At 66.6% G+C, this 50,072-nt stretch carries 51 protein-coding genes (1 of these 51 running past the window's edge); 27 read left to right on the forward strand and 24 right to left on the reverse strand.

Annotated elements, in window-relative coordinates; genetic code table 11:
• Window positions 1-210, reverse strand: the start of a protein-coding gene (locus tag BMW87_RS16985; RefSeq protein WP_093057383.1) for a response regulator. Its footprint begins 597 nt before the window's first position; 210 of the gene's 807 nt are visible here — the first part of the coding sequence; the start codon lies at window positions 208-210; the stop codon falls past the left edge of the window.
• 224 nt (window positions 211-434) lie between these two features.
• On the opposite strand from BMW87_RS16985, the gene BMW87_RS35705 reads away from it, so the two are divergent.
• Together BMW87_RS35705 and BMW87_RS16995 are read left to right on the forward strand one after the other, a co-directional pair.
• Window positions 435-2,654, forward strand: coding sequence for an ATP-binding protein (locus BMW87_RS35705; protein WP_093077545.1), 2,220 nt, complete (start codon window positions 435-437; stop codon window positions 2,652-2,654).
• Between the two features lie 225 nt (window positions 2,655-2,879).
• Window positions 2,880-3,368 carry a pilin gene (locus tag BMW87_RS16995; RefSeq protein WP_093057381.1) on the forward strand — a complete coding sequence of 163 codons (489 nt, stop codon included), beginning with the start codon at window positions 2,880-2,882 and terminating at the stop codon, window positions 3,366-3,368.
• A 54-nt stretch (window positions 3,369-3,422) separates the two neighbouring features.
• Here BMW87_RS16995 and BMW87_RS34735 read toward each other — a convergent pair whose 3' ends face one another.
• Window positions 3,423-3,650: a hypothetical protein gene (locus BMW87_RS34735; protein ID WP_143062583.1), complete on the reverse strand. Its 228-nt coding sequence runs from the start codon at window positions 3,648-3,650 to the stop codon at window positions 3,423-3,425.
• 125 nt (window positions 3,651-3,775) lie between these two features.
• Complete coding sequence (locus BMW87_RS17005) at window positions 3,776-4,435, reverse strand: tetratricopeptide repeat protein (RefSeq protein WP_143062584.1); 660 nt, start codon at window positions 4,433-4,435, stop codon at window positions 3,776-3,778.
• Between BMW87_RS17005 and BMW87_RS17010 the strand changes: the two genes are divergently transcribed.
• The 9 genes from BMW87_RS17010 (at window position 4,430) to BMW87_RS17050 (ending at window position 13,480) form a co-directional block, all read left to right on the forward strand.
• A complete protein-coding gene (locus BMW87_RS17010; protein ID WP_143062585.1) occupies window positions 4,430-4,660 on the forward strand; it encodes a hypothetical protein in 231 nt (76 codons plus the stop codon). The two genes, BMW87_RS17005 and BMW87_RS17010, sit on opposite strands and share 6 nt — an antisense overlap.
• Window positions 4,661-4,839: 179 nt before the next feature.
• The gene (locus tag BMW87_RS17015) at window positions 4,840-5,310 is read left to right on the forward strand and encodes a type IV pilin protein (protein WP_093057377.1); all 471 of its coding nucleotides are present in this window, start codon (window positions 4,840-4,842) and stop codon (window positions 5,308-5,310) included.
• On the forward strand, window positions 5,256-5,930 hold the full coding sequence (locus tag BMW87_RS17020) for a GspH/FimT family pseudopilin (protein ID WP_093077551.1): 675 nt from the start codon (window positions 5,256-5,258) through the stop codon (window positions 5,928-5,930). The genes BMW87_RS17015 and BMW87_RS17020 overlap by 55 nt, the downstream gene beginning before the upstream one ends.
• A gap of 2 nt (window positions 5,931-5,932) precedes the next feature.
• Window positions 5,933-6,391, forward strand: a complete 459-nt coding sequence (pilV, locus tag BMW87_RS17025) for a type IV pilus modification protein PilV (protein WP_093077553.1) — start codon at window positions 5,933-5,935, stop codon at window positions 6,389-6,391.
• Between the two features lie 8 nt (window positions 6,392-6,399).
• Window positions 6,400-7,584 (forward strand): PilW family protein, encoded by a 1,185-nt coding sequence (locus tag BMW87_RS17030; RefSeq protein ID WP_093077554.1) that lies wholly within the window; start codon window positions 6,400-6,402, stop codon window positions 7,582-7,584.
• Window positions 7,578-8,192, forward strand: a complete 615-nt coding sequence (locus BMW87_RS17035) for a pilus assembly PilX family protein (RefSeq protein WP_093077556.1) — start codon at window positions 7,578-7,580, stop codon at window positions 8,190-8,192. Before BMW87_RS17030 ends, BMW87_RS17035 begins: the two co-directional genes overlap by 7 nt.
• A complete protein-coding gene (locus tag BMW87_RS17040; RefSeq protein WP_143062586.1) occupies window positions 8,189-12,247 on the forward strand; it encodes a pilus assembly protein in 4,059 nt (1,352 codons plus the stop codon). Before BMW87_RS17035 ends, BMW87_RS17040 begins: the two co-directional genes overlap by 4 nt.
• A 113-nt stretch (window positions 12,248-12,360) precedes the next feature.
• The gene (locus BMW87_RS17045) at window positions 12,361-12,624 is read left to right on the forward strand and encodes a hypothetical protein (protein WP_143042626.1); all 264 of its coding nucleotides are present in this window, start codon (window positions 12,361-12,363) and stop codon (window positions 12,622-12,624) included.
• Between the two features lie 307 nt (window positions 12,625-12,931).
• Window positions 12,932-13,480 (forward strand): hypothetical protein, encoded by a 549-nt coding sequence (locus BMW87_RS17050; protein ID WP_093057370.1) that lies wholly within the window; start codon window positions 12,932-12,934, stop codon window positions 13,478-13,480.
• 21 nt (window positions 13,481-13,501) lie between these two features.
• Here BMW87_RS17050 and pilQ read toward each other — a convergent pair whose 3' ends face one another.
• Both pilQ and BMW87_RS17060 read right to left on the reverse strand, forming a co-directional pair.
• Window positions 13,502-15,622, reverse strand: coding sequence for a type IV pilus secretin PilQ (pilQ, locus tag BMW87_RS17055; RefSeq protein WP_093077562.1), 2,121 nt, complete (start codon window positions 15,620-15,622; stop codon window positions 13,502-13,504).
• A 156-nt stretch (window positions 15,623-15,778) separates the two neighbouring features.
• A complete protein-coding gene (locus BMW87_RS17060; protein WP_093057368.1) occupies window positions 15,779-16,939 on the reverse strand; it encodes a porin in 1,161 nt (386 codons plus the stop codon).
• Between the two features lie 306 nt (window positions 16,940-17,245).
• On the opposite strand from BMW87_RS17060, the gene BMW87_RS17065 reads away from it, so the two are divergent.
• From BMW87_RS17065 to BMW87_RS17080, 4 genes are read left to right on the forward strand one after another with little or no spacing between them, the layout of a single operon-like run.
• Entirely contained in the window at window positions 17,246-18,268 is a 1,023-nt protein-coding gene (locus BMW87_RS17065) for a hypothetical protein (protein WP_143062587.1), read from the forward strand.
• 18 nt (window positions 18,269-18,286) lie between these two features.
• The gene (locus tag BMW87_RS17070) at window positions 18,287-19,048 is read left to right on the forward strand and encodes a nuclease-related domain-containing protein (RefSeq protein WP_093077565.1); all 762 of its coding nucleotides are present in this window, start codon (window positions 18,287-18,289) and stop codon (window positions 19,046-19,048) included.
• Window positions 19,049-19,052: 4 nt separating this feature from the next.
• Entirely contained in the window at window positions 19,053-19,742 is a 690-nt protein-coding gene (locus BMW87_RS17075; RefSeq protein ID WP_093057365.1) for a response regulator, read from the forward strand.
• A gap of 35 nt (window positions 19,743-19,777) precedes the next feature.
• Window positions 19,778-22,162, forward strand: coding sequence for an LPS-assembly protein LptD (locus tag BMW87_RS17080; RefSeq protein ID WP_093077567.1), 2,385 nt, complete (start codon window positions 19,778-19,780; stop codon window positions 22,160-22,162).
• A 16-nt stretch (window positions 22,163-22,178) separates the two neighbouring features.
• Here the strand turns inward: BMW87_RS17080 and BMW87_RS17085 are convergent, their stop codons facing one another.
• From BMW87_RS17085 to nac, 12 genes are all read right to left on the reverse strand, one after another.
• Window positions 22,179-23,021: an ABC transporter substrate-binding protein gene (locus BMW87_RS17085; protein WP_093077568.1), complete on the reverse strand. Its 843-nt coding sequence runs from the start codon at window positions 23,019-23,021 to the stop codon at window positions 22,179-22,181.
• 47 nt (window positions 23,022-23,068) lie between these two features.
• Complete coding sequence (locus BMW87_RS17090) at window positions 23,069-23,803, reverse strand: amino acid ABC transporter ATP-binding protein (RefSeq protein ID WP_093077570.1); 735 nt, start codon at window positions 23,801-23,803, stop codon at window positions 23,069-23,071.
• Window positions 23,804-23,856: 53 nt separating this feature from the next.
• The gene (locus BMW87_RS17095) at window positions 23,857-24,615 is read right to left on the reverse strand and encodes an amino acid ABC transporter permease (RefSeq protein WP_093057362.1); all 759 of its coding nucleotides are present in this window, start codon (window positions 24,613-24,615) and stop codon (window positions 23,857-23,859) included.
• Window positions 24,616-24,627: 12 nt separating this feature from the next.
• On the reverse strand, window positions 24,628-25,329 hold the full coding sequence (locus BMW87_RS17100; protein ID WP_093057361.1) for an amino acid ABC transporter permease: 702 nt from the start codon (window positions 25,327-25,329) through the stop codon (window positions 24,628-24,630).
• Between the two features lie 37 nt (window positions 25,330-25,366).
• A complete protein-coding gene (locus BMW87_RS17105; RefSeq protein WP_093057360.1) occupies window positions 25,367-26,119 on the reverse strand; it encodes an SDR family oxidoreductase in 753 nt (250 codons plus the stop codon).
• A gap of 165 nt (window positions 26,120-26,284) precedes the next feature.
• Window positions 26,285-27,049, reverse strand: a complete 765-nt coding sequence (locus BMW87_RS17110) for a LamB/YcsF family protein (protein WP_093077571.1) — start codon at window positions 27,047-27,049, stop codon at window positions 26,285-26,287.
• Window positions 27,034-27,465 (reverse strand): acetyl-CoA carboxylase biotin carboxyl carrier protein, encoded by a 432-nt coding sequence (locus BMW87_RS17115; protein WP_093077573.1) that lies wholly within the window; start codon window positions 27,463-27,465, stop codon window positions 27,034-27,036. Before BMW87_RS17115 ends, BMW87_RS17110 begins: the two co-directional genes overlap by 16 nt.
• 298 nt (window positions 27,466-27,763) lie before the next feature.
• Window positions 27,764-28,747, reverse strand: coding sequence for a 5-oxoprolinase subunit C family protein (locus BMW87_RS17120; RefSeq protein WP_093077574.1), 984 nt, complete (start codon window positions 28,745-28,747; stop codon window positions 27,764-27,766).
• Complete coding sequence (gene pxpB / locus BMW87_RS17125; RefSeq protein WP_093077576.1) at window positions 28,744-29,415, reverse strand: 5-oxoprolinase subunit PxpB; 672 nt, start codon at window positions 29,413-29,415, stop codon at window positions 28,744-28,746. Before pxpB ends, BMW87_RS17120 begins: the two co-directional genes overlap by 4 nt.
• On the reverse strand, window positions 29,412-30,764 hold the full coding sequence (accC, locus tag BMW87_RS17130) for an acetyl-CoA carboxylase biotin carboxylase subunit (RefSeq protein ID WP_093077578.1): 1,353 nt from the start codon (window positions 30,762-30,764) through the stop codon (window positions 29,412-29,414). The genes pxpB and accC overlap by 4 nt, the downstream gene beginning before the upstream one ends.
• A 13-nt stretch (window positions 30,765-30,777) precedes the next feature.
• Window positions 30,778-31,206: an acetyl-CoA carboxylase biotin carboxyl carrier protein gene (locus BMW87_RS17135; RefSeq protein ID WP_093077628.1), complete on the reverse strand. Its 429-nt coding sequence runs from the start codon at window positions 31,204-31,206 to the stop codon at window positions 30,778-30,780.
• Window positions 31,207-31,342: 136 nt separating this feature from the next.
• Window positions 31,343-32,281: a nitrogen assimilation transcriptional regulator NAC gene (gene nac, locus BMW87_RS17140; RefSeq protein WP_176928866.1), complete on the reverse strand. Its 939-nt coding sequence runs from the start codon at window positions 32,279-32,281 to the stop codon at window positions 31,343-31,345.
• A 171-nt stretch (window positions 32,282-32,452) separates the two neighbouring features.
• Here nac and BMW87_RS17145 point away from each other — a divergent pair, with 171 nt between their 5' ends.
• The gene (locus BMW87_RS17145; protein ID WP_093077579.1) at window positions 32,453-33,661 is read left to right on the forward strand and encodes an aspartate transaminase; all 1,209 of its coding nucleotides are present in this window, start codon (window positions 32,453-32,455) and stop codon (window positions 33,659-33,661) included.
• 30 nt (window positions 33,662-33,691) lie between these two features.
• On the forward strand, window positions 33,692-34,363 hold the full coding sequence (locus tag BMW87_RS17150; RefSeq protein ID WP_093077581.1) for an RraA family protein: 672 nt from the start codon (window positions 33,692-33,694) through the stop codon (window positions 34,361-34,363).
• Between the two features lie 5 nt (window positions 34,364-34,368).
• Here the strand turns inward: BMW87_RS17150 and BMW87_RS17155 are convergent, their stop codons facing one another.
• Window positions 34,369-35,304, reverse strand: coding sequence for a LysR family transcriptional regulator (locus tag BMW87_RS17155; RefSeq protein WP_093077630.1), 936 nt, complete (start codon window positions 35,302-35,304; stop codon window positions 34,369-34,371).
• A gap of 108 nt (window positions 35,305-35,412) precedes the next feature.
• Here BMW87_RS17155 and BMW87_RS17160 point away from each other — a divergent pair, with 108 nt between their 5' ends.
• Genes BMW87_RS17160 through BMW87_RS17175 form a run of 4 tightly spaced genes read left to right on the forward strand, consistent with a single transcriptional unit; the run spans window position 35,413 to window position 39,275 of the window.
• Window positions 35,413-36,351 carry a dihydrodipicolinate synthase family protein gene (locus BMW87_RS17160; RefSeq protein WP_093057350.1) on the forward strand — a complete coding sequence of 313 codons (939 nt, stop codon included), beginning with the start codon at window positions 35,413-35,415 and terminating at the stop codon, window positions 36,349-36,351.
• A gap of 59 nt (window positions 36,352-36,410) precedes the next feature.
• A complete protein-coding gene (locus BMW87_RS17165) occupies window positions 36,411-37,382 on the forward strand; it encodes a Bug family tripartite tricarboxylate transporter substrate binding protein (RefSeq protein ID WP_093077582.1) in 972 nt (323 codons plus the stop codon).
• On the forward strand, window positions 37,372-38,073 hold the full coding sequence (locus BMW87_RS17170) for an SDR family NAD(P)-dependent oxidoreductase (protein ID WP_093077584.1): 702 nt from the start codon (window positions 37,372-37,374) through the stop codon (window positions 38,071-38,073). The genes BMW87_RS17165 and BMW87_RS17170 overlap by 11 nt, the downstream gene beginning before the upstream one ends.
• A gap of 35 nt (window positions 38,074-38,108) precedes the next feature.
• Window positions 38,109-39,275: a mandelate racemase/muconate lactonizing enzyme family protein gene (locus tag BMW87_RS17175; RefSeq protein ID WP_093077586.1), complete on the forward strand. Its 1,167-nt coding sequence runs from the start codon at window positions 38,109-38,111 to the stop codon at window positions 39,273-39,275.
• Window positions 39,276-39,287: 12 nt separating this feature from the next.
• On the opposite strand, the gene BMW87_RS17180 is transcribed toward BMW87_RS17175, so the two are convergent.
• On the reverse strand, window positions 39,288-40,265 hold the full coding sequence (locus BMW87_RS17180; protein WP_093057346.1) for a tripartite tricarboxylate transporter substrate-binding protein: 978 nt from the start codon (window positions 40,263-40,265) through the stop codon (window positions 39,288-39,290).
• A 188-nt stretch (window positions 40,266-40,453) separates the two neighbouring features.
• On the opposite strand from BMW87_RS17180, the gene BMW87_RS17185 reads away from it, so the two are divergent.
• Entirely contained in the window at window positions 40,454-41,002 is a 549-nt protein-coding gene (locus BMW87_RS17185) for a MarR family winged helix-turn-helix transcriptional regulator (RefSeq protein ID WP_093057345.1), read from the forward strand.
• A 1-nt stretch (window position 41,003) separates the two neighbouring features.
• Here BMW87_RS17185 and BMW87_RS17190 read toward each other — a convergent pair whose 3' ends face one another.
• A complete protein-coding gene (locus BMW87_RS17190) occupies window positions 41,004-41,357 on the reverse strand; it encodes a FlxA-like family protein (RefSeq protein ID WP_093077587.1) in 354 nt (117 codons plus the stop codon).
• Window positions 41,358-41,489: 132 nt separating this feature from the next.
• Here BMW87_RS17190 and BMW87_RS17195 point away from each other — a divergent pair, with 132 nt between their 5' ends.
• Window positions 41,490-41,936, forward strand: a complete 447-nt coding sequence (locus BMW87_RS17195) for a universal stress protein (RefSeq protein WP_093057489.1) — start codon at window positions 41,490-41,492, stop codon at window positions 41,934-41,936.
• On the opposite strand, the gene BMW87_RS17200 is transcribed toward BMW87_RS17195, so the two are convergent.
• Window positions 41,933-42,865, reverse strand: a complete 933-nt coding sequence (locus BMW87_RS17200; protein ID WP_093077589.1) for a LysR substrate-binding domain-containing protein — start codon at window positions 42,863-42,865, stop codon at window positions 41,933-41,935. The genes BMW87_RS17195 and BMW87_RS17200 overlap by 4 nt on opposite strands.
• A gap of 130 nt (window positions 42,866-42,995) precedes the next feature.
• On the opposite strand from BMW87_RS17200, the gene BMW87_RS17205 reads away from it, so the two are divergent.
• From BMW87_RS17205 to hpaI, 4 genes are read left to right on the forward strand one after another with little or no spacing between them, the layout of a single operon-like run.
• The gene (locus BMW87_RS17205) at window positions 42,996-43,991 is read left to right on the forward strand and encodes a tripartite tricarboxylate transporter substrate binding protein (protein ID WP_093057342.1); all 996 of its coding nucleotides are present in this window, start codon (window positions 42,996-42,998) and stop codon (window positions 43,989-43,991) included.
• 55 nt (window positions 43,992-44,046) lie between these two features.
• Window positions 44,047-45,570 carry a UxaA family hydrolase gene (locus BMW87_RS17210; protein ID WP_093077590.1) on the forward strand — a complete coding sequence of 508 codons (1,524 nt, stop codon included), beginning with the start codon at window positions 44,047-44,049 and terminating at the stop codon, window positions 45,568-45,570.
• A gap of 31 nt (window positions 45,571-45,601) precedes the next feature.
• A complete protein-coding gene (locus tag BMW87_RS17215; protein WP_093077592.1) occupies window positions 45,602-47,074 on the forward strand; it encodes an NAD-dependent succinate-semialdehyde dehydrogenase in 1,473 nt (490 codons plus the stop codon).
• A 41-nt stretch (window positions 47,075-47,115) separates the two neighbouring features.
• The gene (hpaI, locus tag BMW87_RS17220) at window positions 47,116-47,925 is read left to right on the forward strand and encodes a 4-hydroxy-2-oxoheptanedioate aldolase (protein ID WP_093057339.1); all 810 of its coding nucleotides are present in this window, start codon (window positions 47,116-47,118) and stop codon (window positions 47,923-47,925) included.
• 36 nt (window positions 47,926-47,961) lie between these two features.
• Here the strand turns inward: hpaI and BMW87_RS17225 are convergent, their stop codons facing one another.
• From BMW87_RS17225 to BMW87_RS17235, 3 genes are read right to left on the reverse strand one after another with little or no spacing between them, the layout of a single operon-like run.
• Complete coding sequence (locus BMW87_RS17225) at window positions 47,962-48,453, reverse strand: PTS sugar transporter subunit IIA (RefSeq protein ID WP_177192790.1); 492 nt, start codon at window positions 48,451-48,453, stop codon at window positions 47,962-47,964.
• A 48-nt stretch (window positions 48,454-48,501) separates the two neighbouring features.
• Window positions 48,502-49,212, reverse strand: a complete 711-nt coding sequence (locus tag BMW87_RS17230) for a DUF1826 domain-containing protein (RefSeq protein WP_177192791.1) — start codon at window positions 49,210-49,212, stop codon at window positions 48,502-48,504.
• Complete coding sequence (locus BMW87_RS17235; RefSeq protein WP_093077597.1) at window positions 49,202-49,546, reverse strand: hypothetical protein; 345 nt, start codon at window positions 49,544-49,546, stop codon at window positions 49,202-49,204. The genes BMW87_RS17230 and BMW87_RS17235 overlap by 11 nt, the downstream gene beginning before the upstream one ends.
• Window positions 49,547-50,072 lie beyond the last annotated feature (526 nt).

Here is a 50,072-nt window from a genome sequence, read left to right on the forward strand (position 1 = left end):
TTCGCCGGGCATCATCACGTCGAGCACGATCAGCGCGTAGTCGGCCTGCGCGAGCCGCTCGCGCATCTCCGCGGGATGGCCGGCCGCATCGACATGGAAGCCGTGCTTCTCCAGGAAGGACGCCACCAGGCTGCGGATGCCGGCGTCGTCGTCGACGATGAGGATTCGGGTAGACAGGTTCACGTTACGGCGGATCGGGTAGCGGATCATAGGCCGGGCGCGGCCTCCGCCCGAAGCCCCGCGAGCCTTGAAATAATTTGCAATGCGCTGAAATCCGGCTGCAACATCCGCTTCACAGACTCGTGCGCTCGAACGTTTGCGCATGCCCCCCCGCCTCGCGCATGCGCGCTGACAGCTGGGAGAAAAAAGATGGGAACGCAAAGATCGAGCCATGCCGGCGTGACATCGCTTCCCGTCCGTGCCAGCATCAACCCATGAACTCCCAAGGTACCGCGCGCCGCTGGTCGGGCCCGCCGCTCGCGTGGCAAATCATGGGCCTGCTGCTGGGCGGGCTGGTGGTGGCGCAAGTCGTGACACTGGCGCTGACCGTGCTTCTCCCGCCGCAACCCCAGCGCCAATGGGAGATGGGCGACATCGCGCGCGTGCTGTCTGGCCGGAGCGCCGAAGGCCGCAACGCGAACCTGCTGCAGCGCACGCTGCAGGCGAATGCGCCCCAACCCAAGGGACAAGGCTGGCTGACATCCGAACGCTCGCGGCGCGACCTCGCGCAACTGCTGACGCGCGACGAAGCCGAGGTGCGGCTGTACTTCTTCACGCCGCTGCCGTTCGCGGGCACCACAGGGCCTGTCGCGGCGACGGAGAACGGGCATGACGCAGCGCAGCCGGTGCCGCGCCGCATCGCCGATACCTTCGCCGGAGCCGGCTTTCTGCGGGTCCAGGCGAGGGGTGGGCCGGGGGGTGGCGGTGGCGGACCGGGAGGTCCCGGTGGACCTGGAGGCATGGCGTTTCCGGGTGGGATGGGCCCCTCGGGCGGCGGCTTCGGCACTGACAGGGGCCCGAGAGGAAACACCACAGGCACTCCACCGCCGCCGCCTGGCGGCACGACAACGAATCCCGCGCCGGGCAATGCGCCAGCCACCGCACCGGATGCACCAGCCGGTACATCCGCCCCCACGCCCGCGGCCGGAAACCCTCCAGGCAGCACGGTAGCGGCGCCCCCTGGTAGCGGCGCAGGCCCCGTCGGCACACCGCCATCGCCCGGGTCGGCGGCACCGAACACGGCGACCACGCCGGGCTCGGCGACTGCACCAGGCTCAACGACCGCGCCGGGCGCGCCCGGTGCCGCCCCTCCACCGGGCCTCTCGCCCACGGCGCCGCCATCGGGCCCCGCCCAAGGCCAGCCCGGAGCCCCTTCCATTCAGTCGGGCCCCTCCATGCGAGCCTTGCCGCCGGTCATCGAAAGCCCCCCGCGCCGCGAAGCCCCTGCCAGGGCTGAAGCACCAGTTGCGCCCCCTATCGCGCAGTCGCCGCGCGCCGAACCCGCTACGCGCCCGTCTTCGGCCAGCACGCCACCGGCGACTGCGGCTGCACCGCCACGCGTCGTCCCCCCCGCCGAACCGCCCCGTGCGTCCAGAGACACCGACACGACGATCACGACGCCCATTGCGACCACCGACAACGAACGCCCCGCCGCGCGCGGCCTCTTCGGGCTCGCTCCCGCGCCGTTCGTCGAAGGCGACTTCATCGCCGCGGTCTACACGCCCGAAGGCAGTTGGGTGGTCGTGCAGCCGGTGCCCGAGTCTTTTCCGAACGCATGGCAGCGCCGCGTGCTGCTGTGGTTCCTGATCGCCGCGGCAATCGTCGCCCCCGCGGGCTGGCTGTTCTCGCGCCGGCTGGTGCGGCCGATTGCCGGCTTCGCGCGCGCGGCCGACCAGCTGGGGCGCGACCCTGCGGCGCCGGTGCTGGCACTGGAGGGCCCCGCCGAAATCGGCCGCGCAGCACAGGCCTTCAACCGCATGCAGGCACGGCTGCGCAGCTTCGTCGACGACCGCACGGTGATGATCGGCGCCATCAGCCACGACCTGCGCACGCCCCTCACGCGGCTGCGCTTTCGCATCGAGGACGTGCCCGACGACGTGCGCGCCGGCATGCTCGAAGACGTCCAGGAGATGGAGCTGATGATCGGCTCCGTGCTCAGCTTCATCCGCGATGCCTCGGTGGTGAGCGCGCGAGAGCGCATGGACCTCTCGAGCCTTGTCGAGGACGTGGTCGAGCAAGCCATCTTCGTCGGCAAGAACGTGCAGCTGCGACGCGTCGAGAGCGCGCAGGTGGAGGTCGACCCGATCGGCATGCGCCGCGTGCTCGACAACCTGATCGAGAACGCCGTCAAGTACGGGCACCTGGCACGCGTGCGGCTGTTCACCGATGGGCACGACGCCGTGGTCGAGATAGGCGATCGTGGGCCGGGGCTGCCCGCAAACGAAATCGAGCAGGTGTTCAAGCCGTTCTATCGCACTGCGCAGGCGCGGTCCTCGCGTGCTGCGGGCAGCGGCCTTGGTCTGGCGGTATGCCGCTCCATCGCGCGCGCGCATGGCGGCGATGTCGTGCTGAGATCCGGCTCGCACGGGCTTGTTGCGCAGGTTCGCGTGCCGCTGGCGCTCGAGGCGCAACGGCTGGCGTCTGCGGCGCACTGAGCAACGCCGGCGCATACGCGCGATGACACCACCCTTCAGATGCCATGGCACGCGCCGCCGCGCGTCATAGCGAAGCGGCACGAACGGGTCCGCGCCTTTACCTCCTGAAACACCTGTCGAAACACGCATGAACCACCGCAGGACGGGTGGCATGCGGACTGCAGAAAGAAGCTCGTCCCGGTGAGTTTTTCCGGGCGCACTTTTCTCAACAGCAGGAGTTTCACAATGAACCATCGTTCCTTCGCACGCAACGTGCAAAAGGGTTTCACCCTCATCGAGTTGATGATCGTCGTGGCGATCATCGGCATTCTGGCTGCTATTGCGATTCCGCAGTACCAGACCTACGTCGCGAAATCACAAGTAGCCCGCGCCATGGGGGAAACCGGCGCCCTGAAGACGGCGTATGAAGATTGCCTGAACAATGGAATGACTGCTGTGGCTGCCTGCGACCTTGGCGCCACCAGCTCCGGCATCTTGAGCTTGACCTCGCCCCTGGTTTCGACGGCTGGCACGTCACTCGGCACATCCACCACAAATACTGTCGCTCTGACTACCACCGGCACCATTGCAGGCAGCTTCGCCGGCCAAGCGGCTGCAATCCTGAAAACGACCCCCTTCACGATCACCTGGACTCGTACCGCCGAAGGCAGCTGGAGCTGCAAGACTACGGCTGACTCGAAGTACGCACCGGCGGGCTGCCCTAACGGCACCTGATTCAGCCGCATCGCTTAACGCAAGCCGCCTTCTGGCGGCTTTTTTGCGTCTCCGTCAGGGCGACGAGATCTGTTGCGCGCTGGCCTTGCGGTATGCGGCCTCCACCAGTGCCTCGCACTGCCCCGCACCCGTGGTATCGAGACAGCCTCGCTGAAAGAGCTGATACATATCGAGCGCCGCGCGAGCCGCCAGTCGCTCACCTGTTGACGAAGGCGGCGCTTCAGCACACTCGTAGAGATCCGGCACTCCCGCCGCATTGCATTTCTGCTGCGCGACGATCATGCTGCGCACCGTGACATCCGCACCGAAATCGGCCGGCTCATCACCAGGCCTACGTGAGCCTCCGCAAGCTGCCAGTGCTGTGAGCACGAGTGCAGGGCAAACAATCCACGCAGCCAACCGCATGCCTACGGTTCGCCGCATCCCGCCCTCATGCCCTGAATCTGCTGGCAAGCCACCGGATGCCCCAACGACGCCGCCTTGGCAATCCACATGATGGCGAGGCTGTCGTCCTTCGGTACGCCCAGGCCCGATGCATGGCAGTTGCCTAGCCACTGCATAGCATCGGCATTGCCTTGCGCAGCCGCCAGGTCGAACCAGTAGACCGCCGCATCGAAGTGGCCCGCGACGAAGAACATGCCGCCGACATCAGCCTGCGCATTCGCATCACCGCTATCGGCCTTCACGATCATGTGCAGGTCTTCGTCAGACAGCTCGAGCTTGATCAGACCAACGATTTGCGCGAAGGCGAGCATCGCCCGTCCCCGTGCGTCTTCCTTGTGCTTGGCGATGGTGCCGTCGGACACGCGACGCCACAGCGTGCGCTTGCTGATGCCGGTCATCGCGATGGCGGCCTCGAGGCTAATGGCGTCCGACCTCAGCTCCGGGCCGCCCTCGGGCTCGAGGCCGTCGTGCACATGCGGCAACGTCTCGCTCTCAGTCGCCTTCCGGCGTCGGCTGCTGCGAGGCAGCCGCTGCCGTACCGTCATTTCCGGGATGCACTGCCAGGGGGTGGTGGCCTGCCGCCGTCCTGCGCGGGCTTGGTGAAGCCTGCCTTGGTCATGCACGCGGTCATCGCGGTCTCGTCGGGGCCGCCGCTCGAATCCTTGGCCACGCTGGCCGCGCAGGTCTTCAACGCAGCATCAACAGCTGAATTGCCGCCAGTGCTGCCGGTGCTTGCACTGCTGCTTTCCGTGGTCGTCGACGCAGCCCAAGCCGCGGCCGAACATCCCACCAGACACGCCATCCCAAGGGACAGCAACATCTTCTTTTTCATCGATCACTTCTCCTGAACATCGGTCGATCCGATACAGCAGTGATGCTGGGCAACAAAGTCGGAGAAACGTCGGATTCACTGCACCCACGCGCACACAAACCCCAACGCATCAGCCAGCTTTCTCCCAAATTGCATGTTCGACTCGGCGTCCAGGAAGTTTCTGATTGCTTCCGGTACACGAGGAGAAGAACCACCATGACGCGGCTGCAGAAGAAGCCTCCAGAGCTCCGTGCGCGAGCGCCCGGCTTCACCTTGATCGAGGTGATGGTCACCGTGGCGATCGTGGCGATCCTGGCGTCCCTCGCCCTGCCCTCCTACACGGACTACGTCCGGCGCGGCCGCATCCCGGAGGCGACCTCCAATCTCTCTGCCAGCAACGCAAAGATGGAGCAGTGGTTCCAGGATGCCAAGAGCTACTACGCCACCGGGTCCACCAGTGCATGCGGCGTGAGCATCTCGAATACCAACCTGAAGTACTTCACGCTCACCTGCTCGCCCAGTTCGTCCACGAGCTACACCATCACTGCCACCGGCACGTCCACCATGGCCGGCTTCGTCTACACCATCGACCAGGACGGCACGCGGACTACCACCATCACCGGCGTGTCCGGATGGACCGCAACCTCGTCGAGCTGCTGGATCACAACCAGGGGCGGGAGTTGCTGATGCGCACGCGGCAGCCTTCGTCGGCGGGGTTCAGCTTGATCGAGTTGATGGTGGCTATCACGCTCTTGGCGATCCTGACTTTGCTGGCCGCACCCGGGTTCAGTGACTGGACACGCAACAACCGCCTGCGCAGCACGGCCGAGTCGCTGCGCTCCGATCTGCAGACGGCCAGGGCGGAAGCCATCCGCCGCAACACCGGCACGCGATTGCAGTTCGTCAGCTCACTGGACGCCAGTTGCGCGTTGAGTACCAGCGTGGCGATCTGGGTGGTGAACGCCGGCATCTCCCAGACACCGGCCGGCGCCTGCGGCAATGCCCCGAGCGCCACCAGCACGCCCTACCTGATCAGCAAGAGCCCGATCGAATCCAGCAAGAGCTCGGATCTGGTGCTCACCGCAACGCGCAGCACCGTGGGCTTCGATGCATTGGGCCGCCAGTCGGCCACGAGCAACCCGACCACGTCGATCGCCACGCTGACGGTGCAGCTGACCAGCGCAAGCAGCACCTGCGCCGCCTCTGGTGGTTCGGTGCGGTGCCTGAACGTGATCGTCTCGCCGGGCGGTGATGCCCGCATCTGCGACCCCGCGCGCAGCGGGAGCACCGACCCCATGACCTGCTGAACATGCCGCGCCGCCAAACACCTTCATCCGCCATGGGCGGCTTCACCCTCATCGAGGTGATGGCCGCGCTGCTCATCTTCGCGATCGGCCTGCTGGGCATCACCGGCCTCTATGCCAGCGCAGCGCGCACCGCTACCGGTGCCGAATTCCGTACGACCGCCGCCATGCTCGCCAGCGACCTGATCAGCCGCATGTGGATGAGCGACCGCACGGCGGCCACCCTCCAGGCCAACTACGGGAGCACGGCTGCCGGCACGGGCTACACGAGCTGGAAGGCCACCGTCGACAAATCGAACCTGCCGGGCATCAGCAGCCTGCCGCCGACCGTCACTTTCAGCACGGTAGCCGGCGGCGGCAGCTCGGCCGTCAGCAGCAGTCTGGCCACCATCACCATCTACTGGAAAGGCCCAGGCGACAGCAGCGCCCACCAGTACGTGGCCATGGCCCAGATGAAGCCGTGAGAACCTTCATGCCCGTCCCACGCCCCATTCGCAGCCAGCACGGCTTCAGCATCATCGAACTCATGGTCGGCCTGCTGGTCGGCATGCTGGCGGTGCTGATCGTTGTGCAGTTGCTGTACTCCACGAGCACACAGCAGCGGCTGACCAGTACCAGCGGCGACGCTGAAATCAACGCCGCCACGGCCACCCACATCCTGGCGCGTGAACTGAGCCAGGCCGGCCTGGGCATCAGTGCCTACACGCTGCTGGGCTGCAGTCTCACGTACACCACGACCTCCGACAGCAAGAGCGTCACGCTGTCGTCGCTGGCCCCGGTCACGGTCAATCCCGGCACTTCGCTCGTGCCCGCGGGCGACACCGGCACCGACACGCTGCTGGTCGTCAGCGGCAGTTCAGCCAGCCCCACCGAGGGGGACGCTCTCGCGGGCACCAGCACCGCAACCAGCTACACCGTGACCACCCCGTCGTCCTTCGCCACGGGTGACTGGGTGATGGCCGCCTCGACCACGCGCGACAGCACCTCTTCATGCGCCATGACTCTGGGCAAGGTGACTGCCATTGCAAGCTATGTGCTGACTGTGTCCAGCGGCACCGCAGGCCTGGCGTCAGCGGAGGCCGCCGTCTACAACCTGGGGGCTGCCCCTGTCATCCATGCCTATGCGATCCGCAACGGCAACCTCACCGTGTGCGACTACGCGGCCTACAACTGCGGCAACACCAGCTACACCACCACGCTCAACAGCGACGTCTGGGTTCCGGTGGCCAGCCACGTCGCCAGCCTGCGGGCCCAGTACGGCCGCGACACCAGCGACCTGAGCACGCCGAAGATGGACGGCGTGGTCGACAGCTACGACCAGACCACCCCCGGCAGCACGAGCGACACCTCGGGCCTGTCCAGCTACTGTGGCTGGCTGCGGGTGGTTGGCCTGCGGCTCGCGGTGGTCGCGCGCAGCCAGCAATACGACAAGGACTCGGTCACCACCACCGCACCCACCTGGTCCGGCAGCAGTGCCAACACCAGCACCACCAGCACGCTGACCACCGTGACGCCCACCGCTCTGGCGATCGACCTCAGCACCAACTCGGATTGGAAGCACTACCGCTACAAGACCATCGAGACCACGGTGCCGCTGCGCGACATCATCTGGAACGGCAACCAGGTCACCTACCAGAGCGGAGACGTCGCATGCTGAGCCCGCAGCGCAGGCAGAGTGGCTTCGTCATGATCATCGTCCTGATTGCGCTGGCGATCATGAGCATGGCCGCTATCGGCCTCATGCGCACCGTCTCCAGCTCGGCGAGCATCGCCGGCAACCTGGCCTTCGAACAGGCGGCTGCCACCTCTGCCGACCAGGCGGTGGAGACGGCGGTGACCTGGCTGGAGAACAACAGCGGACAGACCAGCTCCAGCACCGCCAGCACTTGTTCGACAGGAACCTCCGTGCTGGCCTGCGACCAGGCGAGCCATGGCTACGCCGCCACGCGCACCGACCCCGGCAGCACGCAGTCCTGGTCGCAGCTGTGGACCCAATTGGCCAGTGCGGGTTACACCGCCATCCAGCTGAGCCAGGACAGCTCGGGCAATACCGCTGCCTATCTGATCCAGCGCATGTGCGCCAGCACAGGCGATGCGTCATCCACCAACGGTTGTGGCAGTTCACCCCTGACCGTGAACACCGGTGGAAGCAAGAAGTCCGGCAGCACCCAAACGTCCAGCACCCAGGTCTATTACCGCATCACCGTCAAGGTGAGCGGGCCGCGCAATACCGTCTCCTTCACGCAAGCCATGGTCGCCCTATGAATATGTTCCTTCCCGGCCGCAGGTCGATCGCCGGCCGCTGGCGTGCCTGCATGGGCGCCCTGGCGCTGATCCTCGGAGCACCCGCCTTCGGTGCTCTCACCGACCTGGCCACGGCCCCGCTGGAAACATCTTCGGCCACGCTGGTCAAGCCCAACATCATGTTCATCCTGGACAACTCCGGCAGCATGGCGTCTGCCTACCTGCCGGACTGGGCAGACGACTACAGCGCCAGCAGCTATCCGTACCTCTACCGCAACAGCCGCTTCAACGGCATCTACTACGACCCGTCGGTCACCTATTCGCCGCCTGTCAACTACGCCGGCACCAGCTACACCAGCATGACTTCGGCCAACACGTCGGCATGGGCCAAGGTGCCAACCGACGGCTTCGGCATCATCTCCACGGGCACGACCGACCTCACGGGAACAACCACCCCCGCCACGTACTACACCTTCATTCCGGGCGAGTACTGCTCCTCGGCCAACCTGCGCACTTGCAACAAGCAGAGTGCGGCCACCACTGCCTATGCCTACCCGGCCTACCTGCGCTGGTGCACCACGTCCGCACTGAGCACCTGCCAGGCCGCATACATCGACAGCACCTCCGCGCCGGCCACCTACAAGTACCCGCGGTATCCGGGCATAAGCTCCACCGCAACGATCGTCATCAGCGGATCGAGCAGCACGAGCATCAGCGGCATCACTGTCAACGGCGTGCAGATTCTCTCGGCCACGACCACGGCCAGCACGTCGTCCACCACGGTGGCCACCAACATCGTCACGGCCATCAACAACTGCACCAGCAGCAAGACCGGCAACTGCGGCATTGCCGGCTACAGCGCCAGCCGCAGCGGCAGCACGGTGACCATCACCTCGCCCAAGGGCACCGATGCCTATGGCAATTCGCCCGTGGTCACGCAATCCGGCAGCATGACGGCCACCGTCACCGCCTTCAGCGGCGGCACGCCGGGCAGTTGGGTGCAGACCACCATCAGCAGCAGCACGTCGACCTATGCCTACCCCGGCACGAGCGCCCGCTCCACGACGCGCACCGACTGCACCACCAACAGCACCACCTGCACCTATGCGGAGGAGATGACCAACTTCGCCAACTGGTGGGCTTACTACCACACCCGCATGCAAACGATGAAGAGCGCCACGACGCTCGCCTTCAGCGGGCTGACCTCCAGCTACCGGCTGGGCTACATGACCATCAATAAAGTCAGCAGTTCGATGGATTTCCTGAACATCGCCGACAACACCACCACCAGCGGCGGGCAGAAGTCGCTGTGGTACGGCAAGCTCGTGGCCGCCCAGGCCAGCAGCACCACGCCGCTTCGCACTGCACTGTCGAATGCCGGGCGCTACTTCGCCGCCAAGGTTTCCTCCATCAATGGAGTCACAACCACCGATCCGATGCAGTACGCCTGCCAGCGCAACTACACACTGCTGTCGACCGACGGTTACTGGAACGAGACCGCGACACCCTACAAGGCCGACGGCTCCACCGCAATCGGCGACCAGGACAGCAGCGAGTCCCGCCCCTATCTCGATGGCAACAAAGTGTCCAACACGCTGGCCGACGTGGCGGAGTACTACTACGTCACCGACCTGCGCTCATCCTCCCTGAGCAACACGACGAATTCGAGCGGCACGGATGTCTCCAGCAACAGCTATTCCAACAAGCGCCAGAACATGGTGACATCCACCATCGGCCTGGGTGCCTCGGGCTACATGCTGTTCGATGCGGACTATGCAAATGCCACGAGCGGCGACTACTACGACGTCGCCAACGGAACCACCACCAGCAGCACGACGCAGACTTCCGGAGTGTGCGGCTGGCAGAGCTCCGGCAGTTGCAACTGGCCCACGCCGGTCAGCGACACGCAAACCGCCATCGACGACCTGTGGCATGCCGCCGTCAACGGCCGGGGCAGCTACTACAGCGCGTCCAACGCGGCCGATATCAAGACCGGCCTGACCAACTTCCTCAATACCGTGGACGCCACGACCAGCAGCTCCGCAGCTGTTGCACAAAGCGCGCCCGTGCTGACCTCCACCACGGCCGGCTACACCTTCTCGACCACCTATTGTTCCGGCAAGTGGTTTGGTGAATTGGCGCGCTACGCGGTCAATTCCAGCACCGGGGTCACCTCCACCACCGCCGATTGGGCCGAGTCGGGCGCGGGCTCCGACTGCTCGAGCACTTCGGGCAGCCTCACCACCACGGCACTGCTGGACAACGTCGGCTACGCCTCGCGCACCATCTTCACCTACGACCCCAGCACCGCGACGAAGCTCAGTTTTTCCTGGGATGCGCTCACGACAACGATGCAGGGCTACTTCAAGATCGCGTCGATCAGCTCGCTCTCCCAGCTGTGCAGTTCGGGCAGCGCCTGTCTGGCGACGGCATCCCAGGTGAACAGTTCCACCGCCGGCACCACCACCGGTGCGGGCGCAGTGAACCTGGTGAACTACCTGCGTGGCGACCGCAGCAACGAAGGCTCCACCAACACCAAGTACTACCGTTCGCGCACCCACGTCCTGGGCGACGTCGTCAACTCCACGCCGGTGTACATCAAGGCCCCTTCGCGCAGCTACAGCGACTCGGGTTATGCCACTTTCAAGTCCACTTACGCCTCGCGCCAGGGCATGGTCTATGTGGGCTCCAACGACGGCATGCTGCATGCCTTCAATGCCGACACGGGCGCCGAGACCTGGGCGTACATCCCCTCGGTTCTGCTGCCCAACCTGTACAAGCTGGCGGACAAGAACTATGCGTCCAACCACGTCTACTTCGTGGACGGCCAGATCACGCAGGCCGACGTCTACTACAACAGTGCCTGGCACACCATCATCGTGGGCGGCCTGGGCGATGGCGGCCGCGCGTACTTCGCACTGGACGTGACAGACCCGGCCTCCCCGACGGTGCTGTGGGAATTCAGTTCGAGCAGCACGCTCACGCCCAATCTGTACGACGTGGACCTGGGCTACACCTATGGCGCCCCGGTGATCACCAAGCTGTCGGACGGGACCTGGGCGGTCATCCTCAGCTCCGGCTACAACAACGTCTCCGACGGCGACGGCGAAGGCCATCTGTGGGTGAGAAACGCCATGACCGGCGCGCTGATCAAGAAGGTAGACAACGGCATGGGCACCACCTCCAGCGGTGGCACGGTGACCGGCTGTTCCGTCGCGCCTTGCCCCAGCGGCCTCGCGAAGATCAGCGGCTGGACCAACAGCTCCACAGACAACACGACCACACAGCTTTACGGCGGCGACCTGTTCGGCAATCTCTGGCGCTTCGACATCAGCGCCCTGGCCTCCAGCAGCGGCAGCGCCACGGTGCAGCTTCTGGCCACGCTGTCGGACAGCTCGGGCAACCGCCAGCCCATCACCACCGCGCCGGAACTGGGGCTGGTGAGCAGCCAGCACGTGGTCTTCGTCGGCACCGGCTCATACCTGGGCGTGACCGACATCACGACGACACAGGTGCAGTCCATGTACGCCATCAAGGATTCGCTGAGCGGCAGCTCCACCACCAGCGCCATCTACAGCAACCCGCGCAGCAATGCGTGCAGCACGGGAACGGTGACCAACTGCTTCGTCAAGCTGACGCTCACCGACACCTCCGGGGTGCGCACGGCTGCCAGTTCAGTGAGCTACACCACCAATTTCAGCACCATGTACGGCTGGTTCGTGGACATGCCCGAGTCGGGCGAACGCGTCGACGAGGACCCGGTGCTTTCTTCCGGCACGCTGGTCTACGTCTCCAACACGCCCAGCACCTCGGGCGCCTGCAGCACCGGCGGCTCCAGCTACATCAACTACGTCAACTACGCCACCGGCCTGGCGGTGTCGGGCGCCAGCAATACGGGCGTGCTGCTGTCGAGCTCGGGCTTGTCGAGTTCGGCTGCGCTCGCGGTGACCAGCAGCGGCAAGACCGTCGCCACCACCAAGGACTCCACCGGTACCGTGACGACGACCACCATTCCGGTTTCCTCCTCGAGCAGCACACGCCGCATCTCCTGGCGGCGGCTGACCGATGGGCAGTGAGGAAGGGCACAAGGGCATTGCCAACCTGACAGTCGGCGTTGGAAGACAACGCCGGCTGCACACAAGGCGCTCCCCTCAAGATGTCTCCCACATCGCCGAGCAGACTCGCCGGCATGTGCACTCCCGCAGCTTCGCGCCCATGGATCCGCCTGCGCTGGCGATTGCCGTGCGTGGGCCTGTTCGGGCACCCCGTCGAGGGCCACTGGCTGTGGGAGCCTGACACGCCGTCGGTGCGCGCCGCATTCCAGGCGGCCGTGGAGGCCGGCAACAAGGCACATGGCGCCGGGACGCACTGGATGGAGCAGGAAGAAGCCGAGGCGGCGCCGGACAGGACGGCCATCCGGCAGGCGCCAGGGGCGGATCACATGATCGGGTGATTGCAGCCGGACGGCACTCTTCGAGAATCGCGAGCGGGACGACGGCCTCCATCGCACTTCGAGGAGAACAGCGATGCCACCCTATGTTTGCAGCTGCGGTCTGAAATGCTGGGACCCGCACACTCCCCCGGTCTATTGCACCCAGCGCCCAAGGTGCGGCCCCTTTGTTGACGAAGGCACTCTGCCGGAGGACTTGGCGCCTGACTCTCCTCACCCGCCTCCCGATCTGCCACCGCCCCCAGGCGGCTCAGTGGCCGTTCAGTCTGCCTCCAACACCATCACGATAGTTCCCATCGCACACCAGCCCATGCCGGTCGGCCTGCTGTCGATGCCCGTGGAAATACTCCACCTGATCCTGACCAACATCGGGCCCGGGCTGGTGCCGGTACTGGGTGCGCTGCACCGAACGAGCAATCGGACGCACCACCTGACCCAGCTGGCCCTGGGGTCCGACATGCATCTGGCGACCGTACCGATCTTCACCAACATGCTCTTCAGATTCCAGACGCAGTGGCAGCCACATGCGGCAGAGATCACACAACAGCTCGCGGTCAGGTTGACGGGGAACCTGGAGACCCTCAAGGCGCTGGTGAAGAAGCTCACTTTGCTGCGCAAGGAATGCCTGTTCCTCATCACCCAGCTGGAAGGCCTCTTGTCGGGCATAGAAAACGTGTGCCGCCTGATCGATGGAGCCGACACCGTGCGCCGAGCCACCATCACGGCGAATCTCGTCGCGCTCAGGGACCGGGTGAGGGCCCTGAGAGACCAGATTGCAGCACAGGCGACAGCGTTGGGCCTGAGACTGCAGGCCGCGAAGAAGGCCGAGAGCCAGAAGCGATCCCTGATGCGCCTGTAGATGCGCCTGTAGCGATCCGCCTCAACGCGCCGCGTTCCGATCCGAAATCATCTTCGGGCTGATGAAGATCAGCATCTCGGTCTTGTTGTTGACCCGGCTGCGGGTGCGGAACAGCGCGCCGACCATCGGCAGTTCGCCCAGCACCGGCACGCGCGATTCCGAGTTGGTGTCCGTCAGCTCGAAGACGCCGCCGATGACGACGGTGCCGCCGTTCTCCACCAGCACTTCGGTCTGGATGTGCTTGGTGTTGATGGCGTAGCCCGCTGTGGTCGATTGGCCCACGGTGTCCTTGTTGACGTCGAGCGCCAGGATGATGTTGCCCTCGGGCGTGATCTGCGGCGTTACCTCGAGCTTGAGGTTGGCCTTGCGGAACGCGATGGACGTGGCGCCGCTCGATGTCGCTACCTGGTAGGGCAGCTCGGTGCCCTGCTCGATCAGCGCCTTGGTCTGGTCGGCCGTCACCACGCGCGGGCTCGAAACCACCTTGCCCTTGCCGTCCGCCTCCAGCGCGGAGATTTCGAGGTTGAGCATCTTCGTCAGGCTCGAATTGAACAGCGACAGAGCGAAAGTGCCGACCGCATCGCCGGTCGTGCTGGTAGCCGGCAGGTTGACGAAGCTGGTGCTCGAGTAAGTGTTGGTGCTGGTGGTGGTGGTCACGCCGCCGGTCGTGGTCGAGCTGACGGAAGGCGTCACGCCCACCGACGAGTTCGAATTGACGGAGCCGCCGCCGAGCTTGACACCCAGCGACTTGCTGAAGGTGTCGGTCGCCTCGACGAAGCGCGCCTCGATCAGCACCTGGCGCACCGGCACGTCGAGCTTCTGCAGGAGGTCAGCCACCTGCGACAGCCGCGAGGGAATGTCGGTCACGAAGAGCTGGTTGGTGCGAACCTCGGCCAGCACGCTGCCGCGCGAACTCAGGATGCGGGTGGTCGAGCCCGAGCTGCCACCGCCGCCTCCACTGCTTCCGGTGCCGGTAAGGCCCTGCGCCACCGTGGCGGCCTTCGCATAGTTGAGCTGGAAGGACTGCGTGCGCAGCTGCTCCAGTCCCTGCAGCGTGGCCTGCGCCTCGTACTTGATCTTTTCCTTGGCATTGAGCTCGTCTTCCGGCGCGATGCGCAGCACGCTGCCGCTCTTGCGCATGCCGAGGTTCTTCGCCTCCAGGATGATCTCGAGCGCCTGGTCCCAGGGCACGTCCTTGAGGCGCAGCGTGAGCGTGCCGCTGACGGAGTCCGAAGTGACGATGTTGAAGTTGGTGAAGTCCGCAATCACCTGCAGCAGCGAGCGGATCTCGATGTTCTGGAAGTTCAGCGACAGCTTCTCGCCGCTGTAGCCCGTGCCTTGCGCGAGCTTGTTGGGGTTTTCCTTGCGCGGACGCACTTCCACCACGAACTGGCTGTTGCTCTGGTAGGCGCTGTGCTCCCATTCGCCGCGCGGGTCGATCACCATGCGCACGCGGTCGCCGGACTGCTGCATGCTCACCGACTGGACCGGCGTGCCGAAGTCGGACACGTCGAGCCGGCGGTTCAGCCCCTCGGGCAGCGACGACTTGGTGAACTCGACCACGAGGCCCTTGCCCTGCTGGCGGATGTCCACGCCCACCTGGTCGTTGGGCAGCGACACGATCACGCGGCCGGCACCCTCGGTGCCCAGGCGGAAATCGACGTCGCGCAATGGCAGCACGTCGCGGTTGCGGTTCTCGGCAAACTCGAAGGGCGTGGAAGCCACCAGCGCGGGGCCCGCCGCGGGTTGCAGCACCACCAGCAGCGACTTGCCACGCAGCTCGGTCGTATAGGCGGTCGCCTGCTTCAGGTTGAGCACGAGGCGCGAGCGCTCGCCCGCCTGCACCACGTTGACGGAGCGCAGGTTGCCCTGGCTGATATCGATGGCTTCCCGGCCCAGGCGGCTGGTCATGCCAGGAAAGTCGAGCGCGATGCGCGCCGGCGACTGGATGGCGAAGCCGTTGGGCGCTGCGGCCAACGGTTCGGAAAAATCGACACGCAGCACTTCGCTGCCTGCCTGCACGGAGCCCGTGACTGATTCGATTCTGTTCTGTGCCTGCGCCGCTGCGAGCGACCCGAAGGCAACGAGCAAGAAGACGGACGCGCGCAACCAGCGCGCGAGCACGAATGACTGTTTTTTCATTTCACCTGCCTTGAAACTGCGGCTCCATCTCCTCGCTGCCCTGAGGTCCCTCCCGAGCGCAGCGATGCCCCGGTGCCGCGCAGTCCATGCTGCGCAGCGGGGGCGAGCAGCGCGGCCGCTTGCTGGCCGCGCTGCCCCCTTCACGTCCTCACGTCATCAGAACGCGTGGCGGATACCGAAGTCGTAGCCGGTGGAAGAGCGCGGCAGGCCCGTGTAGCTGGTGCCCGTGCTGCCGTAGCCCGTGGTGCTGGCCGACACCAGGCTGCCCGTGTAGTTCACGTCGTTGCGGTTGTTCACGCGCGCCACCGTCGCATACAGCGCCGTGCGCTTGGACAGGTTGTGCACGTAGCCAACTGCGAACTTGCGTGCCATCGGGTCTTCGCCCGTGATGCCGGCCGTGCCTTCGTTGTAGCGCACTTGCGAGTACGCCACGCGGATCAGGCCCGCACCCACCGGCACGGTCGCGCCGATCAGGTAGCCGTTGTAGGTGTCGTGCGTGTCAGCCGCTGCCGCGTAGTCGAACTTGTTCTTCACGTTCGACAGCTCGCCGAACAGCTTCACAGGACCGAAGTCGTACGAAGCGCCCAGGTTGATGGTCTGCACCCTGCGCTCCAGCGCGGTGGTGTCCACGACGGTGCTCTGGCCCACGGCCAGTGCCACGTCCAGGGGACCGTTGGCGTAGCCGAAGCGGCCACCGACGTAGCGCCCAGCCGTGCTGCTGGAAGCTGCCGTGGTGCTGGTGGCGTCGGTGCTGGCGTTCTCGTGCAGGCTGTACTGCACCTGGCCGTAGAAGCCGCCCAGGTTCGGCGGCAGGAAGTAGCCGATCGAGTTGCTGGCACGCACGTAGTTGGCGTTGTTGATGGTGGTGTTGCCGCTGACGGTGCTGATGACGTTGGTGCCCGAGCCGTTGGTGCCGAACGGGTCGAACACGGTGTCGTTCCAGAAGGTGGCGGTGTAGTCGCGGCCCAGGCGCAGCTCGCCGAAGCCACCCGACAGGCTCACGGTGGAGCGGCGCGCGAAGGTGGAGATGCCGGTGGCGCCGTCGTCGTTGGTGATGGGTGCTTCGAGCCAGAAGCTCGCTGCCAGCCCGCCGCCGAGGTCTTCGGTGCCGCGGAAGCCGATGCGGCTGGAGTTGTAGGCCGAGTTGCCCAGGCTCGTCTTGCTTTGCTTGACCGACGCGCCGGTGGTCGTGTCGCGCGAGGTGCTCGACTGGTAGGTCAGGCCAGCGTCCACGACGCCGAACAACGTGACGGACGATTGGGCAGAAGCCAGGCCGCAGACGGCCAGGGCAGCGAATGCCGTGAGGGTTTTCTTCATTCAGGGTTCTCCAGTTTCAGGTCTGATGCGGCCGTTCGGTATCGACCGGCTGTACGCATGGTTTCGCCCAAATCAGGAGGAATTTGGTGGTTCCGTTTTCTGCGGCTTCGAGTGTTGTGCGCGTACATCACACACGCGCAGGCCTCATGCGGCAGGGCCATTGCAGCGTCCTTCAAATTTCTCCCAGATCGCCTGAAAAGATCCACGCATGACCAAGCTGGAGACTCACAGGTGAAGCGCTCACGAATCCTGATAGCGGCGATTTGCGGCGCCTTGGCCATCGCATGCGCCAGTACGAGCATCGCGATGGTTCACTCCACCTCCGTGCTTGCGGCGAGCATGTTCGTCGACCACAAGGTGCGCACGCAGGCGTCGGCAAACACGCAGCAGCAACACTGGTGGGCCAGCTTCGAGGACACGGCAATGAACCGGCTGATGGCCGCATCGGGCGGCGCCAACGAATCGGGCGTGGCCGCGACCTACATCGCGCTCAAGGTAAAAACGCTCGAGCTGCTCTATCTGGAGAACACGCGTTCCGCCGTCATGCGGCAAACCATGCTCATCCAGGGCACCACGCAACCGTACGACGACTTTGCCAAGCAGCTCGCGGCGCGGCACGCCAGCGCGGAAACGACCATCGGCAAGCTGCAGGCGCAGCGTGCGAGCTACATCTCCTATCTGGCAAAGCAGTGCCACATGTCGGAAGCTGCATTGAACGAAATGCTCGCCGACGCATTGCAGGACAAGTCGCTGCCCCGCTTCGCAGCCGAGGTGCCGCGCGAGCTCCCGATGGCGGTGCTTGCCAACAGGAACGACGTCAACCTGGCCGCCGCACTCTACGGCGCCGACGCGAGCGCGATGCCCGACGGCGTGATCGAAGCGGCGAACGAGGCGACGAACGAGGCAACGAACGAAGGGCAACAGAACATCGACGTGCCCGGCAATCCCTTCTACGTGCACGCGGTTGCGCAGGCACGAGAGCAGGTTTCAGAGGCACTGCGCCGCCTGCAGGCGCAGAGCGACATCGCGAACACCGCGTACGCGCGCGTCGCGAATGCAAGGGCAGAGTTCGAATCGTCGAAGCAGCGCCGCGACCGCGGCGAAATCTCCGAAGTGCAGCTGATGGAAGACTTCCAGGGCCTGCTGCTCGACCTGCACGTGCTGGCCGCAGCCAACGGCGAGCTGGCGCTTGCGTGGGTCGTCTTCATGGGAAGCATCGGAAACAGCCCGTCGATCGACTCGATCGCGGGCCCGCAATCCGCGCAGGCCGAACAAACGGATCAATTGCCGTTTCTGCACAAAGTCTCCCGAAAGTTGCGCAATCCTTGAAGTTCGAAGGAGCCTTACATGACCACTGCCTTGCATAAAGTCCCCACCCGCCCCGTGCTGAAGCTGGCCGGCCACGGACACCCGAAGCCCGACACTGCCGCACCCGTGCGCCGCGCGTGCCCGGCGGAGGGCGAGCAAGCGAACAACACCACGGCGACCACGCTGGCCATCCAGCAACTCGTCAGTGCGTTCCAGCCCGCATTCGATCGGATGCATGTGCTTCGGGATCTCGTCATCCCCATGTACGAAGGCAGCGCCGTGCCTACGGCCCGCTTCGACGTGGCACTGGTGTGCGAGGCCGGCGTGTACCTGTTCGAGGTGAAGGGCTGGCGCAACGCGGTGGTGTATCGCAAGACCGCAGCCCAGGCGCTGCCGCGCTGGTTCCTGCGCCAGAACGGGCATTCGCTGGCGCGCGAGGTGAAAGACCCGGCCTGGCAGTGCGGCCGCAAGACCACGCACCTGCGCAGCCTGCTGCCGCCCGACCTGCGGGTGCAGTACTTCGTGCTGCTGCCGTTCGAGGGCGTGGAACTGCAGGGCGTGATGCCGTCCGTCGTCATCACGCCGCAGGACCTGCCCTACATCGCGCGCGTGGCGCGCAACAACGGGCGCACCGAGCAGGGCTATCCGATGCTCGACGACAACGCCATCGACCGCACGCTGCGGCTGCTGACCGGCCTCCAGGGCAACCTGACGGTCGACGACCACATGAGGAACAGTCGCGAAAAGAGCGCGCAGGCCCCGGTCAGGCCGGCGCATCCGGGCGTCCTGAAGCTGCAATGACGCGATGAGCCGGATCCTGTTGGTGGAGGAAGGGCGCGACGCCGCGTCGGTGCTGCTGGACGAATTGCATCGCGCCGGGCACGAGGTCGACCACATCGACGACGGCGCGGTCGCGCTGCATCGCATCCTGACCTCGCCGCCCGCGCTCACGCTGCTCGACGTTCAGCTGCCGCACGTCAACGGCCTGCAGATCCTGGAGAAGATCCGCGCGCGCAGCGACCACCCGATCATCATGCTGACGGCGCTCGCGCACGAAGCCGACAGGCTGCGCGGCTTCGAGCTCGGCGCGGACGACTACGTGTGCAAGCCCTTTTCTCCGAGGGAAGTCGTGGTGCGCATCCACACGGTGCTGCGGCGCTATGCGCAGCGCCGCATCGTCGCGCGCCCTTCGGTGCCGATCACCTTCGGGGCCGTGCGTGGCTGCGCGATCCTCGACGGGCACTACCTGCCGCTGACGCGCCGCGAGTCGCTGCTGCTGCGCGCGCTTTCGCAGGAGCCCGGGCGGGTGCTGACGCGCTCGAAGCTGCTCGAAGCCGCGTTCCCGGAAGCGCTCGACGTCAACGAACGCGTGGTCGACACCCACATCAAGAACCTCAGAAAGAAGCTCGCCACCGTCTCGACCGAGCACGACTGGATCCGCTCGGTCTATGGCGTCGGCTTTGCATGGGAATCGCAGGCCAGGCAAGACGCCTGACCCGACGCCGGCTTGCTTCCTGGAAATCCTCTCACATGAAATTACGCTGGCGCGGTTTTCCGCGGCCGCCGATGGTGTTGCTGTCGCTGCTTCTGCTGCGCGCGCAAACGGCCCCGGCACAGGAAACATGGACCGAGGCGCCGATGACGCTGCGCCGCACGCCAGAGCTCGCGGAGACCATCGCACCGACCGAGCGCAGCACGCGCCCGAGCCTGGTCGACGGCGACAAGCTCAGCGGTCGGCCCGACCTCGAAGTGGTGGTCGAGGGCAATGCCTCATTGCGGCGCGGCGACACGCGCATCACGGCTGACCGGCTCGAATACCAGCCGCCGGGCGACCTGGCCACGGCCACAGGCAACGTGCACCTGAACCAGGCCGGCAACGTGTACGAAGGCCCCGAGCTGCACCTGAAGGTCGAGAGCTTCGAGGGCTTCTTCAACCACGTGCGCTACACGCTGCTGGCAAATGGTGGGCATGGCGAGGCCGACCGCATCGACTTCGTCGACCCGAAGGTGTCGATCGCGCGGCACGCCACCTACACCACCTGCCTGCGCGAGAACTACTCGAGCTGGGTGCCTGCGTGGATGCTCACGGCCGTCACGATGACCACCGACACCGACACCAACCTCGCGACTGCCACCGATGCGCAGATCAGCTTCCTCGGCGTGACCACGCCCTCGATACCGTCGGTGAGCTTTCCGCTCAGCAACGCACGCCAGAGCGGCCTGCTGCCGCCGGTGATCGGCTACGACACCACCAACGGCTTCGAGTACCTGCAGCCCTACTACTGGAACATCGCTCCCAACCGCGATCTCACGCTGTACCCCGAGATCATGACCAGCCGCGGCGTGAACCTGGGCACCGAGTTCCGCTACCTCGAGAAAACCTACAGCGGCCAGATCCGCGTGGACGAGATGCCCAGCGACAGCCTGCGCGGCATCAACCGATGGGGCCTCTGGGCTCAGCACAACCAGCAGTTGGATCCCAAGCCCTTCGGGCTCGATTCGCTCAGCACCTCGTTCAACATCAACCGCGTGAGCGACGACGATTACTGGCGCGACTTCTCGCACACACCCACGCTGACCTCGCGCACGCTCACCAACGAGTTCGACCTCAACTGGACCAAGGGCGACTGGAGCGGCCAGGCGCGCACCCTCGCCTACCAGACGCTGCAGTACGCGGCCTCGCCCATCACGCCGTCGTACAACCGCGTGCCGCAGATCACGGCCAACTACAACAAGTACGACTGGCACGGCTTCGACGTGTCGGGCACGCTGGACTACACACGCTTCGAAATCGATTCGGCCTACTCGCCCACGCTCAACGGCATCAAGCAGCCCAACGGCGAGCGAATGGTCGGAAACCTGCAGATCAGCCGGCCGTGGGTCACACCGGGCGGCTACGTGATTCCGAAGCTGCTGCTGCACACCGCCGCCTACCAGCTCGATTCGGCGCTGGCCAGCGGCGCGACCTCCATCACCAGCGTGGTGCCGACCGTGAGCCTCGACAGCGGCCTGGTGTTCGAGCGCGACACCAACCTCTTCGGGCGCGCATGGCGGCAGACGCTGGAGCCGCGCGCCTTCTACGTGCACACGCCCTATCGCGACCAGAGCCAGCTGCCCGTGTACGACACGGCCGCCAATGACATCAGCTTTGCCACGCTCTATACAGAGAACGCGTTCTCTGGCAACGACCGCGTCTCGGACACCAACACGCTGACCACAGGCGTGAGCACGCGCCTGATCGACCCGACCACCGGCGCCGAGTCGGCGCGCTTCGGCATCGCGCAGCGCTTTCGCTTCAGCGACCAGAACGTCACGCTGCCCAGCGGCACCGCCGTGACCGACCGTACGGGCGACTTCATCGTCGGCGGGCTGGTGCACTGGAATCCGAAGTGGAGCGTGGACGGCATCGCGCAATACAACATGGATACCGGCAAGAGCTCGCGCGACGCGCTCACCCTGCGCTACACGCCTGCGCCGTACCACACGCTCACCGCGGCCTTCCGCTACCAAGCAGACAGCAGCTCGACCGCGGACGACGGCACGAAGACGGTGGACTTCAACTGGCAGTGGCCGCTGAGCGAGCTGACGAGAGGCCTCTTCGGCAACAAGTCGCCCACGGACCCGGGGCGCTGGTATGCGGTGGGGCGGCTGAGCTACAGCCTGCACGACCACGCGATGTCCGACAGCCTGATCGGCGCGGAGTACAACGCCTGCTGCTGGGTGGGCCGCGTCGTGCTCGAGCGCCTCGTGTCGGGCCGCACGACGCCCGACACACGGCTGATGTTCCAGATCCAGTTCAACGGCTTCGGCAACGTCGGCTCGAACCCGACGAGCACGCTGCTGCAGAACATTCAGGGTTATCAGCCGTTGAATGCCCCTACGCAGGAGCCGAGCCGGTTCACGAACTACGACTGAGGGGCTTCAGGTCGGTTCAGGGCAGCAGTTCGAACTTCAGGTCGGCCAGCGGCGTGACCTTCTCTTCGCGCACCATCTTGTATTCGGTGTTCGGGCCCAGCCACTTGGCCCAGAGGCGGTCGAGCTCGCCCGACTTCTCCAGCGCGTAGAGGGCAGCGTTCACCTTGGACAGCAGCACGGGCTCGTCCTTCTTCATGCCGATGCCGATGGGCTGGAGCACCATCGGGTCCTTGATCATCTTCAGCGCGACGCCTTCGGTCTTCGACTGGTTGACCAGCTTGGTGATGGTCATGGTGTTGGCGACCATGCCGACCGACTTGTTCTGCTGCACCGCCATGAAGGCCGAGCCCGTGTCCTGGAACGTGACCGGTTCCGAGCCGTTCATCTTGATCGACATCTCGGAGGTGGAGCCCTTGGTCGAGCTCAGGCGCTTGCCCTTGAAGTCGGCCTTGGCCGTGCCGGGGTCGGAGGCCTTGACGGCCAGCATTTCCTTGGCCACGTAGTACGGGTCGCTGAACTGGATCTGCTCGCCGCGGCTCTTGGTGTAGGCCAGGTTGGCGATGGTCACGTCGACGCGGCCGAGCTTCACTTCGGGCACGCGCGCTTCCACCGACAGCGGCGTGACCTTGGCGGTGAGGCCGAGTTCCTTGGCGAGCGCATTGCACAGGTCGACGTCGTGGCCCACCATCTCGCGCGTCTTCGGGTCGGGTGCCGCAAAGGGGGGCACGTCGGCGAAGGTGCCGCACTTGAGCTCCTTGCGCTGGCTGATGTCGCTCCACTGGTCGGCGTGCGCGAGCAGCGAGGCCGCGCTGAGACAGGTGCCAAGAATGGCGAGGCGGAAGACGGTCTTGTTCAACATGGTGAGCTCCTGGGAGATTGCGAAAAAGTGAACGACGGGGACTGGACTCAATGCGCGCGCAGGTCCGACAGGAAGCGCTGCGCGCGCGGATGCTGCGGACTGCCGAAGAAGGTCTCGGGGTCGGCCTTCTCCAGGATGCGGCCCGCGTCCATGAACCAGACGCGGTCGGCCACCTCGCGGGCGAAGTTCATTTCGTGGGTGACGCACATCATGGTCATGCCGTCGTTGGCAAGCCCGCGCATCACCGACAGCACCTCGCCCACCATCTCCGGGTCGAGCGCGCTGGTGGGCTCGTCGAACAACATGGCGGGCGGCTCCATCGCCAGCGCTCGGGCAATCGCCACGCGCTGCTGCTGGCCGCCCGAGAGCTGCGCCGGGTACGCACCCGCCTTGTTCGACAGCCCGACGCGTTCGAGCAGTTGCCCGGCCTTGGCCTTCGCGTCGGCACGCTTCACGCCGAGCACGCGCATCGGCGACAGCATGATGTTCTCCAGCACCGACAGGTGCGGAAACAGGTTGAAGCTCTGGAACACGAAGCCGATGCGGCTGCGCAGCTTGTTCAGCGCCGCGCTGCCCATGGGCGCATGGATGTCGTGGCCGTCGAACAGCAGCTGCCCCGACTTCACTTCTTCCAGCCGGTTCACGGTGCGGATCAGCGTGGACTTGCCGGAGCCCGAAGGCCCGCAGACCACGACGACCTCGCCCTTCTTCACCTCGGCATTGATGTCGGCCAGCGCCTGGTAGTCGCCGTACCACTTGTTGATGTTCGAGAACAGGATCATGGTGTCGTCCTTGGCGGCAGCGGGCCGCCCTGCGGGGTGTGGAGCGGGCGTTGTCATGGCTGGGTCACCACAGGGGTTGGAAGCGGCACGCCGTCTTCGGCGGCCTTCACCGGCGCGGCGCCGAGCCGCTTGTGCGCGATGCGCCGCTCCAGCCATTGCGCCAGTTGCGTCAGGCTGAAGCAGACCACGTAGTACGTCATCGCCAGGATGAAGAACACCTGGAAGGGCTTGGTCAGCAGCTGGTTGTTGATCTGGTTGGCCGCGAAGGTGAGTTCCTGCACATTGATCACGTAGCCCAGCGTGGTCTCCTTGATGGTGGAGATGAACTGGCTCAGCATGCTCGGCAGCATGTTGTAGAGCGCCTGCGGCAGGATCACGAACCACATGGTGCCCAGGTGGCTGTGGCCGAGCGCACGCGCCGCCTCGCTCTGGCCCTTGGGCAGCGACTGGATGCCGGCGCGCACCACCTCCGAGAGGTAGGCTCCTTCGTAGATCACCAGCGTGCACAGCATGGTGGTGAAGCCCGACACCTCGCGCCCGATGAGGATGGGCACCAGAAAGTAGACCCACAGGATCACCATCAGCAGCGGTACGCCGCGCACCACGTACACCAGCACGGTGGCGGGCCAGCGCAACAGGCGCCATGGCGAGAGCCGTGCCAGCGCAAGCAGCACCGACAGCGGAAAGGCCAGCACGATGCCGAGCACCGACAGGATCAGGGTGGCGACGATGCCGCCGAGCGGACCGGTGGGGTACTGGCCGACCAGCAGCAGCAGCCAGTTGTCGCGGAGGATTTCGTAGACGCTGAACATCGTGGCTCCTGCTTAACGTGCACCGACGATGCGATAGCGCCGCGACAGCCAGCCGCCCACCGCCATGATGAGCAGCGAGCACACCAGGTACAGCACGGTGGCCACGCTGTAGGCCTCGAAGGTGCGAAAGCTCTGGCTCTCGATTTCCTTCACCGCGTGCGTCAGCTCGGCCACGCCGATGGCCATGGCCAGGCTGCTGTTCTTGAAGAGCGACACGCTGTGGTTCACCAGCGCCGGCACCGCGTTTCGGATGGCCTGCGGCAGCATCACGTGGCGCATCGAGCCGATGTAGCCGTGGCCCAGCGCACGCGCGGCCTCGGCCTGCCCCGACGGAATGGCGCGCAGGCCCGAGCGCATGTCTTCGCTGAAGTAGGCGGCCTGGCACAGGCCCAGCGCGACGATCGACAGCAACCTCTCTGCGTTGTGCACCGACAGCCAGCCCTGCAGCGCATCGGGCAGCAGGCTGAAGATGCCGAAGTACCAGAACATGAGCTGCACCAGCGTGGGCACGTTACGGTGATAGGAGACATAGCCGGCCACGATGCGCTCGGCAATGCGGTTCGGCGTGAGCCGCACCACCAGCAGCACGACGGCCATGGTCATCGCCAGCAGCCAGGAGCCGGCCGCGATCTTCAGCGTCTCCAGCAGGCCATGCAGCAGCATGTCGCCGAACTCCGGCTTCAGCAGGATCGCCAGCAGGTCGAAGTCCTTCATGCGCTGTTCCTTTGCGTGGCGTGCATGGAGCTGGGGCTCAGTCGCGCGGCGTTTCCGGCCGCGTGGTCGAGAGGCCGCCGGGCACCTGCAGCGTGGGCGTGATTTCCATGTGGCCCACGTTCACCGCGATGGGCGCGGCAATGGCGAAGGCGATGGCGTTGGCGATGTCTTCGGCCTGCGGCAGTTCATAGCCTTCGACGAAGCGCTTGTAGGTGTCTTCGGAGTCGCCGTGCACGTGCGCGAAGATGTCGGTGGCCACGCGGCCCGGGCAGATTTCGGTGACGCGCACGCGCTTGCCGAAGCAGTCGATGCGCAGCTGGCGCGACAGCATGCTCACGGCCGCCTTGGTCGCGTGGTAGGTGCTGTTGCCGCCGAAGTTGTATGCCGCGGCAATGGAGCTGATGTTCACCACATGACCGCGGTCGCGCGCCGCCATGCCGGGCACCACGAGCCGGCACAGGTGCAGCACGGCGCGCAGGTTGACATCCACCAGCAGGTCGATGCCTTCGGCGTCGGCCTTGAGGATGGAGCCGGGGCGGTCCACGCCAGCGTTGTTGACCAGCACGTCGAACTCGACTTCCTTCGCGAGGCGCGTGACTGCGGCGAGGTCGCTCACGTCGATGGCGTGCGGAATGCAGCCGGTGCGCGCGGCCAGGTCGGCCAGCTTGTCGGCGCTGCGCGCAAGCGCGTGGACCTTGAGGCCTTCCTTGCTCAGGCGTTCGACGACGGCGGCGCCGATGCCTGAAGAGGCTCCGGTCACCAGCGCGGTCTTGTAGTCGGAAAACGGCATATCGGGTTCTTTCGTTAAGGGGCAGATGACTGCCTGGATTTCACTGTAGCCAGCGCCTGCGGGCGGCGCCAAGACGGATTGACTGTGGAGCGATAAGCCCCCCTTATGTCGCCCGGCATCTGTGCATATGAGTAAGGGTAAGCACCATGTTCTTGCCCCGATGCATCAGGTCGATTGTTTTGAGATGGGCACCACGCGCCCCGCCTGCTCGACCACGCCACGCACGGCGCGAGCCAGGTCGACGGCGCCGGGCGTGTCGCCGTGCAGCAGGATCGAATGCACGCGCATCGGAATCTTCTTGCCGGTGCTGCTGGTGACGGTGCCTTCTTCGAGAAGCTGGCGCACGCGCGCCAGCACCGCGTCGCGCTCGTGGATGACCGCGCCGGGCAGCTTGCGCGGCACGAGCAGGCCGTCGTCGCCACAGGCGCGATCGGCCAGGAAGGTGGTGCGCACGCGCAGGCCGCAGCGCTCGGCCGCACCTTCGATGGCGCGGCTGGCGGAGGTGCTGACGGTGAGCGAGGGATCGAAATCGGCCACGGCGCGCACCAGCGGCTCGGCCAGCGCGGCGTCGGCCGCGGCCATGTTGCCGAGCGCTCCGTGGAAGCTCATGTGCGTCATGCGGTGGCCGGCGGTGCGGGCCATGCCCTCCAGCGCGCTCAGCTGGTAGAGCACGTATGCCACCAGTTCCTTCGTCTCTATCTGCATCGGCCGGCGCCCGAACCCCATGAGGTCGGGAAAGCCCACGTGCGCGCCGACGTCGACGCCGCGCTGGCGCGCCATGCGCACGGTGCGGTCCATGATGACCGGGTCGCCCGCGTGGAAGCCGCAGGCCACGTTGGCGGAGGAGACGATGTCGAGCAGGGCTTCATCCTCGCCCATGCGCCAGGGGCCGAAGCCTTCGCCGAGGTCTGCATTCAGATCGATGTCCATCGTGAATCCTTGTCTCGTTCGTCAGAGGGGTGCAGGTCGAACAGTTGGGCGCCGTAGCCGACTGCGAGGCCATCGGCCGCGTGGATGCTGTCGACGATGCCGGCTTGCGGTGCGGTCACGGGTAGCAGCAGCGGGCCGATCTTCAACAGGCCGATGGTCTGGCCGGCTTCAACGCGCTGGCCGATGCGGACCAGCGGTACAGCAGCCAGTGGATGGCTTTGCAGGAATACGCCGAGCGAAGGGGCGCGGATCGACAGGATTTCGGGCTCGGCTTCTTCATCCGGCAGTTCGATGATGTTGTCGCCCTGTCTGCCCAGGCGCAGGGTTCCGTTTGGCGTGCGCAGTTCGAGCAGGCCGATGTCCGTGTTGGCCAGCCAGGCGGCTAGTTGGGGGGCGCGCAGTGCTGTGTCCTGCATTTTTCAGGCCTTCGCTTTTTGGTGCTCTTGTTCGGGGTGGTGCACAGGCCGCCGGGTACTCCCCTCCGCGAATGTCCCCCGGGCTTCGCCCTCCTCCTTTATTTCGCTGCGGGGAGCACCCGACGCCCTGTGCACGAGGCACGCTGCTGGCGTTCGGCGGATCAACCTGCGCTCAGTCCAACGATCACGTCGATGGGGTGCCTTGCGCGGCGAAATAAAGGAGGAGGCCGCAGGCCGGGGGACATTCGCGGAGCAAGGTACCCCGTCGGCGTGATCGCGCCCCGAACGACAACAACGCTCAAACACGAGGCGCCCCCCGATGCAGTTCCACCACGCGCGCCACCTTGTCGAGCCACGCGCGCACTTCGTCGAGCGCGGTCAGGGCTTCGTCCCAGGTGGTTTCGATGAAGCGCATGCGGCTGCCGATGGGTGCCTGGCCGAGGCGCCACATGTCGGCCTCGATCACGGTGCCGAACTTGGGGTAGCCGCCCGAAGGCTGGGCGTCGCGCATCTGGATGATGGGCTGCCCGTTGTGCGGCACCTGGATCACGCCGGGCACGATGCCGTGGGAGCGCAGTTCCATCGGTGCAATGGGCCGCAGCGCCTCGCCGTCGAGACGGTAGCCGTAGCGGTCGCTCTGGGAGGTGATTTTCCATTCGCCGACCCAGAAGGCTTCGCGCGAGGCCGGCTCGAAGGCCAGGTACTCGGCAGCGGGCAGCACACGTACGGCGGCAACGCCATCGCGCTTCAGCGGCAGTGCGAGCGCGGGCGGCACCAGGCCGAAACCGGTGCGGCACGCGTTGCCTGCGTCGGCTGCGCGGAGCACGTCACCCCGGCGCAGTGCGCGCCCTTCATGCCCGCCGAAGGCACCGCGCAGCTGGGTGCTGCGCGAGCCCAGCACCTCGGGCACGTCGATGCCGCCGGACACGCACAGCACGGCGCGGCTGCCGCGCTGCGCACCGCCTTGCGGCAGGCCCAGCGTGAGCACCTGGCCGGCACGTGCCTGGTGCACCCACCAGGGCAGCAGGGGTTGCTCGTCGAGCTTGGCTGCGCAGTCGGCGCCGGTCAGTGCGAAGGCGCAGTCTTCGTCGAAGCGCACCTTGAACGGAAACACCGGCACCTCGATGGCAGCCGCGCCAAGCGCGTTGCCCAGCAGCAGGTTGCCGGCGGCCAGCGCGAGGTTGTCCATGGCGCCCGAGGTGCCGACGCCCCAGCGCAGGCTGCCGGTGCGGCCCAGGTCCTGCACGGTGGCGAGCGCGGCGGACGAAAGGATTTCGATCATCGGACGATGCCCTCCACGCGAAAACGGATCATGTCGCCCGGCTGCAGCATGGCGGGAGGGTCTTGCGCGGGGTCGAAGAACACCATCGAGGTGCTGCCGATGGTGTTCCAGCCGCTGGGGCCGGCCGATGCCGACACGCCCGTCTGCGCGCCGCCGATCGACACCGCGCCGCCCGGGATGCTCAGCACCGGCGTCTTGCGCCGCGGCGTGGCAATGCGCGGGTCCATGCCGCCCAGGTAGCAGTAGCCGGGATGGCTGCCGAGTGCATACACCGGATAGAGCGGCGCGCTGTGCAGCTCGACGATGGCCTCGACGCTCAGGCCCGTGTGCGCCATCACGTCGGCCATGTGCGGGCCGCCCTCGCCGCCGTAGACCACGGGAAGCTCGACCACGCGGCCTTCGCGCGGCACGGCGGTGGCAGCGCTCCAGGCGTCGCACAGGCGCTCGCACAGCGCATCGAGATGGCGCGGCGCGCGCGTGAAGGTGAGCATCAGGTTGTTCATGCCCGGCACGGCCTCGCGCACTTCGGGCCAGCTCTCGGCTTCGTGCGCAAGGGCCCAGATGCGCTGCTGAGACGGCAGGTTCATGTCGCCGGGCGCTTCGAACAGCAACGCCGTGGTGCCCAGAAGACTGATGGACGGTTCGGTACGGGATGCCTGTGCGCTCACGCCGCGCTCCTTTGCTGCAGCCAGCGTTCGAGGTGATGGATGTCGACGCCGCCGGCGGCAAAGCCGTCGTCGCGCAGCAGCGCGCGGTGCAGCGGCACGTTGGTGGCAATGCCTTCCACATGCGTCTCGGCCAGCGCCAGGTGCATGCGGTCGAGCGCATCGGCGCGGGTGTCGCCGTGCACGATGAGCTTGGCGATCATCGAGTCGTAGTACGGCGGCACGCGGTAGCCGGTGCCCGCGTGCGAATCGACGCGCACGCCGAAGCCGCCAGGGACCTGCCAGCCGGTGATGCGGCCAGGCGCGGGCGCGAAGGTGTCGGGGTTCTCGGCATTGATGCGGCACTCGATGGCATGGCCCTGGCAGCGCACGTCGGCCTGCGCCAGCGACAGGCGCTCGCCGAGCGCCATGCGCAGTTGCTGCTGCACGATGTCGATGCCGGTGGTCATCTCGGTCACCGGGTGCTCCACCTGCAGGCGCGTGTTCATCTCGATGAAATAGAACGCACCCTTCTCGTAGAGAAACTCGAAGGTGCCTACGCCGCAGTAGCCGATCTGCCGGCACGCGGCCGCGCAGCGCTCGCCCACCTCGGCCATCAGCGCGTCGTCGATGCCGGGCGCGGGCGCCTCCTCGATCACCTTCTGGTGGCGGCGCTGCAGCGAACAGTCGCGACTGCCCAGCCACACGGCGTTGCCGTGGCTGTCGGCCAGCACCTGGATCTCGACATGCCGCGGATGCAGCAGGAACTTCTCGATGTAGACCTCGGGGTTGCCGAAGGCCTGGCGCGCTTCTTCGCGCGTGAGCGCCATGGCGTCGAGCAGCGCGGCCTCTTCGTGCACCACGCGCATGCCGCGCCCGCCGCCCCCGCCCGCGGCCTTCACGATCACCGGATAGCCGACGTCGCGCGCCAGGGCCAGCACCGCGGCCGGGTCGTCCGGCAGCGCCTCGTCGGGACCGGGCACGCAGGGCACGCCGGCCTTGCGCATCGCGCGCTTGGCCGAGACCTTGTCGCCCATGGTGCGAATGCAGGCAGCGCTGGGGCCGACGAACACGAGGCCGGCCTGTTCGACACGCGCGGCGAAGCCCGCGTTCTCCGAGAGAAAGCCGTAGCCGGGATGAATGGCCTGTGCGCCGCTCACCTCGGCGGCGAACAGGATGGCGGACTGGTTGAGGTAGCTCAGCCTCGGCGCTGCCGGCCCGATGCACAGCGCCTGGTCGGCCTGCGCGACGTACATCGCGTCGCGGTCGGCCTCGGAGTGCACGACCACCGTTCGCAGGCCGAGGCCCCGGCAGGCGCGCTGGATGCGCAAGGCGATTTCGCCCCGGTTGGCAATGAGCACGGTGTCGAACATCGCGCGTGCCTCCTCATCCGAAGCGGAACAGGGGCTGCCCTGCTTCCACTTCCTGGCCCGAATGCACGAGCACCTGCTGCACGGTGCCTGCACGATCGGAGCGGACTTCGTTGAACATCTTCATCGCCTCGATCACGCAAAGCAGCTGGCCGGCTTCCACAGCCTGCCCCGGTTGCACAAAGGGCGGCTCGCCGGGCGCGGGCTGCAGGTGCACCACGCCGAACAGCGGTGCAAGGCATTCGGCGTTGGCCACCGCGGTTGTTTCTTCCAAAGCCTGTCGCGGAGCCTTCCGTGCAGCGGACGGGCTTCGCACGGCAGTTGCGACGCCCAGCGCCGACAGTTTCACCAGCCGCAGCGTGCTGCCGTTCTCGCTGTACTCCAGTTCCGCCAGGTCCGATGCGGCCAAAGCGTCGATGAGCGTCTTGATCTGTTCCTGCTTCATGCCGATGGCTGTGATGGCCGACGCATTCCGCGAACGCGTGACGGCATGCATGAAAGGTAACGGGCCGCGGGCCCGAAGCCAAAGACGGATTGGCTGTGCCGGGATAAGGGCGCCTTATGACGGACGGCCCATCAGCTCAAGACAAGGCGGCGAGCTCGGGTTCAGGCGTCGATGCGACAGTGCGGGCCAGGTCGACCACGAGTTCGAGCAGGATGTCTTTCACTGCCTGCGCGGGCTCGGACAGCGGCAGGTGGTCGGACTGGCACAGCGCCAGCGGCGCCTCGATGACCGGGTCGACGATGGGGAATTGCCAGGCCCCGCAGCTCGCGACCACCTCGCGCGCCATCGACGCCGGCAGGATGGTGGCGCCCAGCCCGTCGGCAATGGCCGCAGTGAGGGTAAAGGCCGATTCGATCTCCGCCACCACGCGCGGCACCATGCCCGCACGCACGAAGGCCGCGTCCACCAACTTGCGCACCACGTTGTACGGGCGCGGCAAAAAGAGTTCGATGTCGCGCAGGTCGGCCAGCTTCACCGGCTGCGAGGGCGCCGGCATTGATGCGGGGCCGACCAGGAACAGCGGCTCCTTGAGCAGCGGCAAGAACGTGAGCCCGTGGATGGCCTTGTCTCCGTAGAGCACGGCGAGGTCCATGCGGCCGTTCATGATGAGCTCGCTCAGCGTAGTGCCGTAGTTCTCGTTCAGGTAGAGCAGGATGCCCGGGTGGCGCGCGCGCACGGTGCGCAGCAGCGGCAACGACAGCGCCGATGCGGCCGTGCCGGGCGCGAGCCCCACCGACACCTGGCCCGAGAGCCCTTCGCCGGCCGCCTCCATGTCGACGCGGGCCTGCTCGCACTGGCGCAGGATGATCTGCGCATGGCGGTACAGCACCTTGCCGGCTTCGGTGGGCGTCACGCCGCGCTTGGTGCGCACCAGCAGTTGCTGGCGCACTTCGCCCTCGAGCGTGGCCAGTTGCTGGCTCAGCGCGGGCTGGGCGATGAAAAGGACCTCGGCGGCCTGGGTCAGGCTGCCGATGTCCACGATCTTCACGAAATATTTGAGGCGTCGCAGGTTCACGCCTTGTCCCCAAGCAAAAGCCAAGCCTAGCACCGGCCCTGCACAGCCGGTATCAGGGCTCACCATAAGCTGCGCCTATACAACCAGTGAAAAGTCGTCTTGGCCTCGGCTGTTCGATGTGCGTACCGTTCGGTCCATGCAAGCCTCTGCACAGCAAGAACAGGAAGTCATGTGACCACGTCCCGCATTGCCGCCCGCGTGCGGCGCATCAAGCCCTCGCCCAGCACCTCGGCCGCCGACCGCGCCAACGAACTGCGCAGGCAGGGCAAGTCGATCGTGAATCTCGTGGTGGGCGAGCCCGACTTCGACACACCGCCCCACATCCGCCAGGCCGCGGCCGCCGCCATCGAGCGCGGCGCCACGCGCTACACGCTGATGGCGGGCACGGTGGAGCTGCGCGAAGCCATCGTCGCCAAGCTCGAACGCGAGAACGGCCTGCGCTACGCGATGAACGAGATCATCGCCACCAGCGGCGCGAAGAGCGCGATCTACAACGCCTTTGCGATCACGCTGGAGCCGGGCGACGAGGTGATCATTCCCGCACCCTACTGGGTGTCGTACCCCGACATGGTGCTCGCCTGCGAAGGCACGCCCGTTACCGTGGCCTGCCCCGAATCCCAGGGCTTCAAGCTCGCGCCCGCGCAGCTCGAGGCAGCCATCACGCCGCGCACGCGCTGGCTGCTGATCAATTCGCCGAGCAACCCGACCGGTGCGAGCTACACGGCCGCAGAATACCGCGCGCTGGCCGAAGTGCTGGAACGCCATCCGCACGTGATGGTGATGACCGACGAGATCTACGAGCACATCCGCTTCGACGGCGAGGCGACGCCGCACCTGCTTGTGGAGGCGCCCGCGCTGCGCGATCGCACGCTGATAGTGAACGGCGTCTCCAAGACCTATGCGATGACCGGCTGGCGCATCGGCTATGCGGCCGGCCCGGTGGACCTGATCAAGGCGCTGGACACGCTGCTGTCGCAGTCCACCGGCAACTGCTGCTCGGTGAGCCAGGCGGCCGCGGCTGCTGCATTGAATGGCGACCAGGGCTTCGTGGCCGAGAGCGTGGCCGTGTACAAGCAGCGGCGCGATCGCACGCTGGCGCTCATCAACGACATTCCCGGCCTCAGCTGCGCCACGCCGCCCGGTGCCTTCTACCTGTACATCAACTGCGGCGGCCTCATCGGCAAGACCACGCCCGAAGGCAAGCGCCTGAACGAGGACGGCGACGTGGTGATGTACCTGCTCGAAAGCGAAGGCGTTGCCGTGGTCGCGGGCACCGCGTACGGCCTGTCGCCCTACTTCCGTCTTTCCATTGCCACGTCGATCGAGACGCTGGAAGAAGGCTGCACGCGCATCGCCCGTGCAGTGGCCGCACTGCGCTGACGCGCGCCGAAGAACTCACAAGGACCAGTCATGCCCTACAAAGCCATCCGCAAGAACCCGTCGGCCCCGCAAGTGGCGCCGGCCATCATCGCCGCGCTGCAGGACATTCCGGTGACCGCGCTCAGCGACAACCTGCACCGCAACATCGGCAGCGTCGGCCTGCAGCCCTACCACCGCCCCGGGCACAAGACCATGGCGGGCACGGCAGTCACCGTGAAGACGCGCGGCGGCGACAACCTCACGCCGATGCGCGCCTTCGAGTTCTGCCGGCCCGGCGACGTGCTGGTGATCGATGCGGGCGGCGACATCACCAACGCCGTGATCGGCGGCATCCTGTCGTTCTATACCGCGACCATCGGCACCGCGGGCCTGGTGCTCGACGGCGCCATCCGCGACGTGGCCGAGATCCGCGAGCGCGACTACCCGGTGTACGCGCGCGGCGTGAACCATCGCGGCCCGTACAAGGACGGCCCCGGCGAGATCAACGTGCCGGTGTCGGTCGGCGGCATGATCGTGAACCCGGGCGACATCGTGGTGGGCGACCAGGACGGGCTGCTGGCCTTCTCGCCCGACGAGGCCGAGTTGTTGATCGAGAAGGCCCGCGCGCACCTGGAAACGGAAGCGCGCACGATCCAGGCGATGAAGGAAGGACGCTGGGACCGCTCGTTCCTCGATGCTCTCGAGGCACGCTGCGCCAATTGAAGCGGTCAGGCGCCTGAGGCGCCGCCGCTGACCAGCGCCCACAGCGCTTCCGCCACCGGCGCCATGTGCGCCTGCTGGCGGTACAGCCGGATGTCCACCGGCACGCGCCAGCCGCCCGCGCCGGCGTCGACCAGCGTGCCGCTGCGCAGGTCTTCGGCCACCAGGCTCATCGGCAGCCATGCGAGGCCACGGCCTTCGAGTGCCATGGTGCGCAGCAGCGCGGCATGGTGGGCCGTGAAAACGATCGACAGCGACGCAGCGAAGTCCTTGCCGAATTCGCTGTCCTGCATGGCCCGCATGATCCGGCCCAGTCCCGAGGCATCGCTGTAGGCCAGCACGGAAGGCGACTGGCCTGCGCCCAGCACATGCAGCGGAGCGCCGTTTGCATCGGGCGCGCTCACGGGCACCAGCACGTCTTCGCTCAATCGCTGAACGGGGTAGCCGGTGTCGTCGAGCCGCCCCGGCGCGCCTGCGTGTCCGTGGCACAGCACGAACTGCACGCGGCGCTGCAGCATCAGGTCTTCGCAGGCGTACGAGCTGTCGGAAACGGTCTGGATCGGGCCCATGCTCAGGCGCGACTCCACGCTGCCCAGCCATCGCGGGAAGAAGGTGAGCGACAGCACGTGCGTGGCGGCGAAGCTCAGGCTGGCGGCATCCAGGTCGTGCGCGGCGCGGGCCTTGATGCGGGCGGCTTCGAGGCCCGCGAGCACTTCCTGCAGCAGGGGCTGAAAGCGCTTGCCCGCCGCCGTGAGCGCGGTCGGGTGCCCGCTGCGGTCGAACAGGTCGACGCCCACCCACTCCTCCAGCGAGCGGATGTGGCGGCTGAAGGCGGGCTGCGCAATGGAGCGCGCCTGCGCGGCACGCGAGAAATTGCCGGACTCGGCCAGGGCCAGGAAATCTTCCAGCCATTCGAGGTCGAGGGGTCGGTTGCCGGGGCCCATGCGCAGCGCAGTTGAATAGTTGTATGCGATTCGAGTATTGGACGGCTCGCGCCCCGCCGGCAAAAGATGCACCCATTCCTGCACCTTGAACCACAACGGAGACACAGCATGCCTTCCATCGCGAATTATCGCGGGATCATCCCCGCCATTTCCTGCCCCTTCACGGCCGACCACCGCATCGACGAGCCGGCGCTGCGCAAGCTGGCCTCGTGGCTGGCCGGCCATGACGGCGTGGTGGCGATCATGACCAATGGCCACACCGGCGAAGTGTTTTCGCTGACGCCCTCGGAGCGCGCCGAGGTGACGCGCATCGTGGCCGACGAACTGCGCGGCCGCACGCCGGTGATCTCGTCGATCGTGTGCGAAGGCCTGGCCGAGGCCGCCGAGCATGCACGCGCCGCGCAGGCTGCCGGCGCGGTGGCGCTCGACGTGATGCCGCCGCACCACTGGCTGCGCTTCGGTTTCACGCCCGGCCATGCGCTGCAGTACTTCGAGGCCATCCACCGCGCCGCGCCGGAGCTGGACCTGGTCTGCCACGTGTATCCGGCCTGGACGCGCGCCTCTTACTCGTCGCAGCTGCTGGCCGAGCTGGCGCGCCTGCCCTACCTGCAGGCCTTCAAGGTAGGCCAGCGCGACATGAACAAGTACGCCCGCGACATCCAGGCGATCCGCGAGGCCGATGCATCGAAGGCCATCCTGACCTGCCACGACGAGTACCTGCTGGCCTCGATGGTGCAGGGCGTGGACGGCGCGCTGGTCGGCTTCGCGACCTTCATTCCGCAATTGATCATCGACCTGTGGAATGCGGTGAAGGCCGGCGATCTGAAGAAGGCGATGGCGGTGCAGGCGCTCATCACGCCGCTGAAAGATGCGGTGTACGGCGGCGGCGAGCCGACCGGCGAGGCGCACGCGCGCATGAAGGGCGGCATGTTCCTGGCCGGCGTGCTCGACAACGCCACCGTGCGCCCGCCGACGGAAGCGCCGAATGCGCGCGAGATGGATGCATTGCACGCCGCCGTGCAGCAGGCCGGCCTGTCGAAGCGCTGAGCCCACGGGGCCGCGACACCCGCGATGCCCCGATGAAAAACCACAAGGAGACAAGAGACATGCAACGCAACCATTTCCTGCGGGCCACGCTGGCCGCCCTTGCACTGGCCGCGGCATCCACCGCCGGCTTCGCCCAGACCTGGCCAAGCCGCCCGGTGCGCATGGTGATTCCGTTTCCGCCGGGCGGCACGCTCGACACCATCGGCCGCCTGCTGGCGCAGAAGCTCGGCGAGCAGACGGGCCAGAGCTTCATCGTGGAGAACCGCGCGGGCGGCAACGGCGTCATCGGCGCCGACGTGGTGTCGAAGGCGCCGGCCGACGGCTACACGCTGCTGTTCAACGCCTCGACCTTCACGACGGCGCCGATGACCATGAAGGCCGTGCCGTACGAGGTGGTGAAAGACTTCACTCCGGTGGCGCTGGTGGCCAAGGCGCCGCTGTCGGTGGCCGTCAACAAGAACCTGCCGGTGACGGACGTGAAGTCGCTCATCGCGTACGCCAAGGCGCACCCGGGCAAGATGACCTTCGCAGTGGGCTCCATCGGATCGGCCGGCCACCTGTCGACCGAACTGCTCAAGCGCGCGGGCGGCGGGCTCGACTACCTGATCGTGCCGTACAAGGGCACGGCGCCCGCGTTCCAGGACCTGATCGGCGGGCAGATCGACGGTTTCATCGACCCCATCCTCGGCTCGCTGCAGTACCACAAGAGCGGCATGGTGAAGGTGATTGCCGTGACCTCGGCCACGCGCGCCGCGAGCCTGCCAAACGTGCCTACCGTGGGCGAGAGCATCCCGGGCTACGAGTTCTACAGCTGGTATGGCCTGTGGGGGCCCGCGAAGCTGCCGGCCGCCGTCACGCAGCGGCTGAACGCCGAGGTCAACAAAGCACTGGGCACCGACATGCGCGAGACGCTGGGTGCGCAGGGCCTGCTGCTGACACCGGGCAGCGTCGAAGACTTCGTGAAGTTCCAGGCCGAGGACATGGCGCGCTCGAAGAAGATCATCGTGGAGGGCAACATCCATGTCGAATGAGGCTGCCCCGCATGCGGTGGTGACGGGCAGCAGCGGCGGCATCGGCCGCGCCATCGCGTTGCACCTGCTGGAAGCGGGCTGGCGCGTGAGCGGGCTCGATCTGGCCGCGCCCACGTTGTCTCACGCGGGCTTCGTGCATGTAGCCGTCGACCTGTGCGATGCCGACGCCATCGCGCGCACGGCCTCCGCGCTCCAGAACGTCGATGCGCTGGTGCATGCAGCCGGCGTGCTGCGCGTCGGCCCGCTGGGCTCGCTCGACCACGCGGGCGGCGAGCTGATGTGGCGCCTGCACGTCGACGCCGCCACGCGGCTGGCCGATGCGCTCGTGCCCGCGATGGCCGCGCGCGGCCACGGCCGCGTCGTGTTCGTCGGCAGCCGCGTCGCGCAAGGCCTGCCCGGTCGCGGCCAGTACGCCGCGACCAAAGCAGCGCTGATCGCGCTCGCGCGCAGCTGGGCGGCGGAGGTCGCGGCCCAGGGCGTGACCGTCAACGTGGTGTCGCCCGGCGCCACGCAGACCTCGATGCTGCAGGACCCGGCCCGCGCGGGCAGCGCGCCGCGCATGCCGCCCATCGGCCGGCTGATACAGCCCGAGGAAATCGCTGCGCTCGTGGGCTTTCTTCTGTCGCCGCCGGCGGCGGCCATCACGGGGCAGGACGTCGCCATCTGCGGCGGCTCGTCGCTGCACCGCTGAACGTCTTTCGCTTTCTCCATCCCCCGAACCCGACCATGAAAATCGTCAACATCCTCGAATCCACCCGGCCCATCAAGTCGGACATCCGCAACGCCTACATCGACTTCTCGAAGATGACCCTGAGCCTCGTGGCCGTGGTCACCGACGTGATCCGCGACGGCAAGCCCGTCATCGGCTATGGCTTCAACTCCAACGGCCGCTACGGCCAGGGCGGGCTGATCCGCGAGCGCTTCCTGCCGCGCCTGCTCGAAGCCGAGCCCGCGTCGCTGCTCGACGAAACCGGCGACAACCTCGATCCGCACAAGATCTGGGCCCGCATGATGATCAACGAGAAGCCCGGCGGCCACGGCGAGCGCTCGGTGGCCGTGGGCACCATCGACATGGCGGTGTGGGACGCCACCGCCAAGATCGCGGGCAAGCCGCTCTACCAGCTGCTGGCCGAGCGCTACGGCAACGGCACGCCGAACCCGCGCGTGTTCGTCTACGCGGCGGGCGGCTACTACTACCCCGGCAAGGGCGTGGAAGGCCTGCAGCGCGAGATGACCAGCTACCTTGAGCGCGGCTACTCGGTGGTGAAGATGAAGATCGGCGGCGCCACGCTCGCTGAAGACTGCGAGCGCATCGAATCTGTGCTGAAGATCCTCGGCCCCGGCCAGCAACTGGCGGTGGATGCCAATGGCCGCTTCGACCTGAAGACCGCCGTCGACTACGGCCGCGCACTGTCGCAGTACCCGCTGTTCTGGTACGAGGAAGCCGGCGATCCGCTCGACTACGAGCTGCAGGCGAAGCTCGGCGAGGTGTACGCCGGCCCCATGGCCACGGGCGAGAACCTGTTCTCGATGCAGGACGCGCGCAACCTCATCCGCCATGGCGGCATGCGGCCGGACCGCGACTGGCTGCAGTTCGACTGCGCGCTGAGCTACGGGCTGGTGGAGTACCTGCGCACGCTCGACATGCTGAAGGCGCACGGCTGGTCGCCCTCGCGCTGCATTCCGCACGGCGGCCACCAGATGTCGCTGGCGATTGCGGCCGGCCTCGGGCTCGGCGGCAACGAGAGCTACCCCGACCTGTTCCAGCCCTACGGCGGCTTCCCCGATGGCGTGAAGGTGGACAACGGCTACGTCACGCTGCCGCCGCTGCCGGGCATCGGCTTCGAGGGCAAGGCCGATCTCATTGCGGAGATGCGGGCGCTTGCGAGCTGACGAAAGAAAGTCTCAGGGCTGGAAGCCGGAGCGCCGAACCACTGGCTCCCACTGCGCGCGAAAGGCCTTCAGCATCTGCGCGGTCTCGGCCGCATTGCTGATCACGGGCGTGATGTATAGCGCGTCGGCCGCCTTCTGCAGGCCCGGGTCTTTCATGACGTCGCGGATCGCGTTGGCCAGCAGTTGCACCTTGGCGTTCGGCATGGTGCTGGGCGCGAAGAAGGTGTTCCAGCCGTCGGCATCGATCTTCATGCCGGCCTCGCGGAAGATGGGAATGTTGGGCGCGAAGCTCGCGCGCTTCTTGCCCGAGGTGGCCAGGATGCGGATCTTGCCGGCCACGTGCTGGGGATAGAGCGAATCGAGCGTGTCGATGGCAATGGGCAGGCTGCCGCCGCTCAGGTCGGCCGCCAGCGGCGCCGAGCCGCCGTAGCCCTTGATCTGCGGCTGCACGCTCAGCGCATCGCCCACCATCAGGCCGAAGAAGTGAGGCAGGCTGCCAGTGGCGGGCACGCCGAAAATCGCCTCTTCCGGATGTGCCCACAGCCGGCTTACGAGAAACATCGCGCGGTCGAGCTGGAGCTTGTTGCCGACCGCCAGCGCAAAGTCGTAGCTGCTGACTTGCGACACGGGCACGAAGTCCTTGTCGGGGTCATAGCCCGCGTCCTTGAAGACCAGCGGCGCGACCACCATCACGGCGGGGTTGCCGAGCATCAGCACGTTCTGCCCCGCGGGGGCGCGCTTTACTTCCTTGGCCGCGAGCCGGCCGCCCTCGCCCGGACGATTTTCCACGCTCACCTGAACGCCGAGCTTGGGCGTCAGCCGCTCGGCGATCAGGCGCGCGATGCGGTCGGTGCTGCCGCCCGGCGCATAGCCGACCACGAGGGTGAGCGGCCCGCCGTCCAGCGCCTGGGCGTGGACCATGGGAGCGCAAGCGGCCAGGGCAATGCCCCACGCCATGATGAGCTTGCGCCTGGAAAGGAATGCGGGCATCGGATCTCCTGCGAGCGGTTGTCGTGAACGGGGGCGCGCGAGTTTTCACGGCGAAAATCGCGCGCCAAGACTGTTTCCGTTCGTTCAAATTTGTTACCGGTTTATACGTATGGGCAAACAGTTGATCTAATCAACTACCAGTGCTCCGAGGCGGGCGAACCACACTCCCCATCCCATTTTTCATACGTATGCAACAAGCTTTTCCCGATGCAGCAGCGTTGCGCGCGCCCCGTTCCCTGAACGACCTGCTGCTGTACCGCCTGGCACGAGCCATGCGCTCGGGCAACGGCATGGCGACCCGCCTGGTCGAAGGAGGCTTCGGCATCACGCGCCGCGAGTGGGGAATGATCGCCACGCTGGCGCAGGAGGGCGAGATGACTGCGTCGACGCTGGCCACGCACCTGCACCTGGACCGCGTGCGCACCTCGCGCGGACTGCGCAGCCTGGTCGAGAAGAAGCTGGTGGTGCGGCGGCAGGACGCTCAGGACCGCCGCGAAGTGCACGTGCGGCTGAGTGCTTCGGGCCAGCAGTTGTTCGGCAGGCTGTTTCCCCGGATCGCGGGGCTGAACACCGAATTGCTCGAAGGCATCGAGCCTGCGGATCTCGATGTCTTTCTTCGCTGCCTGCAGCACCTGGAACAACGCGGAGAGCAGTTGCTCGTGCAGGGCGTTGTCATGGAGAAGGCGGACCGGCGCTCGGGGGGCACGCGGCACCGGTGGCCGGAACGCGGAGGTTGAGTCAGGCCTTCACGTCCAGCATGCTGCCGATCGAAGTGCTACCAGCGTTGGCGCGCTGCGATGTGCTGCTGCCGCTGCTGCTGCTCTCTTCCATTGAAGCCATCGCGCTCTTTTGAACGCTGGCCGTGCGCAGCGCGTTCATCTGCTGCTGCAGCATGGCAAGCCGGGCCGCCAGCGCTTCGAGCTGCAGCCGGATCGCATCGCGTGCATCGCCCTCGGGCGTGCCGAGCAGCTGGCCCTGCGTTTCCGCGATCTGCTTCTGAGTCGTCGTGATCTGGCGCTGGATCTTCGCGATTTCGGCGTTGACGTCGCCTCCGCTTCTGGCGCTGCCGGTCGCACTGATGGCATTCAGCATCTGGGTCCCCTGTTGTGTCCTCAGGAGGGTTATCGGCAACCGAGGCGAAAACTGAAGGGCCTTGCATGACCGCGATCGCGAACTAGACTGAACATGAGGGCACCCGCGGTGCCGGGGGCCAAGGAGCCTGCCATGTACAAGCGTGTTCTTGTCGCAACCGACGGCTCCGCGCTGTCGGAGCAAGCAGTCAACGCCGCCATCGACCTGGCCCTGTTGACCAACGCGGAACTGGTGAGCGTCACCGTCGCGCACATCGAGCCGGTCGGCTACTTCGAAGGCTCGATGATGCTGAGCCAGCGGGACATCCAGGCCTCCCAGGAGCATACGGACCGCGCCGCGCAGCAACTGGTCGACAAGGTCGTGGCCACTGCGGTCGCCAAGGGCGTCCGCAATCCGCAGGCCATCGTCATGAAGTCGAACCAGGTGGCCGAGGCCATCATCACGACCGCGAAGAACCAGCAGTGCGACCTGATCGTGATGGCCTCGCACGGACGGCGCAGCCTGGCGCGCCTGCTGATGGGCAGCGAGACGCTGCATGTGCTGACGCACTCGCACATTCCGGTGCTGGTGCTGCGCTAACGCGGCGGCGCGACCTTTCGCAGGCATTCCATAAGTAGCTGACTGGCGGGCGTCTGCGAACGCCCCCGCAGCGTGATGATGCCCACCGGCGGAAGCTCGATCGGCACGTTGATCTTCAGGATGCACAGCTGCCCCTGCTTCGCGAAGTGCCGTGCGACGCTTCGCGCGAGGAACCCCACGGCCGGCCGCTCATGCATGACGGACAGCGTGACAAGAAACGACGCTGTCTCGACGATGTCCGCCGGCGGCACGAGGCGGTGCTTGTAGAACATCTGGGCCAGCTTCGAGCGCGATGAAGCCCACGGCGGGGGCACCACCCAGGGCAGCTCGGCGAGCATCTTCCAGCTTGGCCTGGCAGCCTCCGCCAACGGGTGGCCGGGGCTCACCACGATGCACATCTGCTCCGTGTAGAGGGCTTCGGTCTCCAGGTCCGGCGAGGCATAGCCGGGCTCCAGCCGGCCGACGATCAGGTCGAGTTCGCCCACGCGCAGACGAGGCAGCAGCCGCGTGAGATCGCCCTCTTCCACCATCACGGTGGTCAGTGCCGACTGCTTCTTGAGCTGCTGGATGGCCTTGACGAGCAGGCTCGGCGTGGCCACCACCATCGCGCCCACGCTGGTGCGGCCTGCGCCGCCGCTGGCCACGGCATCGATCTCGTCGCGCGTGCGCTGGTAGTCGGCCAGCACCGAGCGCGCAAAGCGCACCACCGTGACGCCGAAGGGCGTGGGCTCGGTGCCGCGCGTGGAGCGCGTGAACAGTTTCAGATCGAACATGCGCTCGATCTCTGCCAGCATCTTCGAAACGGCCGGCTGCGTGATCGAAAGAAACTCCGAGACCCGCCCGAGGTGGCGAAACTCGTCCAGCGCCACCAGCAGTTGCAGATGACGCAGCTTGAGGTTGGAACGAAGAACGCGGTCGATCTGGCTCATGGCGCTTTGAGCGGGCTTTCTTCTTCATAACCTGGAGCTCATGAAGAGAGTCCGCTATTTCATTGGATGGCAATGATTGTCTCCGGAAGAATCCGCTGTGCTTGCCGAACAACGATTTCTGGAGACAACGATGAAAACCCCTCGCAACATGGCGCGGCGCCAGCTCGTGCTGGGCGGCCTCGGCGCCGCAGCTCTCGCCACCGCCCCCGCTCGCGCGCTGGCCGCCGACTACCCCGAACGCCCCCTCACGTTCATCTGCCCGTGGCCCGCGGGCGGCACGGCCGACCGGTCGATGCGCATCATCTGCCAGATCGCCGCACGCGAACTCGGGCAGCCCATTGCGCTGGAGAACCGCGCAGGTGCCTCGGGAATGATCGGCACCAAGGCGCTGGCCTCGGCTCGGCCCGACGGCTACACGATCGGCCAGATACCGATTTCGGTCACGCGCTTCTCCCAGATCGGCACGGTGCAGCTCGATCCACTGAAAGACCTCACCTACCTTGCGCGCACTTCGGGCCAGACCTTCGGCATCGCGGTGCCGGCACGCTCGCCGTTCAAGTCGCTGCGCGACGCCGTGGCGCAGGCCAAGGCCCATCCCGGCACCGTCACCTACGCACACGCCGGTATCGGCGGCGCAACGCACGTGGGCATGGAGCAGTTCGCGCAGGCCGCCGGCGTGAAGTTCAACGCCATCGCCTACAAGGGCGGCTCGGCCGCGCTGCAGGACGTGCTGGGCGAACAGGTCGACATGCTGGCCGACAGCAGTTCGTGGGCGCCGCACGTCGAAAGCGGCAAGCTGCGCCTGCTCGCCACCTGGGGCGAAGCGCGCACGCCGCGCTTCAAGGACACGCCCACGCTCAAGGAGCTCGGCTTCGACGTGGTGGTGGAAGCGCCCAACGGCATCGGTGCACCCAAGGGCCTGCCTGCCGCAGTCGAGAAGCGGCTGCGCGATGCGTTCCGCACGGCCGTCAACAGCGAAGAGTTCCGCAAGGTGGCGGAAAGCATCGATGCGCCGGTCATGTACCAGGACGGCCCCGAATACCAGAAGTACGTGCAGACCGTGTACCGGCAAGAGACCGACCTGATCCGCAAGCTCAACCTCAAGGAACTGATGGAAAAGGGCTGATGAAGCCCTCGCCCACCGGTATCCGAACCTGCTCGAAGCAACCCCAAGCCACGCCATGAACGACAGCCCCCTGCTTCGCCTGCACTCGAACGACAACGTGCTGGTCGCCAAGAGCGCCATTGCCCTGGGCGAAACAATCGCCGAGTTCGGCGTGCGCGCCAGGGCCCAGATTCCCGCCGGCCACAAGATCGCGTCGCGCGCCATCGCGGCCGGCGAGGAAGTGAAGAAGTACGACACGGTGATCGGCGTGGCCTCGCGCGACCTGCAGGCCGGCGACTATGTGCACAGCCACAACCTCACGCTGGTCGACAGCTACCGCGACCCGGCCTTCTGCCAGGACGTGCGCCCGGTGGACTTCGTGCCGGTTGCCGAACGCGCGACCTTCATGGGCTTCGAGCGGCCCGGCGGCGGCGTCGGCACGCGCAACTTCATCGGCATCCTGTCGTCGGTGAACTGCTCGGCCACGGTCATCAAGCGCATCGCCGCGCACTTCACGCCCGAGCGCATGGCCGCCTTTCCCAACGTGGATGGCGTGGCCGCCTTCGCGCAGACCAGCGGCTGCGGCATGTCATCGCCGAGCGAACATTTCGACGTGCTGCGCCGCACACTGGCGGGCTATGCGCGCCATCCGAATCTGGCCGGCGTGCTGATCGTCGGCCTGGGCTGCGAACGCAACCAGGTCGATGCGCTGGTCGATTCGCAAGGGCTCGAAGCGGGCCGCCTGATGCGCACGCTGGTGATGCAGGAGGTGGGCGGCACGCGCCAGACCATCGAGGCCGGCATCCGCGCAATCGAAGAAATGCTGCCCGAGGCCAATGCCGCACGGCGCACGCGCGTCGGCGCGCACCATCTGAAGATAGGGCTCGAATGCGGCGGCTCCGACGGCTTCTCGGCCATCACCGCCAACCCCGCGCTCGGCGCGGCGATGGACGTGCTGGTGCGCCACGGCGGCACGGCCATCCTGTCGGAAACGCCCGAGATCCACGGCGTGGAATTCATGCTCACGCGCCGCGCCGTAACACCCGAGGTCGGGCAGAAGCTGCTCGACCGGCTGGCTTGGTGGGAGCGCTACGCGGCCGGCCAGAACGCGCAGTTCAACGGCGTGGTGGGCCACGGCAACCAGGTCGGCGGACTGGCCAACATCTTCGAGAAATCGCTGGGCTCTGCGATGAAGGGCGGCACCACGCCGCTTCGCGCGGTGTACGAATACGCCGAACCCATCGACGAGCCTGGCTTCGTCTTCATGGACTCGCCGGGCTATGACCCGGTGGCCGCAACGGGGCAGATCGCCAGCGGCGCGCAGTTGATCTGCTTCACCACCGGACGCGGCTCGATGTTCGGCAGCAAGCCCGCGCCGACGATCAAGCTCGCGAGCAACACGCCGATGTTTCGCCGCCTGGAGGAAGACATGGACATCAACTGCGGCGTGGTGATCGACGGCGAACTCTCCGTGCCCGAACTGGGCCAGCAGATCTTCGAGCAGATCCTGCGCCACGCTTCGGGCGAGCCGACCAAGAGCGAGACGCTCGGACTGGGCGACCACGAGTTCGTGCCCTGGCACCTGGGCATCGTGAGCTGACCGCCTTCTTTTCTCCTTTCTCCTTCTCTCCATGCCCCTGACCCTTTCGCGCCCCGACCTGCAACGCACGGCCAACTTCATCGCCGGCGAATGGTTGCGCTCCGCTTCCGGCCGCACGCTCGATGTGACCGATCCGGCCACCGGCGCCCTCATCGCGCAGGTACCCGACTCCAGCGCAATCGACGCGCACGCAGCCGTCGATGCCGCGCATACCGCCTTTCCCGCCTGGCGCAAGACGCCCACCAAGCAGCGCGCGCAGATCCTCAAGCGCTGGAACGATCTCGTGATGGCGCACCAGGAAGACCTGGGGCGGCTCATCTCGCGTGAGCAAGGCAAGCCGCTGGCCGAAGGCCGCGGCGAGGTTGCCTATGCGGCCAGCTACATCGAATGGTTTGCCGAGGAAGCCACGCGCGCCAACGGCGACGTCATTCCGGCGCCCGTGCCGGGCCGGCGCATGTTCGCGCTGCGCGAACCGGTCGGCGTGGTCGCTGCGATCACGCCGTGGAATTTTCCGGCCGCGATGATCGCGCGCAAGATCGCGCCGGCGCTTGCCGCGGGCTGCACTGTAGTGTGCAAGCCGGCCGAGGACACGCCGCTGACTTCGCTCGCGCTTGTGGCCCTTGCCGCGGAAGCCGGCGTACCGCCGGGCGTGCTGAACATCGTCACCGCATCGCGCGAGCGCACGCCCGAAGTGGTCGATGCCTGGCTCGACGATGTGCGCGTGCGCAAGATCACTTTCACCGGCTCCACGCCCGTCGGCAAGCACCTCGCGCGCCGTTCGGCCGACACGCTCAAGAAGCTGTCGCTCGAACTCGGCGGCAATGCGCCGTTCATCGTGTTCGAAGATGCAGACATCGAGGCCGCGGTGGAAGGCCTGATGGCCGCCAAGTTCCGCAACGGCGGCCAGACCTGCGTGTGCCCGAACCGCGTCTTCGTGCATGAGGCAGTGCACGAACGTTTTTCCGAACTGCTGGTTGCACGCGTGGCGGCATTGCGCGTCGGACCTGCCGGCGATGCGGCCTCGCAGATCGGGCCGATGATCAATGCACGCGCAGTCGAGAAGATCGAGCGGCACGTGCAGGATGCAGTGGCGCGCGGCGCGCGCGTGCTCACCGGCGGCACACGGCTGCCCGAGCTCGGCTCGAACTACTTCGCACCGACCGTGCTCGCCGATACAGACGCCACCATGGCCTGCGCCTGCGAAGAGACCTTCGGCCCGGTCGCGCCGCTGACGCGCTTCTCGAACGAGGCCGAGGTGATCGCGCAAGCAAACGACACGCCCTTCGGCCTGGCCGCGTATTTCTATTCACGCGACGTGCGCCGCATCTGGCGCGTGGCCGATGCGCTGGAGACCGGCATCGTCGGCATCAACGAAGGCGCGCTGGCAGCCGAGGCCGCGCCCTTCGGCGGCGTGAAGGACTCGGGCTACGGCCGCGAAGGCTCGGTCCACGGGCTTGACGACTACCTGCACACCAAGTACGTGTGCCAGGGGCAGCTGGACTGACGGCCGGCGCCCATCCATCACCACTCTTCGACAGATCCCACATGCCCGCTCACAACCCCTTCAAGGCGGCCCTGGCCGCAAACCAGCCGCAGGTCGGCCTCTGGCTCTCGATGGCCGATCCGTACATGGCCGAGGTCAGCGCAACCGCCGGCTTCGACTGGCTGCTGATCGACGGCGAACACGCCCCCAACGACTTGCGCTCGACGCTGGCCGCGCTGCAGGCGGTGGCGCCGCATCGGGCCCAGCCGGTGGTGCGCGCCGTGCAGGGCGACACCGCGCTCATCAAGCAGCTGCTCGACATCGGCGCGAAGAACCTGCTGGTGCCGATGGTCGACACCGCCGGGCAGGCGCGTGCGCTGGTGTCTGCCACACGCTATCCACCGCGCGGCATTCGCGGCGTGGGTAGCGCAGTCGGACGCGCGTCGCAGTGGAGCGCGCGCACCGACTACCTCGACGCAGCCGACGACGAAGTCTGCCTGCTGGTGCAGGCCGAGACGGTGCAGGCGCTGGACAACCTCGCGTCGATCTGCGAGGTCGACGGCGTGCACGGCGTGTTCATCGGCCCGGCCGACCTCGCGGCCTCGATGGGCCATCGCGGCCGGCCCGGCCACCCCGAGGTGCAGGCAGCCATCGAAGGTGCGATGCGGACTATCGTGGCCTCAGGCAAAGCCGCCGGCACGCTGACCTCCGATCCGAAGCTGGCGCGCCGCTACCTCGAACTCGGCTGCACCTTCGTCGCCGTCGGCGTCGACGTGCTGCTGTACGCGGGCGCCGCGCGCAAGTTGGCGGCCGACTTCCTCGGTGCGCCGGTTTCTACTCCCGTGCCGCCTGAATCGCGCGGGGCGTACTGAGTCACGGCGGCAGTTAGCGAGATAGAGAACCCCTCGCTACGAGGAAGCAGAAGCCACGCGCGCAGTTCCCGCCCGAAACGCGTCCTCGACCGCCGCCGCGTCCGGCGCGCCATCGAGCTGCGCCCGGAAACGATGTTCGGAGAACAGGCGGGCCATCAGCGCGAGCAACTGCAGATGATCGTCCTTGGTGCCGTCCTCCGGCACCATGATGGCCAGCATTTGGGAGACCGGCTTGCCGTCCAGGGCATCGAAGGCAATCGGCCGCCTGGTGCGAATGAACAGGGTGATCGGCCGCTCGATGCCGTCGATGCGTGCGTGTGGAATCGCGAATCCGTTGCCGAGGGCGGTCGATCCAGCCTGTTCACGTCGACACAACGCGCGAAAAACCGGTGCCGGGTCGAGGCCGCGAGCACCGCAGATCGTCGCCGCAACAAGCTCGAGCGCGTGCGTTCGATCCCGGACATCGGCGTCGAACAGGATGTCCTGCGGTTGCAGCCAGGCGGCAATCTGCGCGATGTCGTGTGTCATCGAATCGTCTCCTCGAATTTCATGAAAATGCGCCCGGTTGGAGCGCATCTACCGCAGTTCGTCCAGACGCAACACGTAGCGGTGCGATCCGAGGTTGCGCAGTTGCGGCGAACGGTGCACAAGCCCTCGATCACCGCCTTGCGCATCCACGCCACGCCCCTGAAGGAGCGCAACCGCCTGGAGCGGCATGCGCTCGAAAGGTCCTGCGAAGCACTTCGGCATCCGCAGTGCCGTGTCTGCGTGCGGAGATGCCACCCACTCGGTGCCCAGGCCGCTGTAGCTGCACAGCAGATGCAGCCCGGCATGGTCAAGGTGCCAGTTTTCATCGATGTCACAGCCGCGAACCTGCAGCGTAAGGGTCATCCGGGGGCTGCCAGTGATCAGCGCGAAGCGTGTGGCGAGCATGTCGATGTCTGCCAGCAGAGCGTCTCGCCCGGGCCCACGCGGCGTGCGGGAGGTCTTGCATGCCGCCTGCAGCGCAGCCGCCACATCGGCCGCGCGCAATTGCAGTTGCGCCGTGGGATGCCTGGCCGGAGGCAAGGCATCCAGCCATGCAGCAATCGGAGCCTGCGGTTCGCGCCGCCACAGCGCCAGGTCGATGCCCGGTTCCAGAATGCGTTCGAGCACGTCGATGTCCTGGCCGAGCAGGATCTCCGGCGGGAGCCGCAAGGGCGCTGGCCGACTCAGGCAATCGTGGACGAAGGTCTTGCCGGAATCGACCGTCGCATCGGCGACCACGCTCTCCAGGTCAGCCGCCATTGGCCAGACCACAACGCTGGAGATGCTCGCGCCAGCTTGTGAGGTGGCCGATCTCGCCATCGGGTGCGCATTCGAGCAGACAGTGCACCACGGAGGCATAGCTCTCCAGGGGCAGACGAATCATGAGACGGGCGCGCGGAGCGCCATTTGCGCACGTTGCATTCACACGCACCAGGGGCTCGCAGCGCAGCACGCCGGCACCCTTGCATGCGGCGATGCCGCGCCGCACGCGGCACGCGTCGACCGACGGCACCGTGACGTCGAGCACCTTGAAAACCGTCTCGCTCTTGGCACGCACAGTGCCTGCGTATTCCCGATAAGCGGCGTAAGCCATGAAACTCCTGCAATGGAAAAGAACACGGCATCAGTATCGGCAGGCGCGTGTGAAAACGGTGTAAACAATGCACCCTGCGGTGGAAATGCCGCGTAAATATGCTGGCTTCAGCGCTGGCCCGATCTGGAGCTGGCCGTGGACGAGCAAGAGATTTCCCAGCAACCCGGGCAGCCGTCTTGCGGAACAACGCTCAACCAGCGCGCTCCGCAATGACCGCAGGAAGCCAGGAGAACTTCGGCGCCGTCCTGGCTTTCCAGGCTCTCCTGCGCGGGATCGAGCATGGGCGTGCCGCAGCAGGACCAATGCAGGCTCATGTCAGGCAAAGCGCGAGCAGCCCGAACCCACGCTGCAGCGCGGGACCAGAGCGTTTCTCCTGGAGGCATGGTGTGCACGAAGGCGGGCCGCGGCCCGCCTGTCGCCTTGAGGATCAGAGCGTCTTCGTCAGCGTGAGGATGAAGCGCGCCTTGTTCGGCGAGTAGGTCGTCTGGCCGAAGGTGCCGAAGCCGAGGTCGACGCCCGGGTTGGC

The organism is Variovorax sp. OV084, assembly GCF_900111625.1.
GTDB lineage: Bacteria > Pseudomonadota > Gammaproteobacteria > Burkholderiales > Burkholderiaceae_C > Variovorax.

Bases quoted from the DNA above. Each gene is read 5' to 3' on its own strand.
- BMW87_RS35705 (WP_093077545.1), top strand. From the start codon at position 435: ATGAACTCCCAAGGTACCGCGCGCCGCTGGTCGGGCCCGCCGCTCGCG.
- BMW87_RS16995 (WP_093057381.1), top strand. From the start codon at position 2,880: ATGAACCATCGTTCCTTCGCACGCAACGTGCAAAAGGGTTTCACCCTC.
- BMW87_RS34735 (WP_143062583.1), bottom strand. From the start codon at position 3,650: ATGATCGTCGCGCAGCAGAAATGCAATGCGGCGGGAGTGCCGGATCTC.
- BMW87_RS17010 (WP_143062585.1), top strand. From the start codon at position 4,430: ATGCACGCGGTCATCGCGGTCTCGTCGGGGCCGCCGCTCGAATCCTTG.
- BMW87_RS17015 (WP_093057377.1), top strand. From the start codon at position 4,840: ATGACGCGGCTGCAGAAGAAGCCTCCAGAGCTCCGTGCGCGAGCGCCC.
- BMW87_RS17020 (WP_093077551.1), top strand. From the start codon at position 5,256: ATGGACCGCAACCTCGTCGAGCTGCTGGATCACAACCAGGGGCGGGAG.
- pilV (WP_093077553.1), top strand. From the start codon at position 5,933: ATGCCGCGCCGCCAAACACCTTCATCCGCCATGGGCGGCTTCACCCTC.
- BMW87_RS17030 (WP_093077554.1), top strand. From the start codon at position 6,400: ATGCCCGTCCCACGCCCCATTCGCAGCCAGCACGGCTTCAGCATCATC.
- BMW87_RS17035 (WP_093077556.1), top strand. From the start codon at position 7,578: ATGCTGAGCCCGCAGCGCAGGCAGAGTGGCTTCGTCATGATCATCGTC.
- BMW87_RS17040 (WP_143062586.1), top strand. From the start codon at position 8,189: ATGAATATGTTCCTTCCCGGCCGCAGGTCGATCGCCGGCCGCTGGCGT.
- BMW87_RS17045 (WP_143042626.1), top strand. From the start codon at position 12,361: ATGTGCACTCCCGCAGCTTCGCGCCCATGGATCCGCCTGCGCTGGCGA.
- BMW87_RS17050 (WP_093057370.1), top strand. From the start codon at position 12,932: ATGCCGGTCGGCCTGCTGTCGATGCCCGTGGAAATACTCCACCTGATC.
- pilQ (WP_093077562.1), bottom strand. From the start codon at position 15,622: ATGAAAAAACAGTCATTCGTGCTCGCGCGCTGGTTGCGCGCGTCCGTC.
- BMW87_RS17060 (WP_093057368.1), bottom strand. From the start codon at position 16,939: ATGAAGAAAACCCTCACGGCATTCGCTGCCCTGGCCGTCTGCGGCCTG.
- BMW87_RS17065 (WP_143062587.1), top strand. From the start codon at position 17,246: ATGGTTCACTCCACCTCCGTGCTTGCGGCGAGCATGTTCGTCGACCAC.
- BMW87_RS17070 (WP_093077565.1), top strand. From the start codon at position 18,287: ATGACCACTGCCTTGCATAAAGTCCCCACCCGCCCCGTGCTGAAGCTG.
- BMW87_RS17075 (WP_093057365.1), top strand. From the start codon at position 19,053: ATGAGCCGGATCCTGTTGGTGGAGGAAGGGCGCGACGCCGCGTCGGTG.
- BMW87_RS17080 (WP_093077567.1), top strand. From the start codon at position 19,778: ATGAAATTACGCTGGCGCGGTTTTCCGCGGCCGCCGATGGTGTTGCTG.
- BMW87_RS17085 (WP_093077568.1), bottom strand. From the start codon at position 23,021: ATGTTGAACAAGACCGTCTTCCGCCTCGCCATTCTTGGCACCTGTCTC.
- BMW87_RS17090 (WP_093077570.1), bottom strand. From the start codon at position 23,803: ATGATCCTGTTCTCGAACATCAACAAGTGGTACGGCGACTACCAGGCG.
- BMW87_RS17095 (WP_093057362.1), bottom strand. From the start codon at position 24,615: ATGTTCAGCGTCTACGAAATCCTCCGCGACAACTGGCTGCTGCTGCTG.
- BMW87_RS17100 (WP_093057361.1), bottom strand. From the start codon at position 25,329: ATGAAGGACTTCGACCTGCTGGCGATCCTGCTGAAGCCGGAGTTCGGC.
- BMW87_RS17105 (WP_093057360.1), bottom strand. From the start codon at position 26,119: ATGCCGTTTTCCGACTACAAGACCGCGCTGGTGACCGGAGCCTCTTCA.
- BMW87_RS17110 (WP_093077571.1), bottom strand. From the start codon at position 27,049: ATGGACATCGATCTGAATGCAGACCTCGGCGAAGGCTTCGGCCCCTGG.
- BMW87_RS17115 (WP_093077573.1), bottom strand. From the start codon at position 27,465: ATGCAGGACACAGCACTGCGCGCCCCCCAACTAGCCGCCTGGCTGGCC.
- BMW87_RS17120 (WP_093077574.1), bottom strand. From the start codon at position 28,747: ATGATCGAAATCCTTTCGTCCGCCGCGCTCGCCACCGTGCAGGACCTG.
- accC (WP_093077578.1), bottom strand. From the start codon at position 30,764: ATGTTCGACACCGTGCTCATTGCCAACCGGGGCGAAATCGCCTTGCGC.
- BMW87_RS17135 (WP_093077628.1), bottom strand. From the start codon at position 31,206: ATGAAGCAGGAACAGATCAAGACGCTCATCGACGCTTTGGCCGCATCG.
- BMW87_RS17150 (WP_093077581.1), top strand. From the start codon at position 33,692: ATGCCCTACAAAGCCATCCGCAAGAACCCGTCGGCCCCGCAAGTGGCG.
- BMW87_RS17155 (WP_093077630.1), bottom strand. From the start codon at position 35,304: ATGGGCCCCGGCAACCGACCCCTCGACCTCGAATGGCTGGAAGATTTC.
- BMW87_RS17160 (WP_093057350.1), top strand. From the start codon at position 35,413: ATGCCTTCCATCGCGAATTATCGCGGGATCATCCCCGCCATTTCCTGC.
- BMW87_RS17165 (WP_093077582.1), top strand. From the start codon at position 36,411: ATGCAACGCAACCATTTCCTGCGGGCCACGCTGGCCGCCCTTGCACTG.
- BMW87_RS17170 (WP_093077584.1), top strand. From the start codon at position 37,372: ATGTCGAATGAGGCTGCCCCGCATGCGGTGGTGACGGGCAGCAGCGGC.
- BMW87_RS17175 (WP_093077586.1), top strand. From the start codon at position 38,109: ATGAAAATCGTCAACATCCTCGAATCCACCCGGCCCATCAAGTCGGAC.
- BMW87_RS17180 (WP_093057346.1), bottom strand. From the start codon at position 40,265: ATGCCCGCATTCCTTTCCAGGCGCAAGCTCATCATGGCGTGGGGCATT.
- BMW87_RS17185 (WP_093057345.1), top strand. From the start codon at position 40,454: ATGCAACAAGCTTTTCCCGATGCAGCAGCGTTGCGCGCGCCCCGTTCC.
- BMW87_RS17190 (WP_093077587.1), bottom strand. From the start codon at position 41,357: ATGCTGAATGCCATCAGTGCGACCGGCAGCGCCAGAAGCGGAGGCGAC.
- BMW87_RS17195 (WP_093057489.1), top strand. From the start codon at position 41,490: ATGTACAAGCGTGTTCTTGTCGCAACCGACGGCTCCGCGCTGTCGGAG.
- BMW87_RS17200 (WP_093077589.1), bottom strand. From the start codon at position 42,865: ATGAGCCAGATCGACCGCGTTCTTCGTTCCAACCTCAAGCTGCGTCAT.
- BMW87_RS17205 (WP_093057342.1), top strand. From the start codon at position 42,996: ATGAAAACCCCTCGCAACATGGCGCGGCGCCAGCTCGTGCTGGGCGGC.
- BMW87_RS17210 (WP_093077590.1), top strand. From the start codon at position 44,047: ATGAACGACAGCCCCCTGCTTCGCCTGCACTCGAACGACAACGTGCTG.
- BMW87_RS17215 (WP_093077592.1), top strand. From the start codon at position 45,602: ATGCCCCTGACCCTTTCGCGCCCCGACCTGCAACGCACGGCCAACTTC.
- hpaI (WP_093057339.1), top strand. From the start codon at position 47,116: ATGCCCGCTCACAACCCCTTCAAGGCGGCCCTGGCCGCAAACCAGCCG.
- BMW87_RS17225 (WP_177192790.1), bottom strand. From the start codon at position 48,453: ATGACACACGACATCGCGCAGATTGCCGCCTGGCTGCAACCGCAGGAC.
- BMW87_RS17230 (WP_177192791.1), bottom strand. From the start codon at position 49,212: ATGGCGGCTGACCTGGAGAGCGTGGTCGCCGATGCGACGGTCGATTCC.
- BMW87_RS17235 (WP_093077597.1), bottom strand. From the start codon at position 49,546: ATGGCTTACGCCGCTTATCGGGAATACGCAGGCACTGTGCGTGCCAAG.